The 48,786-nt window shown below is 56.5% G+C and carries 45 protein-coding genes; 43 read left to right on the top strand and 2 right to left on the bottom strand.

The window, feature by feature from the left end; all coding sequences use genetic code 11:
• Positions 1-92: 92 nt before the first annotated feature.
• Both HMPREF9081_RS10295 and uraA read right to left on the bottom strand, forming a co-directional pair.
• Positions 93-971, bottom strand: coding sequence for an RluA family pseudouridine synthase (locus HMPREF9081_RS10295; protein WP_006307224.1), 879 nt, complete (start codon positions 969-971; stop codon positions 93-95).
• Complete coding sequence (gene uraA, locus HMPREF9081_RS10290) at positions 968-2,221, bottom strand: uracil permease (RefSeq protein WP_006307223.1); 1,254 nt, start codon at positions 2,219-2,221, stop codon at positions 968-970. Before uraA ends, HMPREF9081_RS10295 begins: the two co-directional genes overlap by 4 nt.
• A gap of 161 nt (positions 2,222-2,382) precedes the next feature.
• Here uraA and HMPREF9081_RS10285 point away from each other — a divergent pair, with 161 nt between their 5' ends.
• The 43 genes from HMPREF9081_RS10285 (at position 2,383) to HMPREF9081_RS10075 (ending at position 48,647) form a co-directional block, all read left to right on the top strand.
• Positions 2,383-3,348 carry a type I phosphomannose isomerase catalytic subunit gene (locus tag HMPREF9081_RS10285; RefSeq protein WP_006307222.1) on the top strand — a complete coding sequence of 322 codons (966 nt, stop codon included), beginning with the start codon at positions 2,383-2,385 and terminating at the stop codon, positions 3,346-3,348.
• Positions 3,349-3,415: 67 nt separating this feature from the next.
• Positions 3,416-4,330, top strand: a complete 915-nt coding sequence (locus HMPREF9081_RS10280; protein ID WP_040395043.1) for a DUF2156 domain-containing protein — start codon at positions 3,416-3,418, stop codon at positions 4,328-4,330.
• Positions 4,331-4,641: 311 nt separating this feature from the next.
• Positions 4,642-6,309, top strand: a complete 1,668-nt coding sequence (locus HMPREF9081_RS10275; RefSeq protein ID WP_006307220.1) for a 2-isopropylmalate synthase — start codon at positions 4,642-4,644, stop codon at positions 6,307-6,309.
• A 2-nt stretch (positions 6,310-6,311) separates the two neighbouring features.
• Entirely contained in the window at positions 6,312-8,141 is a 1,830-nt protein-coding gene (gene uvrC, locus HMPREF9081_RS10270; protein WP_006307219.1) for an excinuclease ABC subunit UvrC, read from the top strand.
• A gap of 114 nt (positions 8,142-8,255) precedes the next feature.
• Positions 8,256-9,266 (top strand): ABC transporter substrate-binding protein, encoded by a 1,011-nt coding sequence (locus HMPREF9081_RS10265; protein ID WP_006307218.1) that lies wholly within the window; start codon positions 8,256-8,258, stop codon positions 9,264-9,266.
• Between the two features lie 92 nt (positions 9,267-9,358).
• Complete coding sequence (locus HMPREF9081_RS10260; protein WP_006307217.1) at positions 9,359-10,426, top strand: ABC transporter ATP-binding protein; 1,068 nt, start codon at positions 9,359-9,361, stop codon at positions 10,424-10,426.
• On the top strand, positions 10,423-12,096 hold the full coding sequence (locus HMPREF9081_RS10255; RefSeq protein WP_006307216.1) for an ABC transporter permease: 1,674 nt from the start codon (positions 10,423-10,425) through the stop codon (positions 12,094-12,096). Before HMPREF9081_RS10260 ends, HMPREF9081_RS10255 begins: the two co-directional genes overlap by 4 nt.
• A gap of 7 nt (positions 12,097-12,103) precedes the next feature.
• Positions 12,104-13,795 (top strand): sensor histidine kinase, encoded by a 1,692-nt coding sequence (locus HMPREF9081_RS10250; protein WP_040395613.1) that lies wholly within the window; start codon positions 12,104-12,106, stop codon positions 13,793-13,795.
• Entirely contained in the window at positions 13,788-14,555 is a 768-nt protein-coding gene (locus HMPREF9081_RS10245; protein WP_006307214.1) for a response regulator transcription factor, read from the top strand. Before HMPREF9081_RS10250 ends, HMPREF9081_RS10245 begins: the two co-directional genes overlap by 8 nt.
• 128 nt (positions 14,556-14,683) lie before the next feature.
• Positions 14,684-14,845 carry a rubredoxin gene (locus HMPREF9081_RS10240; protein ID WP_006307213.1) on the top strand — a complete coding sequence of 54 codons (162 nt, stop codon included), beginning with the start codon at positions 14,684-14,686 and terminating at the stop codon, positions 14,843-14,845.
• Positions 14,846-14,975: 130 nt separating this feature from the next.
• A complete protein-coding gene (putP, locus tag HMPREF9081_RS10235; RefSeq protein ID WP_006307212.1) occupies positions 14,976-16,448 on the top strand; it encodes a sodium/proline symporter PutP in 1,473 nt (490 codons plus the stop codon).
• A gap of 227 nt (positions 16,449-16,675) precedes the next feature.
• Positions 16,676-17,041 (top strand): VOC family protein, encoded by a 366-nt coding sequence (locus HMPREF9081_RS10230; protein WP_040395041.1) that lies wholly within the window; start codon positions 16,676-16,678, stop codon positions 17,039-17,041.
• 68 nt (positions 17,042-17,109) lie between these two features.
• A complete protein-coding gene (locus HMPREF9081_RS10225) occupies positions 17,110-17,973 on the top strand; it encodes a response regulator (protein ID WP_006307210.1) in 864 nt (287 codons plus the stop codon).
• 3 nt (positions 17,974-17,976) lie between these two features.
• Positions 17,977-18,441 (top strand): chemotaxis protein CheX, encoded by a 465-nt coding sequence (locus tag HMPREF9081_RS10220; protein ID WP_006307209.1) that lies wholly within the window; start codon positions 17,977-17,979, stop codon positions 18,439-18,441.
• 38 nt (positions 18,442-18,479) lie between these two features.
• The gene (locus tag HMPREF9081_RS10215) at positions 18,480-18,911 is read left to right on the top strand and encodes a YwiB family protein (RefSeq protein WP_006307208.1); all 432 of its coding nucleotides are present in this window, start codon (positions 18,480-18,482) and stop codon (positions 18,909-18,911) included.
• Positions 18,912-18,927: 16 nt separating this feature from the next.
• Positions 18,928-20,586, top strand: a complete 1,659-nt coding sequence (argS, locus tag HMPREF9081_RS10210) for an arginine--tRNA ligase (protein ID WP_006307207.1) — start codon at positions 18,928-18,930, stop codon at positions 20,584-20,586.
• Positions 20,587-20,784: 198 nt separating this feature from the next.
• A complete protein-coding gene (rpoE, locus tag HMPREF9081_RS10205) occupies positions 20,785-21,114 on the top strand; it encodes a DNA-directed RNA polymerase subunit delta (RefSeq protein WP_006307206.1) in 330 nt (109 codons plus the stop codon).
• 23 nt (positions 21,115-21,137) lie between these two features.
• Positions 21,138-22,748, top strand: coding sequence for a CTP synthase (locus HMPREF9081_RS10200; RefSeq protein WP_006307205.1), 1,611 nt, complete (start codon positions 21,138-21,140; stop codon positions 22,746-22,748).
• Positions 22,745-26,029, top strand: a complete 3,285-nt coding sequence (gene mfd, locus HMPREF9081_RS10195) for a transcription-repair coupling factor (RefSeq protein WP_006307204.1) — start codon at positions 22,745-22,747, stop codon at positions 26,027-26,029. Before HMPREF9081_RS10200 ends, mfd begins: the two co-directional genes overlap by 4 nt.
• Before the next feature lie 4 nt (positions 26,030-26,033).
• On the top strand, positions 26,034-26,732 hold the full coding sequence (locus HMPREF9081_RS10190) for an SAM-dependent methyltransferase (RefSeq protein ID WP_006307203.1): 699 nt from the start codon (positions 26,034-26,036) through the stop codon (positions 26,730-26,732).
• Between the two features lie 140 nt (positions 26,733-26,872).
• Positions 26,873-27,145: an HU family DNA-binding protein gene (locus HMPREF9081_RS10185; RefSeq protein ID WP_040395038.1), complete on the top strand. Its 273-nt coding sequence runs from the start codon at positions 26,873-26,875 to the stop codon at positions 27,143-27,145.
• Positions 27,146-27,381: 236 nt separating this feature from the next.
• Complete coding sequence (locus HMPREF9081_RS10180; protein ID WP_040395610.1) at positions 27,382-28,158, top strand: SDR family NAD(P)-dependent oxidoreductase; 777 nt, start codon at positions 27,382-27,384, stop codon at positions 28,156-28,158.
• A 62-nt stretch (positions 28,159-28,220) separates the two neighbouring features.
• Positions 28,221-29,378 carry an MGDG synthase family glycosyltransferase gene (locus tag HMPREF9081_RS10175; RefSeq protein ID WP_006307200.1) on the top strand — a complete coding sequence of 386 codons (1,158 nt, stop codon included), beginning with the start codon at positions 28,221-28,223 and terminating at the stop codon, positions 29,376-29,378.
• Positions 29,356-29,655: an FtsB family cell division protein gene (locus HMPREF9081_RS10170; RefSeq protein ID WP_040395036.1), complete on the top strand. Its 300-nt coding sequence runs from the start codon at positions 29,356-29,358 to the stop codon at positions 29,653-29,655. The genes HMPREF9081_RS10175 and HMPREF9081_RS10170 overlap by 23 nt, the downstream gene beginning before the upstream one ends.
• Positions 29,656-29,748: 93 nt before the next feature.
• Complete coding sequence (locus HMPREF9081_RS10165) at positions 29,749-30,198, top strand: S1 domain-containing RNA-binding protein (protein WP_006307198.1); 450 nt, start codon at positions 29,749-29,751, stop codon at positions 30,196-30,198.
• A gap of 118 nt (positions 30,199-30,316) precedes the next feature.
• The gene (tilS, locus tag HMPREF9081_RS10160) at positions 30,317-31,708 is read left to right on the top strand and encodes a tRNA lysidine(34) synthetase TilS (RefSeq protein WP_154647317.1); all 1,392 of its coding nucleotides are present in this window, start codon (positions 30,317-30,319) and stop codon (positions 31,706-31,708) included.
• Positions 31,705-32,250 carry a hypoxanthine phosphoribosyltransferase gene (gene hpt / locus HMPREF9081_RS10155; protein ID WP_006307196.1) on the top strand — a complete coding sequence of 182 codons (546 nt, stop codon included), beginning with the start codon at positions 31,705-31,707 and terminating at the stop codon, positions 32,248-32,250. The genes tilS and hpt overlap by 4 nt, the downstream gene beginning before the upstream one ends.
• A 14-nt stretch (positions 32,251-32,264) precedes the next feature.
• Positions 32,265-34,259, top strand: a complete 1,995-nt coding sequence (gene ftsH, locus HMPREF9081_RS10150; protein WP_006307195.1) for an ATP-dependent zinc metalloprotease FtsH — start codon at positions 32,265-32,267, stop codon at positions 34,257-34,259.
• A 324-nt stretch (positions 34,260-34,583) separates the two neighbouring features.
• Positions 34,584-35,555 (top strand): biotin--[acetyl-CoA-carboxylase] ligase, encoded by a 972-nt coding sequence (locus HMPREF9081_RS10145; RefSeq protein ID WP_006307193.1) that lies wholly within the window; start codon positions 34,584-34,586, stop codon positions 35,553-35,555.
• 15 nt (positions 35,556-35,570) lie between these two features.
• Positions 35,571-36,338, top strand: coding sequence for a type III pantothenate kinase (locus tag HMPREF9081_RS10140; protein WP_006307192.1), 768 nt, complete (start codon positions 35,571-35,573; stop codon positions 36,336-36,338).
• Between the two features lie 5 nt (positions 36,339-36,343).
• Positions 36,344-37,306 carry a tRNA dihydrouridine synthase DusB gene (gene dusB, locus HMPREF9081_RS10135; protein ID WP_006307191.1) on the top strand — a complete coding sequence of 321 codons (963 nt, stop codon included), beginning with the start codon at positions 36,344-36,346 and terminating at the stop codon, positions 37,304-37,306.
• 12 nt (positions 37,307-37,318) lie between these two features.
• The gene (locus tag HMPREF9081_RS10130) at positions 37,319-38,707 is read left to right on the top strand and encodes an aminopeptidase (RefSeq protein ID WP_006307190.1); all 1,389 of its coding nucleotides are present in this window, start codon (positions 37,319-37,321) and stop codon (positions 38,705-38,707) included.
• Positions 38,708-38,773: 66 nt separating this feature from the next.
• On the top strand, positions 38,774-39,970 hold the full coding sequence (locus HMPREF9081_RS10125) for a pyridoxal phosphate-dependent aminotransferase (protein ID WP_040395607.1): 1,197 nt from the start codon (positions 38,774-38,776) through the stop codon (positions 39,968-39,970).
• Positions 39,971-40,175: 205 nt separating this feature from the next.
• A complete protein-coding gene (locus HMPREF9081_RS10120; protein WP_006307188.1) occupies positions 40,176-40,763 on the top strand; it encodes a MotA/TolQ/ExbB proton channel family protein in 588 nt (195 codons plus the stop codon).
• The gene (locus HMPREF9081_RS10115; protein WP_006307187.1) at positions 40,753-41,163 is read left to right on the top strand and encodes an ExbD/TolR family protein; all 411 of its coding nucleotides are present in this window, start codon (positions 40,753-40,755) and stop codon (positions 41,161-41,163) included. The genes HMPREF9081_RS10120 and HMPREF9081_RS10115 overlap by 11 nt, the downstream gene beginning before the upstream one ends.
• Entirely contained in the window at positions 41,164-41,817 is a 654-nt protein-coding gene (locus HMPREF9081_RS10110; RefSeq protein ID WP_006307186.1) for an energy transducer TonB, read from the top strand.
• Between the two features lie 34 nt (positions 41,818-41,851).
• Positions 41,852-43,048 carry an FTR1 family iron permease gene (locus tag HMPREF9081_RS10105; RefSeq protein WP_006307183.1) on the top strand — a complete coding sequence of 399 codons (1,197 nt, stop codon included), beginning with the start codon at positions 41,852-41,854 and terminating at the stop codon, positions 43,046-43,048.
• Positions 43,049-43,102: 54 nt separating this feature from the next.
• On the top strand, positions 43,103-43,672 hold the full coding sequence (locus HMPREF9081_RS10100) for an iron transporter (RefSeq protein ID WP_006307181.1): 570 nt from the start codon (positions 43,103-43,105) through the stop codon (positions 43,670-43,672).
• Between the two features lie 121 nt (positions 43,673-43,793).
• Positions 43,794-45,059 (top strand): DUF2318 domain-containing protein, encoded by a 1,266-nt coding sequence (locus HMPREF9081_RS10095; protein ID WP_006307180.1) that lies wholly within the window; start codon positions 43,794-43,796, stop codon positions 45,057-45,059.
• A gap of 21 nt (positions 45,060-45,080) precedes the next feature.
• Positions 45,081-46,364 carry an ABC transporter permease gene (locus tag HMPREF9081_RS10090; RefSeq protein ID WP_006307179.1) on the top strand — a complete coding sequence of 428 codons (1,284 nt, stop codon included), beginning with the start codon at positions 45,081-45,083 and terminating at the stop codon, positions 46,362-46,364.
• Between the two features lie 3 nt (positions 46,365-46,367).
• Positions 46,368-47,501 carry an ABC transporter permease gene (locus HMPREF9081_RS10085; protein WP_006307178.1) on the top strand — a complete coding sequence of 378 codons (1,134 nt, stop codon included), beginning with the start codon at positions 46,368-46,370 and terminating at the stop codon, positions 47,499-47,501.
• A 13-nt stretch (positions 47,502-47,514) separates the two neighbouring features.
• Complete coding sequence (locus HMPREF9081_RS10080) at positions 47,515-48,174, top strand: ABC transporter ATP-binding protein (protein ID WP_006307177.1); 660 nt, start codon at positions 47,515-47,517, stop codon at positions 48,172-48,174.
• A 2-nt stretch (positions 48,175-48,176) separates the two neighbouring features.
• Positions 48,177-48,647: an FMN-binding protein gene (locus tag HMPREF9081_RS10075; RefSeq protein WP_040395031.1), complete on the top strand. Its 471-nt coding sequence runs from the start codon at positions 48,177-48,179 to the stop codon at positions 48,645-48,647.
• The last annotated feature ends 139 nt before the right edge of the window (positions 48,648-48,786 follow it).

Here is a 48,786-nt window from a genome sequence, read left to right as displayed (position 1 = left end):
CGTTTGACGGGGAAGGGGGACCGCGCAAGCGGTGGAAGGGGCACAAAGAAGGGGCGTTGTACGAAGTTTTAGCTTCGTGCAACAGCCCCTTTTCATTTGGAGAGATTGCTTCGCACAATATGCGCCATATCCATCGGAAGAGGGGCTTCGATGGTGAGGTGTTCCCCCGTGCGCGGATGTGTGAGTGTGAGACGCGCCGAGTGGAGGGCGTGACGCGTGATTTCGTCCATGCTCCCGCCATAGAGATCGTCGCCGAGCAGGGGATGTCCCAGATGGGCGAGATGGACGCGAATCTGATGGGTGCGTCCCGTCTCAAGGCGAAGGCGCAGGAGGCTGTGTCTGCCGTCTGTCCGTTCTGTTCTGTAATGTGTGCGTGCGGGCTTCCCATCGGGGGAGACACAGCGCAGGATGATGCTCGGCAGAGCGCGTGCGATGGGGGCGTCGATCGTGCCCTCTGCGGGAGTGAGCGAACCATCAATGAGTGCCAGATATTCCCGCACGAGCGCATCCTGCTTTGCAATCTGATACTGCACTTCGGGATGCTTCGCGATGAGCAGTAGTCCCGTCGTATTGCGGTCGAGGCGGTGGCAGGGGTGAAAGTCGAGCGGCATGCTGCGCGCTTCATAGAGACCAAGCACGGCATTGGCAACAGTTCCGTGTGCCTCCCTCGTCGTCGGATGAACAAGCTGCCCTGCGGGCTTGTCGAGGACGAGGAGATCCTCGTCCTCGTAGACGATCGCAAGGGGGAGATGTTCGGGGATGACCGAAGAAATGATTGGCAGCTCGTATGAGACAATATCTCCTGCGCGCAGCGTTGTGCGTGCGGCAATCTCGGAAACGCCGTTCACGGTGAAGGTGCCGCTGTGCTTGATGCGTTTCCAAAGAGTTGAAGAAATTCCGCACACGCGCATCAGATATGCCTTTGCAGGGCACCCCTCGTCCTCCGGAAGCATAACGATGTGTTCCGTCATTCCTTTTGACTCTGACGGCGCAGTGCGAGGATGATGCGGAAGGAGATGGAGAGAATGATGGCAATGACCGTTGCAAGTGCCATGCCGCGCAGTGTGACCGTGCCGATCGTGAGGCTTGCGGTCGATACGCCGACGCCCATGACGATGGAGGTCAGGAGGAGGTTCATCGGGTTGTTGTAGTCCACCTTTGCCTCAACGAGGATGCGGATGCCCGAGGCGGCAATGACGCCGAAGAGCAGCATGGATACCCCGCCCATGACGGGTGTCGGGATGCTCTGGATGAGCGCAGCGAGCTTGCCGAGGCAGGAGAGCAGGATTGCAAAGATCGCCGCACCGCCGATGACCCATGTGGAGTAGACCTTCGTGATGGCGAGCACGCCGATGTTCTCACCGTAAGTCGTGTTCGGCGTTGAACCGAAGAAGCCGGAGAAGATCGTGGAAACACCGTTGCCGAGCAGCGAGCGGTCGAGTCCCGGATCCTTTGCGAGGTTGCGTCCGACGATGTTGCCCGTCACGATGAGATGGCCGATGTGCTCCACGATGACGACGATGGAGGCGGGCAGAATAATGAGGATGGCGCGCAGGTCGAACGTCGGTGTGTAGATGGTCGGAATCGCCAGCCAAGGTGCACTCTCAACGTGAGAGAGATCGACGATGCCCACGGCAAATGCAATGATGTAGCCCGCGACTACGCCGATGAGAATCGGGATGATGGAGAGAAATCCACGGAATGCCATTGAGGCAAAGATGGTGATGGCAAGGGTTGCAATTGAAACGAAGATGACAGTGGTATCCGTGTTTTCGCCCGTCAGCCCCGCCATGTTTGCCGCCGTTGGCATCAGCTCCAGACCGATGACCGCAACGATCGCGCCCATCGAGGCGGGCGGGAAGATCACGTCGATCCAGCTCGTTCCGATCGTGTGGACGATGAAGCTGACAATACAGAAGACAATGCCGACAACGATGAAGCCGCCGAGCGCCGCCTCATAGCTGTACTCGGAGAGAACGAGAAAGACGGGGGAGAGAAAGGCAAAACTTGAGCCAAGATAGGCGGGAATCTTCCCCTTGCAGAGGATGAGGTAGAAGAGCGTGCCGATGCCGTTGAAGAGCAGCACGGTCGCGGGATTGACATGAAAGAGAATCGGCACGAGCACCGTCGAGCCGAACATCGCAAAGAGGTGCTGCAGCGACAAGGGAATGGTCGTCAGGAGCGGCGGACGTTCCGTTGTATCAATCGCCTTTTGGGACATAAGATCACTCCGTTTCAGAATCGTAGAATATGTGCGTTCTTATGATACCATAGACGGCGGCGGGGAACAATCATCATTTCGCGTGGCACGTTTTCACTTGCAGTTTCTCGCGGGATTCGGTAAGATAACCTCTATAAGTGAATGCAAAGAGGAAGTGAAACATGAAATATCCAATGAAACTGATAGCACCGCTTAAGGATTATCTTTGGGGTGGGATGCGTCTGAGGGACGAATATGGAAAAGAAACACAGCTGATGAAGGTTGCCGAGAGTTGGGAGCTTGCCTGTCACAGAGACGGCAAGAGTGTGATTGCAAACGGTGCGGCAGCGGGGCAGACCCTCGCAGATTGGATCGCGACGGAAGGGCAGGATGCGCTCGGCAGGAATGCAGCGAGGTTTTCCTATTTCCCCCTGCTCATCAAGCTGATTGATGCACATGATGACCTCTCTGTGCAGGTGCATCCTGATGACAACTATGCCATGCAGGCAGAGGGAGAGTACGGCAAGACGGAACTGTGGTACGTTGTGGACGCTGCGGCGGGAGCAGAGCTGCTCTATGGTTTTCAGCATGAAATCACAAAGGAGGAATTTCGCCGTCGCATTGAGGAGGGGACCCTGCTCGATGTCGTGCGTCGTGTGCCTGTAAAGAAAGGGGATGTGTTCTTCATCCCTGCGGGGACGCTCCACGCGATCGGTAAGGGCATCCTCATCTGCGAGATTCAGCAGAACTCAAACACAACGTACCGCATCTACGACTATGGACGTGTCGGGACAGATGGGAAACTGCGCGACCTCCATATTGACAAGGCGCTCGATGTGGTTCGTCTTGCTCCCGTCACGCAGCGTGCGGCATCCTCGCCCCCCATTGATATCTTTTCGGGGGCAGAGGTGAGGCTTCTTGCGGCATGTGATTATTTCACCGTGTATCACCTGAGCGTTGCGGGCAAATGTTCGCTCACAGCGGGTACGGATTCGTTTCACGCGCTGACCGTACTCGACGGCAGTTTGATCCTGCGTGCTGAAACAGGGGATCTGCATATTCAGAAAGGGGAGAGTGTATTCCTTCCGGCGGGGCTCGGACGCTATGAGATGTATGGCAACGGAGAACTGATTCTTAGTAAGATATAGAGCAGGGCTTGACGGCTTTGCTATAATGAAACCATTAGGAGAACTTTTTAGGAAACCCAAAGGGAGGGTGAGACTCATCGAATTTCATGCCTTGACAAAGGAAGACAAGCCCCTGCTTGATCGCTATTTCCGTGCGAATTACTACGAGAATTCGCATTTTAACTTTACGAATCTCTACATGTGGCGCGAGCCGTTCCACGTTCACGTTGCGGAGGAAGATAACGTCCTCTATGTCGTGAGCGAGTGGAAGGCGCGTGTCTCGGCATTGCAGCCGTTCTGCGATCCCACGCTGTACCCTGCGGCGACGAAGAAGCTGCTCGCGTACTTCGAGGAGATTGAGCAGCCCTTTCACATCTACGATATGGAGCGCGGCTATGCTGATTTTCTGCGCAGCTGCGACTGTGCGAATTTTGAGGTGGTCGCCGACCGTGACAACTATGACTATGTGTATCTCTCGGAAAAACTCATCAGTCTTGCGGGGCGCAAGCTGCACTCGAAGAAGAACCATCTGAACGCGTTCCACAAGGAGCATCCCGATGCGGTGTTTGTGCCGATCACGGATGAAATCGTGACGCTGTGCAAGCTCGAGTTGAACAGCTGGTATAAGCAGCACAAGCAGGAGGACGGTACGGTTGATCCGTTCATCGGCTACGAGCGCACGGCGATCCTTGAGGTGCTGAACAATTTCGAGGATTTCGGGCTGAAGGGCGGCGCAATCCTCCTCGGGGGGCGCGTCATTGCCTTTACCTTCGGCGAGCAGCTGAACACGGACACGGCGGTGATTCACGTCGAGAAGGCGGATCCCGAGCTGCGCGGCGCGTATCCCGCGATCAATCAGGGCTTCGTGGAGCACGCGTGGAGCCATCTGACCTACATCAACCGCGAGGAGGATATGGGTATCGAGGGGCTACGCAAGGCAAAGGAGTCCTACAAGCCCGAGAAGCTGATCGAAAAGTTTAATGCTACTCTGTGTCTCGGGTGATGTCCCGCGCGAACGCCTCGTTACGCAAGTGATCACGTGCTCGTTCGCCTAAATACCGGCGCACTTCTTAAACGCGCTACGCTTGAACGAAAGAAGTACGCCGGGGGCGAGTCGCACGCTTTACTCACTTGCTCCACTAGGGTTCGCTTTGGGACATCACTCCATGCTCATTGGTCGGATTTGCAAACTGCCCGTGAATATGGTAAGATAGCACAACGCTAGGATAACGCAGGTTCGTCCTTCGCCCCACAAAGCGGCGAGGGACTTTCTTGTTTTAGGAAGGATATTTTGATAATGCGGGGGGAACGATCATGAATCACACAAAGTACACGAAGGGTTACTATATGCCGCCCGAGATTCGTCTGGACTGGCTGCGTACGGATGCACCCGACAAGGCGCCGATCTGGTGCTCGGTCGATCTGCGCGACGGCAATCAGGCACTCATCATCCCGATGAGTCTCGATGAGAAACTGGCGTTCTTCGATCTCCTTGTACGTGTGGGCTTCAAGGAGATCGAGGTCGGCTTCCCTGCCGCCTCGGAGACGGAGTATGAGTTCCTGCGCCGTCTCGTGGAGGACAACCTCATCCCCGACGATGTGACCGTGCAGGTGCTGACACAGGCGCGTGAACATATCATCCGCAAGACGTTTGATGCGCTGCGCGGCGTGAAGAACGCGATTGTGCATGTCTACAACCCCACGTCTGCGGCACAGCGTGAGCAGGTCTTTGCGCGCTCGAAGGAGGAGATTCTTCAGATTGCCGTGGACGGCGCGAAGCTCCTCAAGAAGCTGACGGAGGAGGCGGGAGCGAACTACCGCTTCGAGTACTCACCTGAGAGCTTTACGGGCACGGAACCCGAGTACGCGCTCGAGGTCTGCAATGCCGTCCTCGATGTGTGGCAGCCGACGCCGGACCGCAAGGCGATCATCAATCTTCCCTCGACAGTTCAAATGTCGATGTCGCATGTCTACGGGATGCAGATTGCCTATGTCAACGAGCGGCTGAAATACCGTGACAGTGTTGTTCTTTCCCTCCATCCGCACAACGACCGCGGCTGCGGTGTAGCGGATGCAGAGATGGGGCTTCTGGCGGGCGCAGACCGTGTCGAGGGCACGCTCTTCGGCAATGGGGAGCGCACGGGCAACGTCGACATCATCACAGTTGCGATGAATATGTTCGCACTCGGTGTTGATCCGAATCTCGACTTCTCCGATCTGCCGCATCTCGTCGAGGTCTACGAGCAGGTGACGCGCATGCAGGTCAACCCGCGTCAGCCGTACTCCGGTTCGCTCGTCTTTGCCGCGTTCTCCGGCTCCCATCAGGATGCCATTGCGAAGGGCATGAAGCACTGGGACGAGAACAAGCCGAAGCACTGGTCGCTGCCATACCTCTACATCGACCCGAAGGATGTCGGGCGTACGTACGACGGCGATGTCATCCGCATCAACAGCCAGTCGGGCAGGGGCGGCGTCGGCTACATTATGGAGCAGCAGTACGGCATCAGCATGCCGAAGAAGATGCGCGAGGACCTCAGCTACCGCGTGAAAGCCGTTTCCGACAGCGGACACAAGGAGCTTATGCCGGATGAAATCTATAAGGTGTTCACAGATACCTATGTCAATGTCATCTTCCCGTTCGAGCTTTCGGACTTCCATCTGAAAAAGCAGCCGGACGGCACGCGCATGGGCGACGTTCACCTCAAGGTGGACGGTGAGGATCGCACGTATGAGGCGCGTGGCAACGGACGTCTCGATGCGATCTCGAACGCCCTGCAGGCGAACCTCGGTCTCCACTATACGAATCTGACGTACAGCGAGCACGCACTCGAGATCGGGCAGACCTCGCGCGCCATTTCCTACATCAGCATCACGGGCGAGGATGGCAAGGTCTACTGGGGCGCAGGGCTGGACACGGATATCATCACCTCGTCCATCCTTGCTCTCTTCAGTGCGATCAATCGGATGAAGGCGGGACACTGAGCGTGACAGACCTCGTTGCTGAAAAGCTGAAACTGCTGCCCGATTCGCCGGGTGTCTATCTCATGAAGGACGCGCGCGGGAAGATCATCTACGTGGGCAAGGCGATTGTCCTCAAGAACCGCGTGCGGCAGTATTTCCAGAGCAGCCGCAATCAATCGCCGAAGGTGCGGGCGATGGTCTCGCATGTCGTGGATTTCGAGACGATCATGACCGCGAACGAGGTCGAGTCGCTGATCCTCGAGGCGAATCTGATCAAGAAACATCGTCCTCGGTACAATATTCGGCTGAAAGATGACAAGAGTTACCCCTATGTAAAGGTGACGGTGCAGGAGGAATATCCGCGCGTCTTCATCACGCGGCGTGTGCTGCGTGATGGAGCGCGCTACTTCGGCCCCTATACGAATGTGACGGCGCTGCGGGACAGCTTGAAGCTCCTGAAGCGCCTTTTTCCTCTGCGTACGTGTCGGACAATGCCCGATCGTCCCTGCCTTGAGTATCATATCAAGCGCTGCCTCGCGCCCTGTGTGGGGAAGGTGACGGAGGAGGACTACCGTTCGATGATCCGTGCCGTCCTGCTCTTCCTTGAGGGGCGGACGGACGATGTGGAACGCGAATTGGAGCACCGCATGACGCTTGCGGCAGAAGCCTATCACTTCGAGACGGCGGCGCGCCTCAGAGATCAGCTCGCTGCGGTGCGCAAGGCGGCGGAGCGGCAGAACATCGTGACGGGCGCGGGCGATCAGGATGCGATCGGTATGGCGCGTTCGGCGGCGGGGGTCTGCATGCAGATCTTCTTTATCCGCAGCGGCAAGATGATCGGACGCGAGCACTTCCTCCTGCGCGGGAGCGAGGAGGAGAGCGATGCGGACATTCTGCGCGCGTTCCTCGAACAGTATTACAATCAGGCGACGTTTGTCCCGCGCGAGGTACTGCTGCCGCACGCGATCGATGCGGCGGAGCAGGAGATCATCGAGCGCTGGCTTGCGGAGCGAAAGGGCGGGGGAAAGGTTATCCTCCTCACGCCACAGCGCGGGACGAAGCGCGATATCGTCCTGATGGCGACGGGCAATGCGGAGAAATTTCTCGCGGACGAGGAGACGCGCCGCAGTCTTGCAGACGAGCAGACGCTCGGCGCCGTCGAGGAGCTTGGGCGCTATCTCGGACTCAAGAAGACGCCGTATCGCATGGAGTGCTTCGACATTTCTCACAATCAGGGGCAGGAAACGGTCGCCTCGATGGTTGTCTTCGAGGGCGGCATGCCGAAGAAGTCGGACTACCGCCGCTTTAAGATCAGGAGTGCGGAGGGCAAGCCCGACGACTTCCTCTCCATGCGTGAGGTGACGACGCGTCGCTACGTCGGACTGCCTGCCGATGAACTGCCCGACCTCATCATCATCGACGGCGGCAAGGGGCAGCTCTCCTCTGCACTTGAGATCATCCGAAACGAGGCGGGGCATAAGGATGTGCCCGTTGTCGGACTCGCCAAGCAGTTTGAACTCGTTTTTACGGAGGGGAATCCCGAACCGGTCGAACTGCCGCGCCGCAGTCAATCCCTCTATCTCATCCAGCGTATCCGCGATGAGGCGCACCGATTCGCCATTACCTTCCACAGGAAGCTGCGCGGCAAACGCAACCTCGTTTCTGTATTGGATCATATCGTCGGTGTTGGTCCGAAACGGCGGCAGAGTCTCTGGATGCACTTTGGAACACTGGACAAGATTAAGGCGGCTTCGGTCGATGAACTCGCCGCTGTACCCGGAATGAATCGTCCTTCGGCGGAGGCGATTGCTCATTTCTTTGAGGCACAGCGAGAACTTCGTGGGAAACAATAGAAGATAGGATTCTCATACTAAAATGATGAATCATCTAATTGAAGGTTAGTTCTGATAATTCTATAATAACAAAAAAGATGAAATATTGATTGCTCTCTTGAGGAGGTATCGCCTATGTTCTTTCGTCGGAAAGCAATGCTCGCCGTAGCTGCGCTCACGTCTCTGTCGATGGTGCTTGTGGGCTGTGGCGGCTCGGAACAGGGATCCAAGGCAGAGAATAACACACTTGTTGTATACAACTGTAATACGGACGATTGGACGGCACCGATTGTCAAGGAGTTCCAAGAGCAGACGGGAATTCAGGTGCAGCTCGTTGCTGGCGGCTCAGGAGAGCTCATGGCACGTGTGCGTGCGGAAAAGGAGAATCCGCTCGGCGATATCATGTGGGGCGGCTCGGCAGATGCCTATGTGGCATTGGAGCCATATCTGCAGCCCTATGAATCGAAAGAGAAATCTTCGATCAATCCGAACTTTGTTCGAGAGAACAATGCTTTCTATAATGTGACGATGGATCCCTATGTTCTTGCCTATAACACGGATCTTGTCAGCGAGGCAGATGCACCGAAAGGCTGGAAGGATCTGTTGGATCCGAAATTCCGTGGACGCATTGCTCTTGCCGATCCCGCTAAATCGAGTTCCACCTACGCAGTACTCCTCACGATGATGGATAAACTCGGCGGCGACACGGCGATCATCGGACAGCTCGTCGATAATCTGGACGGCAAGATCATCAGCGGATCGGCGGCACAGATTAAGGCGCTCTCGGACGGAGAGTATGCCATTACAGCGACATTCGAAGAGCCTGTGCTCAAATATATTACGAACGGCGCACATATGAAGATTGTCTATCCCGAGGAGGGAACAGCGATTTCCTCCGGCGGCATTGGCATCATCAAGGGCGCCAAACACGCGGAAAATGCACAGAAATTCCTTGATTTCGTCATGAGCAAGAAGGTGCATGAGCGTTTCGGTGACTATCAGCGCCGTTCAACGCGCGCCGATGTTCAGCCGCCTGCGTCGATCCGACCGGTGTCGGAGATTCGCTACACACCGTTTGATACCCAGCGTGCCGTTTCCTTTAAGGATGAGTTCCTGAGCAAGTGGCGCGCAGCGGTTATCAAATAAATCCCCATTTCCCCCATCCCCCCATTCCCATATTTTCCCCTTCCAAGACCGTCACATTGTGTGGCGGTTTTCTTTTTGAAAGGCTGTGTATTATGAGTCTGTCTGTTCGTATACAAGATGCTGTAAAGCGCTATGGTGATTTCTACGCCGTCAATCATATCACGCTCTCCATCAACGGAGGAGAGTTTTTTACCCTGCTCGGACCTTCGGGGTGCGGAAAGACGACGCTGCTGCGCATGATCGCAGGCTTCAACGAAATCGATGACGGGAAGATCTTCTTCGGTGATCGGTGCATCAATGATATTCCGCCCCACCGCCGCAATACCGGCATGGTCTTTCAGAACTACGCCATCTTCCCGCATCTTTCCGTTGCGGATAATGTCGCCTATGGACTGCGTGCGCGCAATGCCGGCGCGGCCGAGCAAAAGGAGCGGACGGCTGAGGCGCTTGCCCTCATGCAGATTGAAAATCTGGCGGAGCGTATGCCGTCCCAACTCTCCGGCGGACAGCAGCAGCGTGTGGCGCTTGCACGCGCGATTGTCATCCGCCCCGATGTCCTGCTCATGGATGAACCGCTTTCAAATCTGGATGCCAAGCTGCGTCTGACGATGCGGACCAATATACGCCGCATCCAAAAGGAGCTTGGCATTACAACGATCTACGTAACGCACGATCAGGAGGAGGCTCTTGCCATCTCGGATCGGATTGCAGTCATGCAGGCCGGGTCGGTCATGCAGCTCGGCACCCCGCGTGAGATCTATACACATCCCGCAAATATGTTTGTCGCGGACTTTATAGGGACATCGAATTTTCTCGCGGGAAGAGCAGAGGCATCATCGTTTGATGTCCTAGGGAAAATCTCTTTTTCCGGCGGACTTTCGAACGGGTATCAGGGTGCGCTGAAGATCTCTGTGCGCCCCGAGGATGTCGAGCTCGTTTCGCCGGAGTCCGGTGCGCTGTGCGGGACGGTTCGCCGTGTCACCTATCTCGGTACAAATGATGAGTATGAGATTGTGCTTGAGGGGGGAGAGTCTCTGATCAGTAAGATCTATCGCACACATGGAGGACAGGCATACAACGTTGGAGATACGGTCGGCATTGCGCTTCCGCGCAATGCGCTGACACTTTACACGGAGGATGGAAAGGAGGCACTCTCATGAAATACGCCCTCTTGCGTGAAAATCCGCTGGATCGCCTGAACTTCTGGACGATTGTCACGGTTCTTGCCTTTATCCTGATTCTGTTCTTCATTGTCTATCCGTTCTCGCATTTGCTGATTCGATCCTTTGTGATGGAGGACGGCAGTATCTCCTTTGCACATTACGCCGAATTCTTCCAGAGCAAATACTACCTGCGCACCTTGTTCAACAGCTTCGTCGTGTCTGCCTCTGCAACGGTTCTGGCGCTTCTCATCGGGCTGCCTATGGCATATTTTACCTCACGCTATCGCATTACGGGCAAATCCGTCGTCGATCATCTCTGCATTCTTGCGATGCTCTCACCGCCGTTCATCGGAGCATATTCATGGATTGTACTGCTTGGACGTGCCGGCGTCTTCACGCGTTTTGCCGAGGATACATTTGGCTTCTCTCTGCCGTCGATCTACGGGTTTTCCGGGATTCTCCTCGTCTTCACGCTCAAGCTGTTTCCCTATGTCTATCTCTATGTTTCGGCCGCCTTGCAGAGCATGGATGCATCGCTTGAGGAGGCAGCGGAGAATCTTGGGACGAGCGGTTGGCGCCGCTTTCGTGAGATTACATTCCCTCTGATCCTCCCGACGATTCTCTCTGCCGCACTTATGGTTTTTATGACGAGTCTTGCGGATTTTGGTACGCCGGCGCTCATCGGTGAGGGATTTCGCGTTTTGCCGGTCTCCATTTACGATGAGTATATGAGCGAACTTGGCGGCGGAAATACGGCGTTTGCAAATGTCCTCAGTGTCGTTGTGGTCGTCTTTGCGCTGATGGTTCTGCTGCTTCAAAAAAAGGCGCTTGCCGGGCGCGATTACATGATGTCGGGACTTCGCCCGATGAAGCGAAAGACGCTCTCCGGTGTGCGCAGCGTCGTTGTTACGCTGGGCATTTATTTCGTTGCCTTTCTCGCTATTTTACCCCAGCTGACCGTTGCCGTGACATCCTTCGTCAAAACGAGCGGGCCTGTATTTCTTCCCGGTTTTGGACTGGAGAGCTATACAGAAGCATTTGGTAAGATGTCCGATGCGATACTCAACTCCTTCCTGTTTTCTCTTTCTGCTATTGCGATCATGGTGCTCTGCGCCCTTTTGATCTCGTATCTGATCGTGCGGGAGCAGTCGCGGGCGAGTACCGTCATCGATATGATGGTGATGTTTCCCTATGTCATCCCGGGGGCGGTTCTCGGCATTATGCTGTCCTCTACATTTAATGGTGCACCTCTCCCCTTGACAGGAACGGCATTTATCCTTATTCTGTCTTATGTAATCCGAAAACTTCCGTTTACGCTGCGATCAAGTATCGGTATTCTGTATCAGATCGATCGCAGTGTGGATGAGGCCTCGATCAGTCTGGGCGTGACGCCTCTGAAAACCTTCTTTCTGGTGACTGCGCGGCTGATGCTGCCCGGTGTTATGTCGGGGGCGATTTTGAGCTGGATTGCGACGATGAACGAGCTGAGCTCCTCGTTGATCCTTTATACCGGCGGAACGCAGACCATCTCGGTGGCCATATTTAACGAGGTCACGAGCAAGGCACACTTTGGTACAGCCGCAGCTCTTGCGACCATCCTGACGGCGGCGACGGTTCTCTCTCTCGTCATTTGTCGTAAACTTGCGGGTGGAAAAATAGAATTTTGAGTTTATGATGATCCATTACGGTATCAACTATCAAAAAAGGCTGCTGATCTATCTGTTGACCGGAGGCTTTTTGCCCCTTCTGCTTGTCTCGGGCATTATTCTCTATGTTGCCGGTCATATGTATGAGATGACACAGGAGCAGCGCGGACGCACGGAAGTGCAAAGAATATCGGCAGAAGTCGATCATCTTATTTCCGACCATCAGAGGATGATATCACCTCTTCTTGCACGGGGGGAGATCGGTTCGTTTCTCGGGGGCAAGCGGACAGATGTGGAGCATATCTATGGCGATCTGTATGCGATTCTGGCGGGACGTTCCGGTGAGGCGGCAATCTATCTCCTTTCGGCAGACGGAAGCCGCGTCATTGCGACGGATGATTTGCCGCATCACTATCGTTTGCCGTCGAATCTGCATTGGGGACTGATCGGGCAGGCCGATCAGCAGCAGGATTGGGTTCTTTTGTCTGCGGACCGCTATGCGCCGGATCAGAAGGATACCGTCTTTTCGATGGCGCGTGCCATCCGAGAGGGAGATAATCTCCTCGGCTTCGTTGTCATTGATGTGCGTCGTGAGGCGCTTGTGCCGCTCATCCAGCGTGTGCAGGACGGCAGTGAGGGACAGATTATCCTGACCGATCGCTATCACTATGTGATGATGGATATGTACGATCATCAACGTGAAGGATTTTCCTCTGTGTTTCTCTCCTCTGAAGAGGAAGCGTCTGCGTCCTCCTTTCGCGACTACGCCTACATGTCGCCTGATACGGGGTTTACGGTGCATTTGCGGCAGCGTCTGGACTCCGCGCCTTTGGATTATCTCTTTCGTCTCGTTCTCATGGTAGATGCGTTCGCACTCTGTTTGACAGCGTATTTGGCCTATCGTTTGAGCCGTCATCTCTGGCGTCCGCTGCATACACTGACGATGGCAATGCGGCGTGTGCGCCGTCAGGATGATTTCTCCGTGCAGGTGGATGCCGATCGCAGCGATGAGATCGGGGAACTCGCGCTGACTTTTAATAGTTTGGTCGAGCATATCCGCACACTGCTCGCGGAAAATCGGGAGCGGGAGCGGACGCTGCGCATTGCACAGGTAAAGTCGCTCACGGAGATGATACGCCCACACTTTATCTACAATACACTCAATCTGATCAAATGGAGTGCAAAGCTCGGCGACAGCGAGGGGGCGGCAGATATTGCCGTTCAGTTGGGGAAACTCCTGCGCGCATCGGTGAGCATGAAAGAATATGTAACCGTTGCGGATGAGCTGACCTTTCTCCGCACCTATCTGAAGATCCAGCAGCGCCGCTATGAGGGGCGGCTGAAAGTTTCTCTGTCTGTGGACACAGCCGTCTATGGCTGCTATGTACCGAAGCTGATCCTGCAGCCGCTCGTCGAAAATGCCATACAGCATGGCATTGAGATGAGCGAGGGCGGCGGATGTATTAGGATCACGGGAGAGAAAGAGGACGGTCATCTGGTTTTTTGCGTGAAGGACAATGGACATGGGATGTCTGAGGAACGTCGAAAAGAAGTGCTCGAGCGACGGGATGACAATCATTTCGGACTTTACAATGTGCACATGCGCGCGGTGCTGAATGGGGATGCGAACTGCGGGATCGCGCTGCACAGCGCGGAGGGGAAAGGAACGAAGGCAATCCTGACACTGAAGCATTGGGAGGAGGTTCCTCATTATGATTAAAGTGCTTGTGATCGATGATGAACCCATGCAGCGGCAGGGCATTGTGCGCCTGACGCCGTGGGGGGATTTTGGTGCCGAGGTGGTCGGCGCAGCGGGCAGCGGCATGGAGGGGATTCTTCTTGCACGGGAGCACCGTCCCGATGTGCTCATTGTAGACATCAAGATGCCCGGACTCTCAGGGCTTGATGTGATCGCGCGCCTGCGCGAGGAGCTCGATGCGGAGTATATTATCCTTTCGGGATACGGTGAGTTCGAGTTTGCCCAGCAGGCGATTTCCCTCGGCGTATGTGCCTATCTATTAAAGCCCCTCGATGATGAGGAGCTTGCTGCCGCCGTGCGCCTTGCAGCAGAGCATATTGAGGAACGTCGCTTTCATCTGCATGATGCAGGGAGTGCGGAGGGGGGCTGTGTCCATCTCAATCTGCCGGAGGAGGAGCCGATTCGAGGCTATCTGCTGCGGGCTGTGCGCCATATAGAGGAGCATATGGCGGAGCCGATTACCGTGCGCGAGGTTGCGGACGAGCTTGGGCTCAGTGTGAGCTATCTGCACAAGCTCTTTGCACGCTGCGGTACCTCGTTCAGCTCCTATCTGACGGACTGCCGTCTGCGCCGCGCGGGGCAGATGCTCCGTGAGGGCGATGAAAAGATCTATGCCGTCGCCGCTGCCTGCGGCTATCAGGACACGCGCTATTTCAGTAAAATTTTTCAGAAACATATGGGCGTTAAGCCGACGGAATATCGGCATGGAAAAAATTTATAAAAAATTTCACAAAAGCCCTAGCCAAGAGTAAAAAAATGGTGTAATATAATAATTGTTATTGGGTAGTAACTTGTACGTGAGTCTAACATCCCGATACATCTGTGTATTATATCAAAGGAGGGCTTCCCATGAAGACATGGGTTTGTACGGTTTGCGGCTGGGTCTATGATGAGGCTGTCGGAGATGCCGATTACGATCTGGCTGCCGGTGTGGCTTTTGCGGATCTGCCGGAGGATTTTGTCTGCCCGCTTTGCGGCGTGGACAAGTCTCTGTTTGAGCAGCAGGAGTAACGACCATCTGTTTTGGAGCGAGCCCCGCGTATGCGGGGTTTTTTCATGTCATCGCTTGAAATGTTTTTGCTTTTCATGGGAAAATCCCGTATAATAAGCCGCATATTATTTTATTAAGGGGGATTTATCTTTGGCAGAGCAAATTGAAATCAGTGTAATCTTCCTTGTCTATATGCTCGTAATGATGGGGATCGGTGTCTATTATTATCGGCGCACGCGAAACATGAGCGACTACTTCCTTGGCAATCGCAAGCTTGGTGCATGGGTCACCTCGATGAGTGCCGAGGCGTCGGATATGTCGGGGTGGATGCTTATGGGGCTGCCCGGCTTCGCCTATGTGGCGGGACTCAATGCGGGGTGGATCGCGCTTGGTCTTGCACTTGGGACGTGGGCGAATTGGCAGTTCATCGCTGCGCGTCTGCGCATCTACACGGAGCTTGCGAACAACTCGCTGACTCTGCCGGATTTCTTCGAGAATCGCTTCTTTGCGACCTCGGGGGCGCTGCGCATCGTTCCGGCGATCTTCATCCTGATCTTCTTCATTCTCTATACGTCCTCAGGCTTTGTGGCAGCGGGGCGTCTCTTTGAGACGATCTTCCATCTGCCGTATTTGACCGCACTCCTTGCGGGAGCGGGCGTGGTCGTGTTCTATACGCTTGTCGGCGGCTTTCTTGCCGTATCGCGCACGGACTTCATTCAGGGCGTGATGATGTTCTTTGCCATTCTTGTGGTGCCTGTGGGCGCCGCGATTATGCTCGGCGGTTTTACGACGACGGCAGAACTGATCTACACGGAACACGCTTCGTTTTTCTCGCCCCTCACAAAGGTGGACGGGAGCACGCTCGGCTTCATTGAGTTCATCTCGCTGATGGCATGGGGGATCGGTTATTTCGGTCAGCCGCACATCCTCGTACGTTTTATGGCGATCCGTCACGCGGAAGAACTGCCGCAGGCAACGCGCATTGCGATGGCATGGGTGGTGATCTCTCTTTCTGCTGCGATCTTGGTCGGCATGGTTGGAGCGGTCTATTTACAGACACCGCTGGAAGGAACGGCGGCGGAGACGGTGTTCCTAGCGATGGCAGGGGAGCTCTTCCCGCCTGTTTTTGCGGGGCTGATCCTTGCGGCGGTGCTTGCGGCGATTATGAGCACCGCGTCTGCGCAGCTGCTTGTCGCGGCATCGGCGTTCGCGCAGGATATCTATCGGCGCAGCTTTCGACCGCATGCGCAGCAGGTAGAGCTGGTCTGGGTGAGTCGTATGTCTGTGCTTGCAATTGCAGCGGCGGCGATCTATCTCGGGCTGAGTCCGGACAACTTCATCCTTGACATGGTGGCGTATGCGTGGGCGGGCTTTGGTGCCGCGTTCGGTCCTGCGCTTCTCATGTGCCTCTTCTGGCGGCGCACGACGGAGCGCGGTGTGCTCGCGGGGATTGTGACGGGCGGCGTTACGGTGCTCGTCTGGAAGCAGTTGGCGCTCTTCGGGCTCTATGAGATCGTGCCCGGATTCTTCTTCGGACTGATTGCGATCTATGTTGTGAGCATGCTGGATGCGGAGCCTGCACACGAGGTAACGGATCTGTTTGATCGCGTGGATGGAACGTAACGGAAGCACTGATAAATTCAGCCACGCCATTTTAGCGCATCTTTTTTGTCCGCTTTTCGTTCGCAAATCCTCCACATAGCTTTGGCTGTGCGTGCCTCAATCGGACGAAAAATCTGCGCCAATCGGAAGGTCTATTTTATCAGTGATTCCTAACAAGTAAAATGTTGCATTCGTTACTGCATATGCAGTGTTGCCGCGATACAATGTTTTTTGAACGGGAGGAAACAATGTCATTTACATTTACCCATGTGAACTTTAATGTGCTCGATCTTGCGCGCAGCATGGCGTTCTATGAGAAGGCGTTCGGCTTTCGTGAGAAGCGTCGGCTGGAGGCGGAGGGCTTCACACTGGTCTATCTCTGGGATGGCGCAACGGATTTTGAGCTGGAACTGACGTATCTGCATGAGCGTACGGAGCCATATAACCTTGGGGAGAAGGAGTTTCACCTTGCGCTCCATACGGATGATTATGAGGCGGCGCGTGCGAAACATGCGGAGATGGGCGTCATCTGCTATGAGAATGCCGAAATGGGGATCTACTTCGTCGAAGATCCGGATGGGTACTGGGTCGAAGTTTTGCCAAAAAATATGTGACGAAAGCTGTAGTTTCGTGTATAATAGGGAATACACCTGTGATAGTCCGTAAAAGAGGGTGAAGTTGTATGGGGAAATTACGGGTGCTGATTGTGGATGACTCCAAGATCAGCCGCGTGATGATTGCTGAGAATCTAAAGGACACGGATTTCGAGGTCTGCGGCATGGCGGCAGACGCTGTGGAGGCACTGAAACTTTACACCGAGCTGCATCCGGATCTTGTGACGATGGATATGAATCTTCCGGATGCCAATGGGTTGGAGTGCAGCAGACGTATTCTGACGGTGGATTCGGATGCAAAGATTTTGATGGTCAGTGCGATGAAAGATCTGAATCTTATCGTACAGGGAAGGGCTGTTGGAATCCGTGCATTTCTACAAAAGCCGGTGTCGAAATCCGATCTGGTAGATACACTCCACATGGTCTGTGAGTCGGCGGCAAGTCAGGAGTCGGTCTTTCGCGAACTTTACGCGAAGCCGTTCGGACGCGGACTGCAACAATGTGTAGCGGGGCTCCTCCATATGGAGGGGGAAGTCGAGATCGAACCGTATCACTCGCGCTCGCTCGATGTGAGCGGTGCCGCAGTTATTATCGGCATCACGGGATTTACAACAGGGCGTGCAATCCTCTATGTGGATGAAGCGATGATCAAACTGTTCGCCATGCATATGCTTGGGCGTGCGACCGTGGAAGAGCTCGAAGATGACGAAGCGGTGGATGCTGTGGAAGAGGCGGCAAACATTATCGCAGGGCGTGCCGTTTCGAAGATCAACAACGTACTTGAGGGGAAGGAACTGCGCCTGACACCGCCGGGGACGATTCGTGGGGCACAGGTGCATATTGTCAGCCCCCGTATGACGACGTTCTGTATCAGTATGCGACTGCCAATTGGAATGGTGCGGATGAATGTGGGCTTTGCAGAGGGAGAGTAATCAATGGATGCAAAACTGATCAATCCTTTTGTGGATGCCTTTACGACGGTCATGCCGATGCTGGGCTTCCCGGAGCCGAAGCGGACGAAGCTCTACGCCGCATCGATGCGGGTCAAGAGTCTCGGTGTGTCGATGCTCGTCGGCTTTACAAAGCAGATCCGTGGGAATGTAGTCTACAATATGAGTGAGGATACGGCGAGATTCATCGCGTCCCAGATGATGATGGGCATGCCGGTGGCAACGTTCGATGAGATGGCACAGAGTGCGATCTCGGAGCTCAGCAATATGCTGACGGCGCACACGGCAACGAATATCACGGGGCTTGGACTCGACGTTGACATCTCGACGCCGTCGCTCACTGTGGGCAAGGATTTTGAGGTCAAGATCAGTGACGGGCAATACCTCATTGTAGAGATGAACCTGAGCGGTCAGCTGGTGGATCTGGCGATCGCTGTCGATCAGACGTAAGCCGTGCAGGACACACTTTTTATCGGAGGGACGATTCGATGAAGGGTGCGGAGCAGGTACGTGTCTTTCTCAATGGGAGACAGGTGGATGCTGCGGGCGAGGAGAGCCGCATTGCGCTGTCCGTTAAAGGACGGCGTTTTTTGCGTGGAGAGAGCCGTTATATCAGCTATGACGATACGGAGCTGATTGAGGGAGAGAAAATCCCGACGATTTTGCGGATCGGTAATTCTGGTGTCATGCTGCAGCGGCGCGGTGTGGTGCGTTGGACACAGCACTTTGCCATGGGAGAAGAACGCACGAGCAATTATCGTACGCCGTATGGCATGTTCCTCATCAAAACACTGACGCGGCGCCTCCGTATGCGTACATATCCCGACGGGGTGGAGGAGGCATATATTTTCTATACGCTCTATGTGGACGGTGTGCGCCAGAGTGACAACACGTTGGAAATGCGCGTTGAGCCAATGTAAAGGAGATTAAACGAAGTTGGATATCAAACAGCAGATCGAGCAGGCGCTCATACGTGCCGTGGAGGAGGCAGTGGCAACAGGGCAGCTGCCGGCGGGCGGAACACTTCCCGCCGTCCTTTTGGAGGAGCCGCCGGAAAAGGAACTGGGCGACTTCGCGACGAATTTCGCCATGCAGTCGGCGCGTGTCTTTCGTCAGTCGCCGCAGAAGATTGCAGCGGCAATCAAAGAGCATCTGATGGGGGACTGGCTCGATCATGCGGAGGTAGCGGGTCCCGGATTTCTCAATCTCTATCTGAGGAAATCTGTGATTGCCGATACCCTGCGTGCCGTTCTTGCCGCAGGTGAGGCATTCGGTACGCTTCCACCCAATGGGGCACCGCGCATCCAGGTGGAATACGTCAGTGCGAATCCGACGGGACCGCTTCATGTCGGGCATGGACGTGGTGCGGCGGTCGGCTCGGCGCTTGTGAAACTCCTGCGCACGGCGGGCTATGACGTGGACAGCGAGTACTATGTCAACGATGCGGGCAATCAGATGAATCTCCTTGCCGTATCCGTGAATGCACGCTATCTGGAACTCCTCGGACAGGCGGTGGAGTTCCCAGAGAATGGCTACCACGGCGCAGACATCGTGGAGACGGCGCAGCGGATCATTGACCGCGATGGGGATAAATATCTCGCTATGCCCGAGGAGGAGCGGATCAAACTCTTCCAAGATGTTGCCTACCGCGAGAAGCTTGCGGCACTTGAGGCGGATCTCGCGGATTTCGGCGTGACATTCGATCGTTGGTTCAGTGAGCGGACGCTCCATCCGGATGCCGTGCGCCGTGTGGTGGATGTGCTGCTTCAGCGTGGCACGGCATACGAAAAGGACGGTGCCGTCTGGTTGCGCTCGACGGACTACGGCGACGACAAGGACCGCGTGATCTTTCGCGATAACGGTGTGCCGACCTATCTTGCTGCGGATATTGCCTATCATGATGACAAATACAGGCGTGGTTATGGGCGCCTTATCAACATCTGGGGTGCTGATCATCATGGTTATGTGGCACGCGTCAAGGCGGCGATGGCAGCCCTTGGGCATGATGCAGAGCAGCTCACGGTGTTGCTTCTCCAGATGGTGAGCCTCTACCGCGACGGGCAGATCGTGAAGCTGAGCAAGCGCACGGGTGAGACGGTCACCCTGCGCGAGCTGATGGAGGAGGTCGGCGTCGACGCGGCCCGTTATTTCTTCCTCATGCGCTCGCTGGACAGTCAGCTCGACTTTGACCTCGACCTGGCGACGAAGAAGTCCAACGAGAACCCCGTCTACTACATTCAGTATGCACACGCACGCATTTCGAGCATCTTCCGTCAGGCGGATGAGGCGGGCATTGTCGTACGGGACGGCGCGGAACTCGAACTGCTGACGGATGAGACGGAGATCGCGCTCATCAAGAAGATAGCCTCCTATCCCGAGGAGATCGCACGCGCGGCGGCGGAGTTTGCGCCGCAGCGCATTGCGCGCTACAGCCATGAACTGGCGGGTGCATTTCACTCGTTTTACAATAAATGCCGCATTGTGGGACAGGAACCGGCACTTGCCGTCGCTCGTCTCGCCCTCGTGCTGGCGACGGGACGCGTGATTCGTCACAGCCTCGGCGTGCTTGGGGTGTCGGCACCGGAGAAGATGTAAGGAACCACTGATAAATTCAGCACCATCATCTTGGCGCATCTTTTTTGCCCGCTTTTCGTCGGCAAATCCTCCACAGAGCACCACTCTGCGTCCGGTTTGCCTCCTCAATCGGACGAAAAAATCTACGCCAATCTGACGGACTTCATTTTATCAGTGGTTCCCTAAAGGAAAAACGCATTCGCTGAGAGGAGCGTACCTATGGATTTTGAACATATGTCGGAAGTGGACACCGCCTATCACATTCTTTCGCAGAAGGGGGAGCCGATACACTACAAGGATCTCATCATCGAGGTTATCGAATCAACGCACAAGCCGGTGCAGTCGCTTGCGATGGCGATCTCCGAGATCTACACGATGATGAATATGGACAGCCGCTTCCACTATGAGGGAGAGAGCAAATGGGGGCTGACCGAGTGGGTTCCCCCTGAGGTCAAACGCTCCTCATCTCGCTCGTCTGCGGGGACGACAAAGGCTGCCGTCACGAAGGAAACAACGCGCAAGAAGAAGCTCGAGAGTATTCAGAACTGATTTAGGTCTCGCGGAGGAACGGCATGGCAAAGTATATTTTCGTCACGGGCGGCGTTGTTTCATCGCTCGGCAAGGGCATCACGGCGGCGTCGCTCGGCAGACTGCTCAAGAATCGCGGGTTGAAGGTCACAATTCAGAAATTTGACCCCTACATCAACATCGACCCGGGGACGATGAGTCCCTATCAGCACGGCGAAGTGTTTGTCACCGACGACGGCGCGGAGACGGATCTCGATCTCGGGCACTATGAGCGCTTCATCGACATCAATCTCACGAAGCGTTCGAATATCACGAGCGGCAAGGTCTACTGGTCGGTGCTCAACAAGGAGCGCCACGGCGACTATCTTGGCTCGACGGTACAGGTGATCCCGCATATCACGAACGAGATCAAGCAGCGCGTCTACGATGTGGCAAAGGCAGACAATGCCGATGTTGTCATTACGGAGATCGGCGGGACGGTCGGCGACATCGAGAGTCTGCCCTTCCTCGAGGCGATCCGACAGGTCAAGAAGGAAGTCGGGAAGAACGATGCGCTCTATATCCACGTCACTTTGCTTCCCTACATCGGAGCGGCGGGCGAGCTCAAGACGAAACCGACACAGCACAGTGTAAAGGAACTGCGTGCGATCGGTATCCAGCCGGACATTCTCGTCTGCCGGACGGAGCAGCCCATACCGCGCGATATGAAGGAGAAGATCGCGCTCTTTTGCGATGTGGATGTGGATGCAGTCATTGAGAACCGCACGGCATCGACCATCTACGAGGTTCCCCTCATGATGCAGCAGGAGGGGTTGGATCGTATTGTGCTTGAGAAGATGGAGATGAACTTCGATCCATCCAATATGGAGGCGTGGGAGAAGATGGTCTTTAAGATCAATCATCCCACCAAGAAGGTGAAGATTGCCGTCGTTGGAAAATACGTCGCACTGCCCGATGCCTATATGTCCGTGACGGAGGCGCTCCATCACGGTGGGATCGAAAATGATGCACAGGTAAAGATCACGTGGATCAATGCGGAGGAACTTGAGGATCCAAGCGCGGATCTCGATGAACTCTTTGTCGGATGCAAGGGCATCCTCGTGCCCGGAGGCTTCGGTGATCGTGGTGTCGAAGGAAAAATCCGCGCGATCCAATATGCACGTGAGAATGCGATCCCGTTCCTCGGGCTCTGCCTCGGTATGCAGTGCGCCGTCATCGAGTTTGCACGCCATGTTGCGGGCCTTACAAACGCACACAGTACGGAGTTTGTGGCAGAGACACCGCATCCTGTTATTGCTCTGATGGAGGATCAGCAGGATGTGGAGGAAAAGGGCGGAACCATGCGCCTTGGTGCCTATCCCTGCGTCCTTGCGGACGGCTCTCACTCGCGTGAGGAATACGGTGAGCCCGAGATCAGTGAACGCCACCGTCATCGCTTCGAGTTCAACAATGCCTATCGTGCTCAGCTCGAGGAGAAAGGGCTCGTCATCGCGGGCACAAGTCCGGACAATCGACTCGTAGAGGTCGTGGAGATTGCAAATCATCCGTGGTTCGTTGCCTCTCAGTTCCACCCGGAGCTCAAGTCGCGCCCGAATCATCCACATCCGCTCTTTGCCGGATTCGTACGTGCGGCACTTGCTGTCGTTCCCAAATGAGTGCATTCTTTTCCATACTGCGTGCAGAACCTTCTGTACGCAAGCTGACAGAGGAACTGGCGGCTGAACCACAGCAGATCCTTGTACACGGTTTTGCCGGCTCCTTAAAGCACGCTGCTGTTGCCGCCGCCTACGATGATGCACCGCGTCCGCTTGTGATTGTGATGAGCGGACGCGAGGCACTGCGTGCATGGCAGGAAGATTTGGTATCGCTTCTGCCGGAGGCGGATGTCTACGAGCTGCCGGAACTGGATCGCATCGACTTTGCGGCACCCGCTGCCGCCAAAAGTCTTGAGCGATCGGCACAACGTATGAATATTCTCGCACGCCTTCTGCGGCATGAACCGATCATTGTGCTTGCGGACATCGGAGCCGCAGCGCAGAAGGGAATGAGCGCTGCGGAATTCTCGCGTGCGTCACTCTCCCTGCGGCTTGGGGAAAATCTGCCGCGAGAGCTCCTGCTCGAGCGTCTCTCGGTGCTCGGCTACGAGCATGTGAGTGAGGTGGAACACGTCGGGCAGTTCAGTGTGCGCGGCGGGATTGTCGACATCTTTCCGATCAATGCGCTCTCGCCCATCCGCGTGGAATTCTTCGACGCGGAGATTGACTCCATGCGGGAGTACGATCCTCTAACAAAGCGCTCCATCAAGAACATTGGCACGGCTTCCGTCATGCCGCTGCGTACAGCGGACGACGAGGGGGAGGCGTGTTTTTTGACGTATCTCGGTCATGCGGGGGCGACTGTCTTTGATGAGCCGTCACGCCTCATCTCGGCGATGGACGATGCTGCGCAGGAGGATGAGGTGCGCGTAGCGCGCCTGTTTTCATGGGAGGAGATGGTCACAGCAGGTGCAGCGGGACATGAGGTCTTTGCGTCCCTTATGAGCCGCTCGTTCCCCGCCTGTGCGCCCGCAGCACTCATCGGTTTTCAGATGGTGCCTATGACGGCGTTTCAGCGGCAGTTTTCCCTCCTTGAGAGCGAGCTGCATCGCTATCTCAAGGGAGGCACGCAGGTGCTTGTGCTCGCAGGCGGAGCAGAACGCGCGAACGCCGTGCGTGATATGCTGACGGGGTGGAAGATTCCCGCCGCCCTTCTCCGCAGGGAGGGCGATGCGGCAGACGGGACGGTTCTGGTTACATCAGGAGCGTTGCGTGCGGGCTTCGAACTGGGCGGGACGCGAATTGCCGTACTCACGGAGCAGGACATCTTCGGGCGGCACAAGGCAAAGCTGCGCCGTGCGTCATCGGGAGGGGAACGCATCCGACATTTCCGCGAGATAGCGCCCGGCGACTACGTCGTCCACGCGGTGCATGGCATCGGGAAATATCTCGGCGTGGAGACGCTCGAGGTAGCCGGGATTCACCGCGACTACCTGCGTATCCTGTACGGAGGGGATGACAAACTCTTTGTGCCGACAGATCAGGTCGATCTTCTGCAGAAGTATATTGGCTCGGAGGGGGCTGCCCCGCGTCTGCATCGTATGGGGTCGGCAGACTGGGCGCGGGCGCGCGCAAAGGCACAGAAATCCGTGGAGGACATCGCCGATCACCTGCTTGAGATCTACGCGCAGCGTCAGCTTGCCAAGGGGCATGCCTTTACGCCGGACGATGCGATGCAGCGTGAGTTTGAGGAGGCATTTCCCTACGAGGAGACGGACGATCAGCTGCGTGCCGTGGCAGAGATCAAGCGCGACATGGAGAGTGAGAAGCCGATGGATCGCCTGCTCTGTGGCGACGTGGGCTTTGGCAAGACGGAGGTTGCCGTGCGTGCGGCGTTCAAGGCAGCGATGGATGGGTTTCAGGTTGCTGTTCTCGTGCCTACAACCGTGCTTGCGCAGCAGCACTATCAGACATTTGTTGCGCGTTTTGCGGAGTTTGCGCCGAAAGTGGATGTGGTCTGCCGCTTTCGCTCTGTGCGTGAACAGGCGGCGACACTGCATGAGGTGGCGCACGGACGCGTGGACATCCTGATCGGTACGCACGCAATTCTCAATCGGAAGCGCGTGCGCTTCCGGAACCTCGGTCTCTTGATCGTGGACGAGGAACAGCGTTTCGGTGTCACTCAAAAGGAAAGGATCAAGGAGTTTGCCGCAGGGGTCGATGTGTTGACGCTCTCGGCGACACCGATTCCGCGGACGCTGCATATGTCACTTGCTGGAGCGCGCGATATGAGCATCATTGAGACGCCGCCTGCCGATCGTCTGCCCGTGCAGTCCTATGTCGTGGAGAGCAGCGATGAGATGATGCGCGGCGCGATTGAGCGCGAGCTTGCACGCGGAGGGCAGATCTACTTTATCTACAACCGTGTAGAGAGCATTGACCGCATGCGCGAGCATTTGCTGCAGCTTGTCCCGCATGCGCGCATTGCTTCGGCGCACGGGCAGATGAACGAGGACATTCTGGAGCAGGTCATGATGGACTTCTACGAGGGGCATTATGACATCCTGCTCGCGACCAGCATCATCGAAAACGGCATTGACGTTGCCAACGCAAATACCATCATCATCTATGACGCCGACCGCTTCGGACTCTCACAGCTGTATCAAATGCGCGGGCGCGTGGGGCGCTCGTCCAAGATGGCGTTTGCCTACTTCACCTATCGGCGCGACAAGGTGCTCAGTGAGACGGCGGAGAAGCGTCTGCAGGCGATGAAGGAGTTCGCGCAGCTCGGCTCCGGGTTCAAGATCGCCATGCGTGATCTTGAGATTCGCGGGGCGGGCAGCCTCCTCGGTGCGCAGCAGCATGGGCACATCGCGGGAGTCGGCTTTGAGATGTATGTCAAACTGCTGGAAGAAGCCGTTGCAAGAAAGCGTGGCGAGGCACCCGTTCCACCGCCCGTGGAGACCGTCATCGATCTTCCCGTGGAGGCGTATCTCGACGGCGGCTACATCGACGATGCAATGCACAAGATCGAGATCTATCAAAAGATCGCTGCTGTGCGTACGAACGAGGATTTGGATGCACTGCTGGACGAGCTGATCGACCGCTTCGGCGAGCCGACGAAGCCCGTGCTTGCGCTGCTCGACATCGCACGCATCAAGAACTGCGCGCGCTCTTTCGGCGCGCGCAGCATCGCGGCAAAGGGGGAGGCACTCGATATCGCGCTGCCCGAGGGGGCGAAGCTCCCGCTTTCGGCGCTTATGTGTCTGGATCGTGCATTCGGGCGGCGAGTTGGCCCTTTGCCGGAGGGGAACGGCTATCGCATCCGCCTGCAGTCGAAGGAGCGGCAGAATATATTGGATACGGCACTCGAGATCGTACAAATGGCAAGTGGGGAATGAAAGAATGGCAGAATACAAATTGACCGTGGCGGGGCTTGGTCCCGGTGATGCGGGGCTGATCACGCGTGAAACGTGGGCGCGCATCGAGGCGGCAGAACATATCTTTCTGCGCACGCGCATCCACCCGACGGTGGCGGCGCTGGATGCGGCGGGGATTACGTATGAAACCTACGATGATTTTTACGAGGATGCCGAGGATTTTGAAGAACTCTATGAAGCAATTACGAATGATTTGATGGAACGCGTGCAGGCAAACGATGTGCTCTATCTCGTTCCGGGCAGTCCGTTTGTCGCTGAGCGCACGGTACAGCTCCTGCGCACGCGGACGATGGAGAAGGGGCAGCCCATCGAGATCCTGCCTGCGATGAGTTTTTTGGATCCGCTCTTCGCGGCACTCAGCCTCGATCCCGTGAACGGCCTTTCGATCATAGATGCGCTGAACGAGGATGCCGTTGCCGCACCGCCGGCACAGGATCTGATCATTACGCAGCTCTATTCACGTGAGCTTGCATCGGATCTGAAGATCCTCCTGATGGAGCATTTCCCTGATACACAGGAGGTCATCTATCTGCATCATCTTGCGCTTCCCGATCAGAGGGTCGAGCGGATACCTCTTTTTGAGCTCGATTGGCAGGATGATATCGACCATTTGACCACGCTTTTCATCCCGTACGTTCCTGTTTTTTGGGAAAACAACGAATAAATTCATATTTTTAGGGGGGAAAAACGTTTTTTTTGTTTTTCCCCTTGATTTTTCTAGGTAATTCTGTTAAATTCTCTCATGACAGTGCGACACCTGTGGTCGCTGAGGAAATGGATCATATCTTAAAGGAGGATGCTACTTTGAACAAGCAGGAATTGGTCGCAAACGTAGCAGAGCAGGCAAGTCTGACAAAGAAGGATGCAGAAAAGGCGGTCAATGCCGTTTTTGAGGCAATTAAGAGCGCACTTTCCGAGGGTGACAGAATTCAACTGATCGGTTTCGGCACCTTCGAGGTGAAGGATCGTAAGGCACGCAAGGGACGCAATCCGCAGTCGGGCGAGGAGATCGATATTCCGGCTTCGAAGACGCCCGTGTTCAAGGCTGGCAAAGCTCTGAAGGATTCTGTGAACTAAGGAAGTACCGATAAATTCAGCACCGCCATCTTAGCGCATCTTTTTTGCCCGCACTGCGTCGGCAAATCCTCCGCAGAGCACCACTCTGCGTCCGGTTTGCCTCCTCGTTCGGACGAAAAAATCTACGCCAATCTGGCGGACTTCATTTTATCAGTGATTCCCTAAGAGGATTCTCTTGAACGTGAGACCGGACTTCCAATGGGGGTCCGGTTTTTTGTTCGCATTGTGGGATGGATATGGAAAAGACCATTTTCGTTGGCGATGCCTTTGCGGGGAAAACCGTCTTGATCTCGGGTGGAACATCGGGGATCGGATTTGCTGCCGCCAAGATTTTTTGCACGGGGGGTGCGCAGGTCGCTCTTATGGGGCGCGATGAGGCGCGTGGGCAGGCTGCCATCCATACACTCTCGGGAGGGGAGAATGCCCGCTATATCGCAGGAGATGTGCGCGTACGTGTAGACTGCGCGTGCGCTGTGGAGGAATGTGCGCGCGCGTTCGGCGGCGTGGATATTCTCCTCAACTCCGCGGGCATCTATGCGGAGGGCGCGTTGGATGATCTCACGGAAGACATGCTCGAGGAATTGATCGCGACCAATGTCAAGGGGACGTTTCATCTGACGCAGGCTGCGCTGCCATATTTACGGAAAACACGCGGGAATATTGTGAATGTCGCCTCAGATGCGGGGCTGCACGGCAATTATTTCTGTGCAGCATATGCGGCGACCAAGGGGGCAGTCATTGCCTTTACACACTCGCTTGCCCTTGATTTGTCACGGGACGGCGTACGCGTGAATGCCGTTGCTCCTGCGGATATCCTGACGCCGCTCACGGAGCGACAGTTCTCCCCGCATCTGCCTCGTGAAGACCAGCTACGTGAGATGGCGGCACACTATCCGCTGGGGCGAATCGGCACGGCGGAGGAGGTCGCGCATGTGATCGCTTTTCTCGCCTCTCCTGCGGCGGCGTGGGTGACAGGGAGCATCTATTGCGTTGACGGTGGACTGACGGCGTAAAAACTTTTGTTTGTTGCTGAAAATTGTGATAGAATAGTCATGGTTATGCGAGGAGGTTGTGCATGAAACGTGCCCGTATTCTCATTCTGACAGCCTCCATTGGCTCCGGACATACGCGAGCAGCGGAAGCAATTTGCGCCGCCCTCACCGCACATCCGCATGCGAAAGACATGCAGGTGGATGTCGTCGACTTCATGACACGTGAAGTTTCCGTCATTCACTATCTCATGAAACGCATCTATCTCACGATGCTGCGTTTCGTGCCCGATCTTTACGATGTGTTTTTCCGCGTTGCAGGAAAGAATACGAGCGGCGGTATTGTGCGCAATGCTTTCGCGTGGGTAATGGTGTGTGCTGTGGGGCGACTCATACGGGACTACGAGCCGGATCTGATTGTTGCGACACACCCCTTTCCCGAGGGGGCGGCAGCGCTCTGGCGTGCGCGGAACGGAGAGTCGTTTGCTCTTGCTGCGCTCCTGACGGATTATGCTCTGCATGAAATTTGGCTTACGCGCAATGTAGATACGTACTTTGTTGCGACTGAGTCGATGGCAGCGGGGATGGCAGAGCGCGGCTTTGATGTTCGTATGGTGCACGCGACGGGGATCCCGATTGCTCCTGCCGACTACGCATTGGCGCGGAGCGAGGCGCAGATGCGTGTCGGTCTGACGGAGGATCTGCCGACACTTCTCCTCATGGGAGGTGGTCTTGGGCTTGGGGGGATGGACATTACGCTCACCGCTCTTGAGGCGGTGGAGCGGCGACTTTCCATCCTCGTTGTAGCGGGACATAATGCGGCACTTGCGGCACATGCGCGCGGTGTGGCACGCACATCGCGGCATGTCATCCGTGTCTTTGCCTATACGCATGAGGTGTCTGTGCTCATGCGGGCGGCAGATCTCCTCATCACAAAACCGGGGGCTCTTACGATCAGCGAAGCGTTTGCCGCGGGGCTGCCGCTCCTCCTGCACGATCCTATCCCCGGACCTGAGACGGAGAATGCCATCTATGCGACACGATGCGGTGCAGCGGTATGGCTCCACCCGGGGGAGCAGATGGCTCCTGCGGTGAAGGAGATCTTGGATCACAGAATCTCACAGATGCGTAAAGCGGCGCGTGATTGTGCATGCGAGGAGGCAGCACAGCACGTGGCTGAGATGCTTGTTGAGATGCTGACAAGAAAGAGAGGGGAGCGAAGTGGCTCAGAGAAGAACCCCTAGGAGACCACGATGGTTTGTCATCACCCTTTTGATCATTTTGGGCTATTTTGGTTCGATAATCGTATCGCAGGGGCTTTACCTCTCCCATGTTCACGAGGATCAGGTACTTGCGACGCAGAGACTTATGTCGGCACGCGCGGAGAACGATCGTCTGCGCGCGGAGAAAGATCGTCTGGATGAACTTCCCTATATTGAAAAATTGGCGCGCGAGGAGCTCGGGATGACGGGCGTGGGCGAGCTGCCCTATGCGCCGGGAAAGCGCGCAAACAGTAATTGAAATTCTTGACATCGGATGTGTTTGCCTTGTATAATGAGCGGGTAATGATACAGGGGGAGACCCCATGTTTTGTAGTTGAAGGGAAGAGTTGTATTGGCCATTGAAGTTGGCAGTGTAGTAGAGGGCGTCGTAACGGGCATCACCAATTTTGGCGCTTTTGTCGAGCTCCCCGAGGGAAAGACGGGACTCATCCACATCTCAGAGGTTGCCGATGTCTATGTGAACGATGTGCACGACTTCCTTAAAGAGCGTGATTCAGTCAAGGTCAAGGTGCTCACCGTGGATGACCGCGGCAAGATCGGTCTTTCCATCAAGGCACTTCAGGATAAGCCGGCAGCACCCGCACAGTCGGCTGCAGCGGCTCCTGTACGTCCGCCGCGCCCCCCGCGTGATATGCGCCGCACGGCTGCCACGCGACAGATCGGCTCTCCCTCCTTCGAGGATAAATTGTCACGCTTCCTGAAGGACAGTGATGAACGCTTGACCGATTTGCGCCGCAAGACGGACTCCAAGCGCGGCGGTCGAGGCTCGCGTCGCGGCTGATCACAGGGAAGTGCTGATGTAGAGATGACGGCGTTGTCTGCCTCGTGGCAGAGCGCGCATCATAGAGAAGAAAAAGGGCACTCCATTCGGAGTGCCCTTTTTCTATCAGGAGCATATTTTGCAAAAACAGGTGGAGCGCGTTTTACGCGCGCATGATCTTTTCAGCCCACAGCGCACGCTCCTCGCTGCATGCTCCGGCGGCACAGATTCACTCGCGCTGCTATACGTTTTGGATCTCTTGCGGAGCGCGGGCGGGGCGAGGCTCATCTGCGTCCACTATGAGCATGGGATTCGCGGCGCGGATTCGCTTGCGGATGCGTGCTTTGTGGAGCGGTTCTGCACGGTGCGGAAGATCCCCTTCATTCTCGGCACGGGCGATGTGCCCGCCTATGCGCGTACGCATCGACTCTCGATCGAGACGGCTGCGCGGATCTGTCGCTATGACTTTTTCCATCGCATACGGGATGAACGGGGCTGTGATGCTGTTGTGCTCGCGCACCATGCAGACGATCTCGCGGAGACAATCCTCCTGCGCATCTTGCGCGGAACGGGACCGGCGGGACTCGCGGCAATGCAGGAATGGGATGGACTGCATTTGCGGCCGTTTCTCACGGTTACGCGCGCGGCGATTGAGACGTATGCAGATGAGTGTGGGCTTAAACCTCGATACGATGCGACAAACGACTGCATGGACGCACGCCGCAACCGCATTCGTCACGAACTTTTGCCGGAACTTGCACGCGTCTATAACCCTGCGGTTCAAGAGGCTCTGACGCGTCTTGGCACCCTTGCCGGTGAGGAAGATGATTTCCTTGCGGGGGTTGCTGCAGAAACGTTTCAGCACGCCATGTGTCCCGAAGGTCTTTCCGTGGTGGCGGTTCGTGCGATGCACCCCGCGATGCAGCGGCGCGTTCTGCGCCTTTTTTGGGCACAGAAGACGGGGACGACACAGGATTTCTCCTATCTTCACGAGGAGCGCATGCGCGCTCTCCTCGCTGCGAAGGGCGCGCGCGTCTGTGAAATGCCGCATGGCTGGCAGGCGCGTGTGCGCTATGGCGTCCTGACTCTCCACCATGCACCATCGGTAAAGCCTATCGTGGAAAAAGGAGAAATTTTGCTTCCTTTCATCCGCGAATATGCTATAATGAATTTTCGGGGAATCGAGTTTCGTTTCAGACGTCTGACCCATATGACTGCGGACGATTGGCATAGGATGAAGGTGCGAGAGGCGGTCTATGCCGATCTCGACGGTCTTCCGCCGCTTGTGCTGCGGACGCGGCGGACGGGAGACTATATCCGGCTTCCCTTTGGGCGCAAGAAACTCAAGAACATCCTGATCGATGATAAGATCCCGCAGGAGCAGAGGGATGTTCTTCCGTTGATTGCCCTTGCGGATACGCATGAGATTTTTTGGATTGCGGGTGGGCGGCGAAGCATAATTGCCCCCGTCACAGAGTCCAGTACGGATGTTTTGGACATTACATGTGTGAAGGAGACGATAGACGGATGATGAGCAATGATATTGAGCGTATATCCTTTTCCGCAGATGAGATTCGTATGCGGGTACAGGAACTCGGCGCGGAGATTGCGCGTGACTATCGTGACGACCCCGAACCCATCTATTGTGTCGGAATTTTGAAGGGCGCTGCGGTGTTTTTCACGGATCTTGTCCGCGCCATTGACCATCCCGTCGCATTTGACTTCATGATTGTTTCCAGCTATGGGGAGGCGACGGTCTCAAGCGGACAGGTCAAGCTCCTAAAGGATCTCGATTTTTCCATCGAGGGAAAGCATGTCATCATCGTGGAGGATATTATCGACTCGGGGACAACGATGCATTATTTGAAGCAGATGCTCAAGGGCCGCCATCCTAAGAGCATCAAGATCTGCGCATTCCTGTCGAAGCCATCGCGCCGTGTTGCACCTGTGGAGATCGACTATCTCGGACACGAGGTCCCGGATGACTTTCTCGTGGGTTACGGTCTGGACTATGCGGAAAAATATCGAAACCTTCCCTATATCGGGGTGCTCAAACGTTCCGTTTACGAATAAACAGGAGGTAGGACTTGAATCAATCAATCCTTAGAAATCTTGCGTTTTATGCGCTCATGTTCTTCGTTGTCTGGACGGTCGCGGACTATATGTCGGGGAGTCATCAGGCTCCTCAGGCGACGGCGCTCGGTTACAGTGACTTCAATGCAAAGGTGACGGCGGGCGAGGTGGACAAGGTCGTTATTGTCCGGAACAACATTCGCGGCACGCTCACAGATGGGACGGAGTTTACGACCATTGCACCGGAAGCACCGAACAGCGATCACGATCTCTATACACGCCTTGCGGACAAGGGGATCAATATCTCGGCAGAGAACCCGCCCGAACCGCCGTGGTGGCAGACAATGCTCACCTCGCTCATCCCGATCGCGCTGCTCATCGGCTTCTGGTTCTTCATCATGCAGCAGTCGCAGATGGGCGGCGGACGCATGATGAACTTCGGCAAGTCACGTGTGCGCCTGATGGTGAGCGACAAGAAAAAGGTAACGTTCGCCGATGTTGCAGGCGCGGACGAAGCGAAACAGGAACTTGAGGAAGTCGTTGAGTTCCTCAAGACACCGGATAAATTCAACGAACTTGGCGCACGTATTCCGAAGGGCGTCCTCCTCTTCGGACCTCCGGGTACGGGCAAGACACTCCTCGCGAAGGCGGTTGCCGGTGAGGCGGGCGTGCAGTTCTTTACGATCAGCGGTTCCGACTTTGTCGAGATGTTCGTCGGTGTCGGCGCTTCGCGTGTACGCGATCTCTTCGAACAGGCGAAGAAGTCCGCGCCGTGCATCGTCTTCATCGATGAGATCGATGCCGTCGGACGTCAGCGCGGGGCGGGCCTCGGCGGCGGACATGACGAGCGCGAACAGACGCTCAATCAGCTGCTCGTCGAGATGGACGGCTTTGCCTCGAATGAGGGCATCATCATCATTGCAGCGACAAACCGTCCCGATGTTCTGGACCCCGCACTTCTGCGCCCAGGGCGCTTTGATCGTCAGATTGTCGTGGACAAACCCGATGTACGCGGACGCGAGGCGATTCTCAAGGTGCATACAAAGGGGAAACCGATCGCGGATGATGCAGATCTGGATGTGCTTGCACGCCGTACGCCCGGCTTTACAGGCGCAGATCTCAGCAACCTTGTCAATGAGGCAGCACTCCTTGCTGCGCGCCGCAATAAGAAACAGATCCACATGGCGGAGATGGAGGAGGCGATCGAGCGCGTGCTTGCAGGTCCCGAACGCAAATCCCACGTCATGACGGAGGAGGAGAAGCGCCTCACGGCATATCACGAGGGAGGACATACCCTCGTGGGACTTCTGCTTGAGCACGCCGACCCCGTGCACAAGGTCACGATCATTCCGCGCGGGCGTGCGGGCGGATATATGCTCTCCCTGCCGAAGGAAGATCGCTCCTATCGCACGCGCTCAGAGCTCTTTGACCGCATCAAGGTTGCGCTCGGCGGGCGTGTTGCCGAGGAGGTCGTGCTCGGCGAGATCAGTACGGGTGCCTCAAGCGATATTCAGCAGGCGACGCAAATCATCCGCAGTATGATCATGCAGTATGGTATGAGTGAGACGATCGGTCCCATTGCCTATGGTGAGGAAAATCACCAAGTCTTCCTCGGTCGTGACTTCAATCGCGACCGCAATTACTCCGAGGAGGTCGCGGGCGAGATCGACCGCGAGGTACGCCGTTACATTGAGGACGCATATGAGGCGTGTCGCGTCATTATCACGGAGAATCGTGAAAAACTTGATCTGATCGCAAGTGCTCTGCTCGAACGTGAGACATTGAACGCAAGTGAGCTTGAGGAACTGATGACAAAGGGAACGATCGGGGACAAGGACAAAGACGATAACGATTCGGATGATACGGGCAAGCCTTTGCCGATCCCTGTCGATGTCGTGATCGATGACTCCACACAGACGAGTGAGGAGGCGGAACGCGCGGAGGAGGAGCGTCCTGCGCCCATTCCGACCACCGAGCCAAAATTTAATCTAACACAGTGGAATAAGTAACGCAGCGGAGGCGCTGCTGCATGGATCAGTGTGCAGCAGCGCCTTTTCTTTAGAGAAGATGAGGTTTTGACGATACTATTAAGAACGCATTGATAAATTCAGATTGCATCTCTTGACGGTCAGTACTTCGTCGGCAAATCCTCCACAGAGCACCACGCTGCGTCCGGTTTTCCACATTGTTCGGACGAAGAATCTACGCCAATTGAAGGTTCGTTTTATCAGTAATTCCTTCATATTTTTGTGGCAGGGAGCCGCTATCTGCGCTATAATGGGGCGGATAACGGCTTTTTGAGGAAGCGAGATTCCTTCATTGGGAGGCATGTGATGAGTAGGGATGTGTTGGAGCTGCTGCGGGCGGCGGGCGGCTATATCTCGGGCGAGAAGATGGCGGAGCGGCTCGGTGTGACACGCGCGGCGGTGTGGAAGAAGATCGCGGCACTGCGCGATGCGGGCTATGATATATCGAGTGCACCGCGCAGCGGATATGTTCTGCGCTCGGCGCCGGATCGCCTGATCGAGGCGGAGATCGCGCAGGAGCTCGATACGCAGCTTATCGGGCGAAAGATCATCGCCTATGATGCGGTGGACTCGACCAATCTTGTGCTCAAAGACCTTGCGCGTGAGGGGGCAGAGGATGGTACCGTTGTCGTTGCCGACAGTCAAGGAACGGGACGAGGGCGCATGGAGCGCGCGTTCTTCTCGCCGCCCGGCAAGGGCATCTGGGTGAGCATCCTCCTGCGTCCGACGTTCCTGCCGCAGGATGCGCCAAAGTGCACACTGATGGCGGCGGTGGCAGTTGCGCGCGCGATGGAGCGGTTCGGTCTGCGCGCGGCGATCAAGTGGCCGAACGACATTATGCACGACGGGCGCAAACTGGTCGGAATCTTGACGGAGATGAGCGCGGAGATGGATCGCGTGAACTACGTCGTGATCGGCATCGGCATCAACGTGAACATTGCGAATGAGGATTTTCCTGAGGAACTGCGGTCGGTTGCGACCTCGCTGATGCAGATGAAGGGCGAGCCGCTGCCGCGCGTAGCATTTTTGCAAGAGCTCCTGCGCGCACTCGACGAGCTCTATGCGGATGTGCAGCAGCAGGGGTTTGCGCCCGTGCTCGCGGCGTGGCGGGACTATGCGGTGACGCTTGGGCAGTCCGTCCGCGTGATTGCGCCTGCGGGCGAGGAGTTCGAGGGCGTTGCGGCGGATATTGATGAGGAGGGGGCGCTCCTGATTGATACAAAGGCTGGGAGAAGGCGTGTGTTGGCGGGGGATGTGTCCATCCGCCCGAAGAAATAGTACGGAGGAAAGAACTTGCTGCTAGTACTGGACATCGGCAACAGCAATATCGTCATGGGCGCGTATGAGGGGAAAAAACTTCTGCGGCATTGGCGCATCTCGACGGATCGGCAGAAGACGGGCGACGAGTATGGAATCCTTTTCAATGAATTGTTCCGTTATCAGGGCATTCAGATGTCGGACATTCATGCGATCATCATCTCCTCGGTCGTGCCGCCGCTTGTCGTGCCCATGCAGAAGATGTGCGAGCGCTACTTCCGCATCCGCCCGCTGATCGTCGGTCCCGGCATACGAACCGGGATACGCCTGAACTATGAAAATCCGCGTGCAATCGGCGCCGACCGCATTGTGAATGTCATCGGCGCGCACGAGCAGTACGGCGGACCGCTCATTGTCATCGACATTGGGACGGCGACGACGTTCGACATTGTGGCGGAGAACGGGGATTTCCTCGGCGGTGTCATCGCGCCGGGACTCGGATCGAGTGCCGAGGCGCTCTTTCAGCGGGCGGCGCAGCTGCCGCGCATCGAGCTTGTGCCGCCGAAGACGGTCGTCTGCCGCAGCACAATACAGGGGATGCAGGCGGGCATCATCTACGGCTATGTCGGGCAGATCGACGAGATTGTGCGCCGCGTCAAGGCAGAGCTCGCGATGGAAATGAAGGTGGTCGCAACGGGCGGCTTTGCCCGCATGGTGGCAAAGGAGTCGCAGACGATTGACAAGGTCGATCACTTCCTGACGCTTACGGGACTGCGCGTCCTCTACGAGCGTAACCAGCCGTGAAACCAATGAAAATAGGCGCGTTCACGTTTGATGATCCCGTCTTTCTTGCGCCGATGGCGGGTGTGACGGATCGCGCGTACCGCATCATCGCGCACGACATGGGCTGTCCGCTCGCGTTCGCGGAGATGGTGAGCAGTCAGGGCATTCACTATCGCAATGAGCACACGATGAAAATGCTCCAAACGGAGCCGGAGGAACGCCCAATCGCAATGCAGATCTTCGCGAAGTCGGCGGAGATGGCGGCGGAGGCAGCTGCCTACATCGAGGAGATCGGCACGGCGGATATTTTGGACTTCAACATGGGCTGTCCTGCGCCGAAGGTCGTGAAGAACGGTGAGGGCTCGGCTCTGATGTGTGAGCCGAAAAAGGCGGAGGAGATCCTTACGGCGATTCGCCGTGCGACGAAGCTGCCGTTCACGGTGAAGATGCGGCTCGGCTGGGACGATGCCTCGCGCAACGCCGTGGAGATTGCGCGGATGGCGGAGGCGGTCGGCGTGGATGCCGTCGCCGTGCACGGGCGGACGCGCGCGCAGTTCTACAGCGGCAATGCGGACTATGCGGCGATCGCTGAGGTGAAACGCGCCGTGCAAATTCCCGTGATCGTGAGCGGCGATGTGCGCCGCCCCGCCGATCTTGCGCGTGCACTCGACATTACGGGCGCAGATGCCGTCATGATCGGGCGTGGAGCACAGGGGAATCCGTGGATTTTCCCGCAGCTCATCCACTGGCTGCGCACGGGGGAAGAACTTCCCCCGCCGACGCTGACGGAGCGTGCACAGGTGATTCTGCGCCACCTCGACCTGCTCGTGCACTACAAGGGCGAGTATGTCGGCATCCGTGAGATGCGAAAGCATGCGGCGTGGTACACACGCGGTCTCTCGGGCAGTGCGGAGCTGCGTGAGCGATTTAACCGCGCGGCATCAAAGGATGAATTTATAAATATTCTGCGTGATGCGTGGGAACGATAGAAAGGGATATATATGAGTGACGATAAGAAGACTTCGGTCTGGTTGAAGTATACGCCGGAGGAGCGCGCAGCAGTAGATGAACTTGCACGCGGCTATATTGACTTTCTCTCGGACTGCAAGACGGAGCGCGAGAGCGTAACGGAGGCGGTACGTCTGGCGCAGACGGCGGGCTACCGCGACTTTGCAGACGTGATTGCGGCGGGCACCAAGCTCAAGGCGGGCGACAAGGTCTATGCCGTCAATATGAAAAAGGCGATCGTCCTCTTCCATATCGGGACGGAGCCGATGGAGCACGGCATGAACATCCTCGGCGCGCACATCGATACCTGCCGCCTTGATGTGAAGCAGACCCCGCTGTACGAGGATAACGGGCTTGCCTATTTCGATACGCATTACTACGGCGGCATCAAGAAGTATCAGTGGGTGACGATTCCGCTTGCCCTGCACGGCGTCGTCGTGAAGAAGGATGGCACGGTTGTGGAGATCACGCTTGGAGAAAAGGCGGACGATCCCGTTTTCTGTGTGACCGACCTGCTCATCCATCTCTCGCAGGAACAGCTTGAGAAAAAGGCGTCGAAGGTCATTGAGGGCGAGAAGCTGGATGTCCTCATCGGCGGTTATCCACTGAAAAAAGATGATAAGGAATCCGTCAAGGACGGTATCCTCGCACTCCTCAAGGAACATTACGATATTGCTGAGGAGGACTTTAACTCGGCGGAGCTGACACTTGTTCCGGCGGGGCGTGCGCGGGAGCTTGGCTTTGATCGCAGCATGGTGCTCGGCTACGGGCAGGATGACCGCGTCTGCTCCTATACCGCACTCCGCTCCATGCTTGAGACAGATATGCCAAAGCGCACGGCGTGCTGTCTCCTCGTGGACAAGGAGGAGATCGGCAGTGTTGGTGCAACAGGCATGCATTCGCGTTTCTTTGAGAACATGGTCGCGGAACTGCTCTCCGCCTGCGGGCAGTATACGGAGCTTGCGCTTCGCCGCACGCTTGCGCACTCGAAGATGCTCTCCTCGGATGTGTCGAGTGCGTACGATGGGCTCTATGCAGACGCATTCGAGAAGAAGAACGTCGCCTACCTCGGGCGCGGCATGGTGTTCAACAAGTTCACGGGTGCGCGCGGAAAGTCCGGCTCGAGCGATGCGAGTGCGGAGTATCTCGGGCAGCTGCGCGGCATGATGGATGCGAACGGCGTCAGCTATCAGCTTGCGGAACTCGGTCGCGTCGATCTCGGCGGGGGCGGTACGATCGCCTACATCATGGCGCGCTACGGCATGGACGTGATCGACAACGGTGTCGCCGTGATGAGCATGCACGCGCCGTGGGAGGTCACGAGCAAGGCTGACATCTATGAGATGAAGAAGGGCTACGATGTGTTTTTGCGGAATGCGTGAGTAATGGGTGAAACGCCCCTGCTGCTTACGGTGGCAGGGGTATTTGTTTTTGGAAAGGAGCATACCATGGTCTCTGAGCAGATGTACGAACTCGGAACGAAGAAATCGACCATTCGCACAATCTTTGAATACGGACAGAAGCGTGCGGCGGAGGTCGGCGCGGAGAATGTCTTTGATTTCAGCCTCGGAAACCCGAATGTACCGACACCGGACTTCATTCGAGATGCGGCGATAGATATCCTCACACACAGTGACCCGATGGAGGTGCACGGCTATACGATTGCGCCCGGCAAGCCCCATGTACGCGAGGTGCTTGCTGCTGATCTGAACAAGAGATTCGGCATGGAATTCACGGGAAAAAATCTCTTCCTCACGGCGGGGGCGGCAGCGTCCATAACAATTACGTTCAAGGCATTCGCGGAGGCGGGGGACGAGTTCATCACGATTGCTCCCTTCTTCCCCGAGTACCGTGTCTTTGTCGAGGCATGCGGGGGGAAGCTCATTGTTGTGCCTGCAAAAACCGATGATTTTCAGATCGATTTCGCAGCGCTCGCGGAGGCAATCACACAGCATACAAAAGCTGTCATCATCAACTCCCCGAACAACCCGAGCGGTGCGGTCTACAGTGGGGAAACACTTCGCCAACTTGCGGAACTCTTACGCAAAAAGGAAATGGAGTTCGGGCATCCGATCTTTATCATCGCGGATGAACCCTATCGCGAGATCGTTTATGACAGTCTGACCGTTCCATACATTCCACTTCTTTACGACAATACGATTGTCTGCTACTCCTACAGCAAATCCTTCTCCCTGCCGGGAGAACGCATCGGCTACATCGTTGTGCCGGATACGGTTGCGGACTTTGCGCGTATCTACGGTGCGATCGCGGGTGCGGCGCGTGTCCTTACGCACGTCAATGCGCCGTCACTCTGGCAGCTCGTTATCGCGCGCTGCGCAGGAAGAAATGCCGATCTGAGTACCTATGCGCGCAATGCAAAGCTGCTCTACGAAGGGCTGTCTGCATCGGGCTTTTCCTGCATGCGCCCGCAAGGTGCGTTCTACCTCTTCCCAAAGGCTCTTGAGGAGGACGATGCTGCATTTTGTGCACGGGCGCGAGAATTTGATCTGCTTCTTGTGCCGGGCAGGGATTTTGGCTGTCCCGGCTACTTCCGCGCGGCATATTGTGTGCGCACCGCGGTGATTGAACGCGCCTTGCCGCGTTTTCAGAAGTTGGCAGAATCCTATAAGGATCCACATGAATGAAGATTGATAATGATAATTCCATTAAACTTGTGTTGACAATCACTCTCTATAGAGCTATACTTAGTACCGATTCACATATAGCAAGGTGTATCATTCTCGATGGTATACGACGAATCCATAGGTAATCACGCATATATCCGTATATTTGACAAGGAAGGTGTTCTTTTTGACCAGTGCAGAACTCTTTGAAAAAGGCGGTCCCGTCATGTATCTGCTGCTCCTGTGCTCTCTCACAGTGGCAGCAATTGCGATTGACCGCTTTTTGCTCTATCGTCGTGCAGCGAAGGGGGCACAGGAACTTGAGGCGGAAGTATCCGCCTCGCTTCGTAAGAGGAAGGTGGATGAAGCTGCATCTGCCGCCGAGGGCAAGGACAATATGGTCGCCTATCTTGTGAACAGTGCACTTGATGCACGTGCGGCAGGGGAGGATGTCCCCATGACGCTTGAGGCTGTTTACGGCGAGGCGGCAATGCTTCTGCGCGCACGTCTGAACTATCTTTCGACGATCGTTACGCTTGCGCCGCTCCTCGGTCTTCTCGGCACGATCTCAGGTATGATCCAGTCGTTCAGTGTGTTCAACCTGCAGGCAGGTCAGCCGATGGCGATCACGGGCGGCATCGGGGAGGCGCTCATTGCAACGGCGACGGGGCTTCTCGTTGCGATTTTCGCACTCGTTGTCCATACCTACTTTGCCCAGCGCATGGATACGATGCTGACATTGCTCGAAAAGACGATGAACACCTTGCTCGCCGGATTTGTTGCTGCGGATGGAGGGCGTTCTCATGCGTCGTAATTTTCATGATGTGCGCGAGCCGCTCGTCATGATTATCCCGATGATCGACATCATGCTCTTCCTGCTCGTATTCTTCATGCTCAGCACGATGTATATGGTGAACGCGAGCACGGTACAGGTGAGCCTTCCGCAGGCGGCGACGGCTCAACATGACACGCGCCCGCACATCGTTTCTATCACGGTAACGGAGGACGGGAAGGTTCTTTTTGACCGCGATGAAGAGCCGACACGGGAACTCACGGCGCGGGTCAAGACGCAGCTTGAGGATGATCCCGATACGGTCTTTGTCGTGCGCGGCGACCGCAAGGCGGACTATCAGTTCGTTGTTACTGTGTTCGATGCGCTCAAGGAAGCGGGGACGCGCCATGTGTCCATTGCGACGGAGACGGGAGGGGTCTGAGTGCATTATCAGACACATTGGCGTCTCGCCTTTGTTCTCGCGTTCTTCTTTCACATCATTGCGTGGCTCTTTCTGACGATCCTGATTCCGCACGTCTTCAAAGCGCTTGAAGCGCCTCCGCAGGAGGAGCCGATGGAGTGGGTCGAACTCGCGGATGATCCGGGTCCTCCCGAGGAGGAGCAGCAGGAGGAAGAACCTCCGCCGCCACCTCCGCCCCCACCGCCCGAACCGGAACAGGTGGAAGAAGAACCTGCCGTGGTTGAGGCAGAGGTTCCAGAGGAAGCCATTACGGAGATTCTGAAGGAAGTCGAGGAAACGGCGGACAAGCCGGAAGAACCGAAGGTTCTGCGCTCCGGCGAGGGCAAGCAGATCGGCATGCCGGGCAAGATCCTCCATGCAGAGCAGCCGCCTTACGGCGTGATTGAGTTCAAGGGACGCATCGCCGTTTCGGCACGCATCGGCACGGACGGCAAGGTCATATCCACGAAGATACAGGTTTCCTCGGGAAATGCACTCTACGACCGCATGGCGCGCCGCATTGTCGAGAAGCAGTGGAAGTTCGAGCCTGCAAAGGATATGAACGGGCAGCCGATGGAATCCGATATGCAGTGCCCCGTTTATTTCAATATGAAGCCTGCGCGCAACATCAAATAGCGTGCATGAAAATTGGGAGGAAACGAGCAATCCGATGAGAAAACTCTTTGTGTTTATTACGGCACTTTTCCTGCTTCTGCCGGCGGCGTCCACCGATGCCGCACAGACGTGGCAGCAGATCCACGACCACATTGCCGCTGAGATGGAGAATGTCTATACCATCTACCAATCGGGCAATGCGGAGGGAGCGAAGGATGCCGTCAATGATATTTACTATGGCATCTATGAAAAGGACGGCCTTGAGAGTGCCGTGCGCAGCGGGATCTCCTCCAAGAGTGCGAACCTCACGGAGTACCAGTTCTACACACTGAAAAAGGCGATCCGCGCGGGTGCACCGCAGTCCGAGATAGAAGCTGAGGGAAAAAAACTCCTCGATATGGTTCAGACGGAAGTGACAACCCTTGAGACGGCGGGGGTGCAGTCGGGCGGCTGGGGCATGTTCCTGCAGGCGTTTCTGATTCTTCTGCGTGAGGGCGTTGAGGCGATCCTCGTGCTCGTCGGCATCATCGCCTATCTCGGGCGTGCCGGACATGAGAAGGAACTCTCCACGGTCTATAACTGGGCGATTGCGGGCGTTATTGCGAGCTTTATCTCGGCTTATCTCTTTGTCGAAGTTCTTGACAATACGACGACGACAGGCTCCGGGCGTGAGATCATCGAGGGCTGTACCGCTCTCTTTGCCGTGCTCGTTCTTCTCGGTACATCTGCGTGGATGGGCGGCAAGTCCAACGCAAAGGCTTGGAAGTCCTACATCGACAGTCAGGTCAAGCTGACGCTCTCGACGGGCAAGAGTCGTGCTCTTGGCTTCGCCGTATTCCTTGCCGTCTATCGTGAGGGCGCGGAGGTCATTCTCTTCTATCAGGCGCTCTTTAACAACGCCATTGGCGATGTCGATATGATCTGGGGTGGCTTTGTCGCTGCGTGTGCGGCGCTTGCACTGCTCTTCTTCCTCATGCAGCGCGGTGCGCTGCGCATCCCGATCGGTCCGTTCTTCAAGGTGACGAGCGCGTTCATGTTTGTCCTTGCGGTCACCTTCCTTGGCGGCGGACTCAAGGAACTGCAGGAGGCAGATGTGATCTCCACATCGGTCATTGAGGCGATCCCCGTACCGAGCATTGATCTGCTCGGACTTTATCCCACCTATGAAACCGTTGTGCCGCAGCTGCTGCTGATTTTGGCAGCTGTTGCAGCGGTATCATATAGAAAACGCTCTGCTGCGGTAGAGGCGTAAGTTATTTCCTCGCAAGAGGGAGCAGTGTTTCATCTTTGTAAGGAGGATTATCCCATGAAGAAATCCAATCTCAGCATGCTTAAGAAGGCACTTGCCGTTGGCGCCATCGCATTCTCTACGTTTGCGATCAACGCGAATGTCAGCGAAGCTGCGTTCGAGGAGTTCCCGATCGGCGACGAGATTGAGGATACGACGAACCACTTCAAGGTTGCGCTCGTGTACTTCCAGCCGGTCACGATGGAGCCCGCCGGCATGAGTCTCCCGGCAGATCAGGCGGATATCCACATTGAGACGGATATCCATGCAACCGAGGGCAATGAGTGCGGCTTCGGTGTCGGCGAGTGGATTCCCTATCTGACGGTGCACTACAAGTTCACGAAGCGCGAGACGGGCGAGAGCCTTGAGGGCGTCTTCATGCCGATGAGCGCAGACGATGGTCCGCACTACGGCGCGAATGTCAAGATGCTCGGCGCGGGCACCTATGACTGCGAGTTCTCGATCGACAGTCCCGCACGTCAGAACTACATGCTCCACACCGACAAGGAGACGGGCGTTCCGGGTCATTTCTGGACCGAGCCGGTCAAGATGAGCTGGGTGTTCAAATACGTTCCGCGTAAGTGGTAATTTCAGTTACTCCCGGACGATGACGGCGCGGGATTCCTGTGCCGCACATTGTCCTGCCGGAATTAGAATGGCTGCCGTCCTTCGGGGACGGCGGCTTTTCTAGTAGGAAAGGGTTATTACAATGTTACAGGCGTTTCTACAACAATTGGTACCGGCGCTCGAAGAGAGCATCAAGCTCGCCGTGCCGCTCGGTATTCTGCTTGCAATCATTTTGCCCCTGCCGAATCAAAGCATCCGCCATACGTTTGTGCGCGTTTTGAAGTGGGGGTTTTTCCTCTCGCTCTTTATGACTGCCGTGCGTGTCGGTACAAAGTCCGCAGTCAATCGCGAGATTTTCGAGAGCATGGCGATCGGTGTCGATCTCGTGGGCGCGCTCGTTCTCTGTACGATCCTCCTGCGCAGTCTGCATCGTGAATGGACAACGAAGGAGGAGCGCGTCTTCCGTATTGGGACGGGGGCGCTTGCACTTGGTATCTTCCTCTATCACGGTTTGGAACTCTGGCTGATCCCTGTTGCTACGGTTCAGGTTGCGATGGGGGACTACTTTACCCTCATTTTCTTTGTCAAGATGCTCGGTTTTCTCGGCGGCATCTTCCTCGGCTTCCTCTCGGGGTATCTGGCGTACCATGCGGCGGCGGCGCTTAATCACGGGCGGCTCGTCTTTGTCTTTACCGTGCAGATCGCTGCGACCGCCGTGCAGCAGATCATCTTTGTCATGACGGTCATGATGGCACGGCAGGTGCTTGGCGCGGAGGCGCTCATCCCATTTATGGCGCCGTTTATCGATAACCAGAACAAAATCATCTATGCCATCTACTTCGTTTCCATTCTCGTGCCCGTTACGCTCTTTTTGCAGCCGCGTCCCGAGCGTCCGCTCTGGGCAAATCCCGCGCAGTACCGTCAGCTGCTCGCGCGCGCGATTCGGCGCAAGCGCTGGGGATCGGGACTTCTTGCAATGCTCGTTCTGACGATGCTCATTTCGAGTGTCGGTGGCTGGTACGCGAACAAGAAGGAGCAGCTTGTCCCTGCCGTTGCGGTCAAGGCGGAGGACGGCCTCGTGCAGATCCCGCTTGAGGAGGTTTCCGACGGACATCTCCACCGCTATGCCTTTCGCGCCTCGGATGGAACGGAGGTGCGTGTCATCATCGTACAGAAGGGCGGCTCCGCGTTCGGCGTGGGACTGGATGCCTGCGAGATCTGCGGTGCGACGGGCTACTTCGAGCGTGACGGACAGATTGTCTGCCGTCTCTGCGATGTCGTCATGAACAAGGCGACGATCGGCCTCCCGGGAGGCTGCAACCCGATCCCTGTGGAGTACCGTGTGGCGAGCGGCAGCGTGCAGATTTCGGCGGACACGCTCGAAGCGGCACGCATTCACTTCCGGTGACGGCATGAGAGGAGGAAGGCCATGTTTTGGCAAATGGTAAAAGGGGCGCTCATCCGTCAGCGCGGGAGGTTTATCCTCATCGCTCTGACGGTTGCGCTCGGCGTTTCGCTCGCGACTGCCATGCTGAATGTCATGTTCGACATCGGCGAGAAGGTCAATCAGGAGCTGAAGGCGTTCGGTGCGAACATCACGGTTACGCCGCGCAACTCGATGGTGCTCAAAGATCTCTACGGCGTGGAGACGACCACGAGTATGCACCGCGAATACCTTGAGGAGTCAGATCTCGGCAACATCAAGACAATCTTCTGGACGAACAATATCGTTGCGTTCTCACCGTCATTGACGACGAACATCACGCTCGCGGACGGCGAGACGGTTCCGTTCTTCGGCACATGGTTTGAGCACACGCTCACGCTGCCGACGGATGAGGTCTACACTACGGGTGTAAAATTTATGAAGTCGTGGTGGCATGTCGATGGTGACTGGGCGGACGATACGCAGACGGATCAGGTGCTCGTCGGTACGAAGCTCGCGCAAAAGCTTGGCGTTACCACAGGCAGTACGATTTCCTACAAGAAGTCGGACGGTTCGGACGGCACGTTGATGGTCACCGGCATCCTTTCAGGCGGCGGCGAGGAGGAGAATCAGATCGTCGGTTCGCTCGCTTGTGCACAAGAGCTTGCGAATGCGGCAGGCAAGATTGATCAGGTGGAGGTCAGTGCAATGACGACGCCGGAGAATGATCTTGCGCGCAAGGCGGCAGAGAATCCGAAGTCGCTCTCGCAGGCGGAGTATGATATCTGGTACTGCACGTCGTACGTCGGTTCCATCGCCTATCAGATCGAGGAGGTCATGCATAATGCGGCAGCGCATCCCGTGCGCCAGATCGCAGAGTCCGAGGGCAAGATTCTCGGCAAGACGCAGCTCCTTATGCTGCTGATTACGGTTTTGTCGCTGCTCTCCTCGAGCCTTGGCGTCAGCAACCTCATCAGTGCGAACATCATGGAGCGCAGCCGCGAGCTGGGACTCCTGAAGGCACTTGGCGCGACGAATCGCGCCGTCGTGCTCTCCGTTCTCGCGGAGATCTTTATTGCAGGCATCCTCGGCGGCATTCTCGGCTACGTCGTCGGACTCGGCTTTGCCCAGCTCATTGGTGAGAATGTCTTTGGCTCGGGCATTGCAGTGAATCCGTACGTCATTCCGATCATTGCCGTGCTCATGTCGCTCGTGCTCATTATCGGGAGTGTGCCCGCGATCCGTATGCTTCTGTCGCTGCAGCCGGCAGAGGTTCTCTATGGCAGGTGATGAATGATGAATCGATATAAAATGTTCTTTATCATGGTCGCCAATTCCCTGCTGCGGCGGCGCGCACGCATGGCAATCGCCCTGCTTGCCGTTGCCATCGGGGCGACGATCATCTCGGGCATGATCACGGTCTACAAGGAAGTCCCCGAACAGATGGGGCGTGCGTTCCGCGCCTACGGTGCGAACCTCCTCATTCTGCCGGGTACGGATACGGGCACGATACAGGAAAGCTCGATTGCCGCTGTGCGCAAGTCCCTCTCGGGCTATGAGATTGTCGGCATTACACCCTTTCTGTATGATACCCTCCTGATCAACCATCAGACCGTGATGGCGGGCGGCACGGACTTCGCCGTCCTGCAGGAGGTCAGCCCGTATTGGCAGATTCGCGGCGACTGGCCGACACCGGGCGAGAAGGAGATCCTGCTCGGCGCGGAGTTTGCGGCGAAGCTGCGCGTGAATCCCGGCGATACAATTACCGTATCGGGCGGTGAGGGGACGATTGTGAGTGATTACCGCGTGTCCGGCATCGTTCGCACGGGTGGAAACGAGGAGAACTTTGTCTTTGTCTCCCTGCCCGATATGCAGAACATGAAGGGACGCCCCGGCGAGCTGAGTCTCGCGCAGGTCTCCGTTGTCGCGGGGCAGGATGAGCTGACGCGCGCAGAGGAGAAGATTCGCACGGATGTACCCGGCGTTCAGCCCCAGCTCGTCAAGCAGATTGCCCAGTCCGAGGGCACGGTGCTCGGGAAACTGCAGGCACTCGTGCTCATCGTCACCGTCGTTGTCCTTGTCCTGACGCTGATCTGCGTCTCGACCACGATGATGGCGATTGTGACGGAGCGTCGCCGCGAGATCGGGCTAAAGAAGGCGCTCGGTGCGGATAACCGTCACATTGTCGCGGAGTTTTTCGGCGAGGGGTGTCTCCTCGGTTTTCTCGGCGGCGTGCTCGGCTCGGGCTTTGGCTATCTCTTTGCCCAGAGTGTCAGCGTCAATGTATTCGGGCGCGGCATCGAGTTCTCGGCGACCATTGTCGTCGTCGCGCTTGTCATGTCCATCTTTGTCACGGGGCTTGCATCGCTCCTGCCCGTGCGCATTGCGACGAATGTAGATCCCGCGATTATCCTGCGCGGCGAATGAGGAGGAATAACGCATGAGTTTGCTTGAACTGCGGCACGTTTCCAAGGCGTACAACGAAAAGGTGCTCGCTCTGGACGATGTCAATCTGAAGGTGGAAAAAGGCGAATGGCTTGCCGTCATGGGTCCCTCCGGCTCGGGTAAGTCGACGCTCATGAACATCATCGGCTGTATGGACAGTGCGACGAGCGGCGAGGTTATCCTCGACGGCGAGGTGCTGACGGACGCGACACCCGAGGAGCTGACGCGCTATCGCCGCGACAAGATCGGCATCGTCTTTCAGCAGTTCCACATGATCCCGTATCTGACGGCGGTCGAGAATATCATGGTCGCGCAGTACTATCACAGCATGCCTGACCGCGATGAGGCGATGGCGGCACTCGAGCGCGTCGGACTTGCCGACCGTGCGAGCCATCTGCCGAGCCAGCTCTCGGGCGGTGAGCAGCAGCGCGTCTGCATCGCGCGTGCCCTCATCAACTATCCTGTCCTCATCCTCGCGGATGAGCCGACGGGCAACCTCGACGAGCAGAACCAAAAACTCGTCATGAAGATCTTCCATGAGCTGCACGATGAGGGGCACACGATCCTGACCGTTACGCACTCTGCCGAGGTCGGCGAGGAGGCGCAGCGCTGCGTCATCATCGAGCATGGACACATGCGTGAAAGGACGGCATGAGCATGAAGAAAACAGTTCTGGGAGTCGCGGTGCTCCTCTCGATCGGCGTTATGCTCGTCGGCTGCGGCGATGAGAAGAAGGACGCGCCAAAGGATGCGGCAAAGCCCGCCGCACAGGCGGTGTCCGTCGATCTGACGGGCGCGAAGGACGGCACGTTTGCGGGGGACAGCTCCGAGCACGCACAGCTTGGGCATTCGCACGTCGAGGTTACAATTGAAAACGGTGCAATCACAAAGGTCGTCCATACGGGCTTTGATAAGGACGGCAAGGTAAAGGACGAGAACTACGGCGCAGACAAGCCCGAGGGAGTCCGCAAGAAGGCGCAGACTGCCTACAAGGCGATCGGCTCGTATGCAAGCCAGCTTGAGAGCAAGAAGGATCTCGCGAAGGTCGATGCCATCGCGGGCGCAACCGTCAGCTACGACCAGTTTAACGAGGCTGTCGCAAAGGCTGTGGAAGCGGCGAAGAAATAAACGGTACGCGGGGCTGTTGTCCAGACGCTCAAGGCGCCCCTTCCACCGCTTCGCGGTCCCCCTCCCCCGCATCGGCGGGGGAGGCTTTGGAACATGGTATATTAGCTTCCCCCGTCGCAACGGGGGAAGTGGCGAGCTT

The sequence above is a fragment of the Centipeda periodontii DSM 2778 genome, from assembly GCF_000213975.1.
Taxonomy (GTDB): domain Bacteria; phylum Bacillota; class Negativicutes; order Selenomonadales; family Selenomonadaceae; genus Centipeda; species Centipeda periodontii.
The sequence above is the reverse complement of the archived record's forward strand: the minus strand, read 5'-3'. Positions and strand labels throughout refer to the sequence as shown.

Bases quoted from the DNA above. Each gene is read 5' to 3' on its own strand.
- HMPREF9081_RS10295 (WP_006307224.1), bottom strand. From the start codon at position 971: ATGACGGAACACATCGTTATGCTTCCGGAGGACGAGGGGTGCCCTGCA.
- uraA (WP_006307223.1), bottom strand. From the start codon at position 2,221: ATGTCCCAAAAGGCGATTGATACAACGGAACGTCCGCCGCTCCTGACG.
- HMPREF9081_RS10285 (WP_006307222.1), top strand. From the start codon at position 2,383: ATGAAATATCCAATGAAACTGATAGCACCGCTTAAGGATTATCTTTGG.
- HMPREF9081_RS10275 (WP_006307220.1), top strand. From the start codon at position 4,642: ATGAATCACACAAAGTACACGAAGGGTTACTATATGCCGCCCGAGATT.
- HMPREF9081_RS10265 (WP_006307218.1), top strand. From the start codon at position 8,256: ATGTTCTTTCGTCGGAAAGCAATGCTCGCCGTAGCTGCGCTCACGTCT.
- HMPREF9081_RS10260 (WP_006307217.1), top strand. From the start codon at position 9,359: ATGAGTCTGTCTGTTCGTATACAAGATGCTGTAAAGCGCTATGGTGAT.
- HMPREF9081_RS10255 (WP_006307216.1), top strand. From the start codon at position 10,423: ATGAAATACGCCCTCTTGCGTGAAAATCCGCTGGATCGCCTGAACTTC.
- HMPREF9081_RS10250 (WP_040395613.1), top strand. From the start codon at position 12,104: ATGATCCATTACGGTATCAACTATCAAAAAAGGCTGCTGATCTATCTG.
- HMPREF9081_RS10245 (WP_006307214.1), top strand. From the start codon at position 13,788: ATGATTAAAGTGCTTGTGATCGATGATGAACCCATGCAGCGGCAGGGC.
- HMPREF9081_RS10240 (WP_006307213.1), top strand. From the start codon at position 14,684: ATGAAGACATGGGTTTGTACGGTTTGCGGCTGGGTCTATGATGAGGCT.
- HMPREF9081_RS10230 (WP_040395041.1), top strand. From the start codon at position 16,676: ATGTCATTTACATTTACCCATGTGAACTTTAATGTGCTCGATCTTGCG.
- HMPREF9081_RS10225 (WP_006307210.1), top strand. From the start codon at position 17,110: ATGGGGAAATTACGGGTGCTGATTGTGGATGACTCCAAGATCAGCCGC.
- HMPREF9081_RS10220 (WP_006307209.1), top strand. From the start codon at position 17,977: ATGGATGCAAAACTGATCAATCCTTTTGTGGATGCCTTTACGACGGTC.
- HMPREF9081_RS10215 (WP_006307208.1), top strand. From the start codon at position 18,480: ATGAAGGGTGCGGAGCAGGTACGTGTCTTTCTCAATGGGAGACAGGTG.
- rpoE (WP_006307206.1), top strand. From the start codon at position 20,785: ATGGATTTTGAACATATGTCGGAAGTGGACACCGCCTATCACATTCTT.
- HMPREF9081_RS10200 (WP_006307205.1), top strand. From the start codon at position 21,138: ATGGCAAAGTATATTTTCGTCACGGGCGGCGTTGTTTCATCGCTCGGC.
- mfd (WP_006307204.1), top strand. From the start codon at position 22,745: ATGAGTGCATTCTTTTCCATACTGCGTGCAGAACCTTCTGTACGCAAG.
- HMPREF9081_RS10190 (WP_006307203.1), top strand. From the start codon at position 26,034: ATGGCAGAATACAAATTGACCGTGGCGGGGCTTGGTCCCGGTGATGCG.
- HMPREF9081_RS10180 (WP_040395610.1), top strand. From the start codon at position 27,382: ATGGAAAAGACCATTTTCGTTGGCGATGCCTTTGCGGGGAAAACCGTC.
- HMPREF9081_RS10175 (WP_006307200.1), top strand. From the start codon at position 28,221: ATGAAACGTGCCCGTATTCTCATTCTGACAGCCTCCATTGGCTCCGGA.
- hpt (WP_006307196.1), top strand. From the start codon at position 31,705: ATGATGAGCAATGATATTGAGCGTATATCCTTTTCCGCAGATGAGATT.
- HMPREF9081_RS10145 (WP_006307193.1), top strand. From the start codon at position 34,584: ATGAGTAGGGATGTGTTGGAGCTGCTGCGGGCGGCGGGCGGCTATATC.
- dusB (WP_006307191.1), top strand. From the start codon at position 36,344: ATGAAAATAGGCGCGTTCACGTTTGATGATCCCGTCTTTCTTGCGCCG.
- HMPREF9081_RS10130 (WP_006307190.1), top strand. From the start codon at position 37,319: ATGAGTGACGATAAGAAGACTTCGGTCTGGTTGAAGTATACGCCGGAG.
- HMPREF9081_RS10125 (WP_040395607.1), top strand. From the start codon at position 38,774: ATGGTCTCTGAGCAGATGTACGAACTCGGAACGAAGAAATCGACCATT.
- HMPREF9081_RS10120 (WP_006307188.1), top strand. From the start codon at position 40,176: ATGTATCTGCTGCTCCTGTGCTCTCTCACAGTGGCAGCAATTGCGATT.
- HMPREF9081_RS10115 (WP_006307187.1), top strand. From the start codon at position 40,753: ATGCGTCGTAATTTTCATGATGTGCGCGAGCCGCTCGTCATGATTATC.
- HMPREF9081_RS10105 (WP_006307183.1), top strand. From the start codon at position 41,852: ATGAGAAAACTCTTTGTGTTTATTACGGCACTTTTCCTGCTTCTGCCG.
- HMPREF9081_RS10100 (WP_006307181.1), top strand. From the start codon at position 43,103: ATGAAGAAATCCAATCTCAGCATGCTTAAGAAGGCACTTGCCGTTGGC.
- HMPREF9081_RS10095 (WP_006307180.1), top strand. From the start codon at position 43,794: ATGTTACAGGCGTTTCTACAACAATTGGTACCGGCGCTCGAAGAGAGC.
- HMPREF9081_RS10090 (WP_006307179.1), top strand. From the start codon at position 45,081: ATGTTTTGGCAAATGGTAAAAGGGGCGCTCATCCGTCAGCGCGGGAGG.
- HMPREF9081_RS10085 (WP_006307178.1), top strand. From the start codon at position 46,368: ATGATGAATCGATATAAAATGTTCTTTATCATGGTCGCCAATTCCCTG.
- HMPREF9081_RS10080 (WP_006307177.1), top strand. From the start codon at position 47,515: ATGAGTTTGCTTGAACTGCGGCACGTTTCCAAGGCGTACAACGAAAAG.
- HMPREF9081_RS10075 (WP_040395031.1), top strand. From the start codon at position 48,177: ATGAAGAAAACAGTTCTGGGAGTCGCGGTGCTCCTCTCGATCGGCGTT.